Source organism: Corynebacterium sp. MSK150 (assembly GCF_030229215.1).
Taxonomy (GTDB): domain Bacteria; phylum Actinomycetota; class Actinomycetes; order Mycobacteriales; family Mycobacteriaceae; genus Corynebacterium.
This window is the reverse complement of the sequence record NZ_JASPHM010000003.1, coordinates 1-57,671: the sequence shown is the minus strand read 5'-3', so window position 1 is coordinate 57,671 and position 57,671 is coordinate 1. Positions and strand designations below refer to the sequence as shown.

The 57,671-nt window shown below is 59.0% G+C and carries 50 protein-coding genes and 1 pseudogene (1 of these 51 running past the window's edge); 14 read left to right on the top strand and 37 right to left on the bottom strand.

All coding sequences use genetic code 11. The features are described 5' to 3' along the window. The 6 genes in view from pyrF to pyrR are tightly spaced (at most 34 nt apart) and all read right to left on the bottom strand, a layout consistent with a single transcriptional unit that may run on beyond the window. Positions 1–454: the 5' portion of an orotidine-5'-phosphate decarboxylase gene (pyrF, locus tag QP941_RS02630; protein WP_284867903.1), read on the bottom strand. 386 nt of this gene lie to the left of the window's left edge; the window shows 454 of its 840 coding nt (coding positions 1–454); it begins with the start codon at positions 452–454; the stop codon falls past the left edge of the window. Continuing rightward, a complete protein-coding gene (gene carB, locus QP941_RS02625) occupies positions 438–3,779 on the bottom strand; it encodes a carbamoyl-phosphate synthase large subunit (RefSeq protein WP_284867902.1) in 3,342 nt (1,113 codons plus the stop codon). The genes pyrF and carB overlap by 17 nt, the downstream gene beginning before the upstream one ends. A 25-nt stretch (positions 3,780–3,804) precedes the next feature. After that, a complete protein-coding gene (gene carA, locus QP941_RS02620) occupies positions 3,805–4,986 on the bottom strand; it encodes a glutamine-hydrolyzing carbamoyl-phosphate synthase small subunit (RefSeq protein ID WP_284867900.1) in 1,182 nt (393 codons plus the stop codon). 23 nt (positions 4,987–5,009) lie between these two features. Then, positions 5,010–6,347, bottom strand: coding sequence for a dihydroorotase (locus QP941_RS02615; RefSeq protein ID WP_284843916.1), 1,338 nt, complete (start codon positions 6,345–6,347; stop codon positions 5,010–5,012). Positions 6,348–6,381: 34 nt separating this feature from the next. Next, positions 6,382–7,338 (bottom strand): aspartate carbamoyltransferase catalytic subunit, encoded by a 957-nt coding sequence (locus QP941_RS02610; protein ID WP_179386552.1) that lies wholly within the window; start codon positions 7,336–7,338, stop codon positions 6,382–6,384. Positions 7,339–7,340: 2 nt separating this feature from the next. Beyond that, a complete protein-coding gene (gene pyrR / locus QP941_RS02605; protein WP_239277663.1) occupies positions 7,341–7,949 on the bottom strand; it encodes a bifunctional pyr operon transcriptional regulator/uracil phosphoribosyltransferase PyrR in 609 nt (202 codons plus the stop codon). Positions 7,950–8,094: 145 nt separating this feature from the next. Between pyrR and QP941_RS02600 the strand changes: the two genes are divergently transcribed. From QP941_RS02600 to QP941_RS02590, 3 genes are all read left to right on the top strand, one after another. Beyond that, entirely contained in the window at positions 8,095–9,447 is a 1,353-nt protein-coding gene (locus QP941_RS02600) for a TIGR01777 family oxidoreductase (protein ID WP_284867899.1), read from the top strand. Positions 9,448–9,521: 74 nt separating this feature from the next. Beyond that, entirely contained in the window at positions 9,522–10,013 is a 492-nt protein-coding gene (locus QP941_RS02595; RefSeq protein WP_086587601.1) for a YbjN domain-containing protein, read from the top strand. After that, a complete protein-coding gene (locus tag QP941_RS02590; protein WP_284814681.1) occupies positions 10,006–10,515 on the top strand; it encodes a YbjN domain-containing protein in 510 nt (169 codons plus the stop codon). Before QP941_RS02595 ends, QP941_RS02590 begins: the two co-directional genes overlap by 8 nt. 218 nt (positions 10,516–10,733) lie before the next feature. Here the strand turns inward: QP941_RS02590 and nusB are convergent, their stop codons facing one another. Both nusB and efp read right to left on the bottom strand, forming a co-directional pair. Then, positions 10,734–11,372: a transcription antitermination factor NusB gene (nusB, locus tag QP941_RS02585; protein WP_370658822.1), complete on the bottom strand. Its 639-nt coding sequence runs from the start codon at positions 11,370–11,372 to the stop codon at positions 10,734–10,736. A 38-nt stretch (positions 11,373–11,410) separates the two neighbouring features. Continuing rightward, a complete protein-coding gene (gene efp, locus QP941_RS02580) occupies positions 11,411–11,974 on the bottom strand; it encodes an elongation factor P (protein ID WP_023021466.1) in 564 nt (187 codons plus the stop codon). A gap of 253 nt (positions 11,975–12,227) precedes the next feature. Here efp and QP941_RS02575 point away from each other — a divergent pair, with 253 nt between their 5' ends. After that, complete coding sequence (locus QP941_RS02575; protein ID WP_284867897.1) at positions 12,228–13,124, top strand: GDSL-type esterase/lipase family protein; 897 nt, start codon at positions 12,228–12,230, stop codon at positions 13,122–13,124. Here QP941_RS02575 and QP941_RS02570 read toward each other — a convergent pair. The 13 genes from QP941_RS02570 to aspS all read right to left on the bottom strand — a co-directional run bounded on the left by QP941_RS02570 (position 13,121) and on the right by aspS (position 28,285). Next, positions 13,121–14,227: an aminopeptidase P family protein gene (locus QP941_RS02570; RefSeq protein ID WP_284867895.1), complete on the bottom strand. Its 1,107-nt coding sequence runs from the start codon at positions 14,225–14,227 to the stop codon at positions 13,121–13,123. The genes QP941_RS02575 and QP941_RS02570 overlap by 4 nt on opposite strands. A gap of 121 nt (positions 14,228–14,348) precedes the next feature. Next, entirely contained in the window at positions 14,349–14,777 is a 429-nt protein-coding gene (gene aroQ / locus QP941_RS02565; protein ID WP_284814674.1) for a type II 3-dehydroquinate dehydratase, read from the bottom strand. 2 nt (positions 14,778–14,779) lie between these two features. Then, positions 14,780–15,850, bottom strand: coding sequence for a 3-dehydroquinate synthase (gene aroB / locus QP941_RS02560; protein ID WP_284867893.1), 1,071 nt, complete (start codon positions 15,848–15,850; stop codon positions 14,780–14,782). 65 nt (positions 15,851–15,915) lie between these two features. After that, entirely contained in the window at positions 15,916–16,452 is a 537-nt protein-coding gene (locus QP941_RS02555; protein ID WP_284814671.1) for a shikimate kinase, read from the bottom strand. A 3-nt stretch (positions 16,453–16,455) separates the two neighbouring features. Further along, positions 16,456–17,667, bottom strand: a complete 1,212-nt coding sequence (gene aroC / locus QP941_RS02550) for a chorismate synthase (RefSeq protein WP_284867892.1) — start codon at positions 17,665–17,667, stop codon at positions 16,456–16,458. A gap of 68 nt (positions 17,668–17,735) precedes the next feature. After that, a complete protein-coding gene (locus QP941_RS02545) occupies positions 17,736–18,128 on the bottom strand; it encodes an A24 family peptidase (RefSeq protein WP_239277648.1) in 393 nt (130 codons plus the stop codon). A gap of 112 nt (positions 18,129–18,240) precedes the next feature. Continuing rightward, positions 18,241–19,068 (bottom strand): shikimate dehydrogenase, encoded by an 828-nt coding sequence (locus QP941_RS02540; RefSeq protein ID WP_239277647.1) that lies wholly within the window; start codon positions 19,066–19,068, stop codon positions 18,241–18,243. A gap of 31 nt (positions 19,069–19,099) precedes the next feature. Further along, entirely contained in the window at positions 19,100–20,293 is a 1,194-nt protein-coding gene (gene mltG, locus QP941_RS02535; protein ID WP_284868001.1) for an endolytic transglycosylase MltG, read from the bottom strand. Positions 20,294–20,331: 38 nt separating this feature from the next. Then, positions 20,332–20,883, bottom strand: a complete 552-nt coding sequence (gene ruvX / locus QP941_RS02530) for a Holliday junction resolvase RuvX (protein WP_284867891.1) — start codon at positions 20,881–20,883, stop codon at positions 20,332–20,334. Positions 20,884–20,893: 10 nt separating this feature from the next. Continuing rightward, positions 20,894–23,578, bottom strand: a complete 2,685-nt coding sequence (gene alaS, locus QP941_RS02525) for an alanine--tRNA ligase (RefSeq protein ID WP_284867890.1) — start codon at positions 23,576–23,578, stop codon at positions 20,894–20,896. A gap of 101 nt (positions 23,579–23,679) precedes the next feature. Beyond that, the gene (locus QP941_RS02520; RefSeq protein WP_284769343.1) at positions 23,680–25,071 is read right to left on the bottom strand and encodes a replication-associated recombination protein A; all 1,392 of its coding nucleotides are present in this window, start codon (positions 25,069–25,071) and stop codon (positions 23,680–23,682) included. Between the two features lie 43 nt (positions 25,072–25,114). Next, complete coding sequence (locus QP941_RS02515; protein ID WP_284867887.1) at positions 25,115–26,329, bottom strand: phosphotransferase; 1,215 nt, start codon at positions 26,327–26,329, stop codon at positions 25,115–25,117. A gap of 123 nt (positions 26,330–26,452) precedes the next feature. Next, positions 26,453–28,285, bottom strand: coding sequence for an aspartate--tRNA ligase (gene aspS, locus QP941_RS02510; protein ID WP_284843906.1), 1,833 nt, complete (start codon positions 28,283–28,285; stop codon positions 26,453–26,455). Between the two features lie 244 nt (positions 28,286–28,529). Here aspS and ypfJ point away from each other — a divergent pair, with 244 nt between their 5' ends. From ypfJ to QP941_RS02475, 7 genes are all read left to right on the top strand, one after another. After that, positions 28,530–29,408, top strand: coding sequence for a KPN_02809 family neutral zinc metallopeptidase (ypfJ, locus tag QP941_RS02505; RefSeq protein WP_239277642.1), 879 nt, complete (start codon positions 28,530–28,532; stop codon positions 29,406–29,408). Between the two features lie 240 nt (positions 29,409–29,648). Next, entirely contained in the window at positions 29,649–31,235 is a 1,587-nt protein-coding gene (locus QP941_RS02500; protein WP_284868000.1) for an inorganic phosphate transporter, read from the top strand. 143 nt (positions 31,236–31,378) lie between these two features. After that, positions 31,379–32,101: a CBS domain-containing protein gene (locus tag QP941_RS02495; RefSeq protein ID WP_284867885.1), complete on the top strand. Its 723-nt coding sequence runs from the start codon at positions 31,379–31,381 to the stop codon at positions 32,099–32,101. A 76-nt stretch (positions 32,102–32,177) separates the two neighbouring features. Continuing rightward, positions 32,178–33,290 (top strand): LLM class flavin-dependent oxidoreductase, encoded by a 1,113-nt coding sequence (locus QP941_RS02490; RefSeq protein WP_284867884.1) that lies wholly within the window; start codon positions 32,178–32,180, stop codon positions 33,288–33,290. A gap of 2 nt (positions 33,291–33,292) precedes the next feature. Further along, the gene (locus QP941_RS02485; protein WP_284867883.1) at positions 33,293–33,952 is read left to right on the top strand and encodes an FMN reductase; all 660 of its coding nucleotides are present in this window, start codon (positions 33,293–33,295) and stop codon (positions 33,950–33,952) included. A 173-nt stretch (positions 33,953–34,125) separates the two neighbouring features. Continuing rightward, on the top strand, positions 34,126–35,535 hold the full coding sequence (locus tag QP941_RS02480; protein WP_284769350.1) for an L-serine ammonia-lyase: 1,410 nt from the start codon (positions 34,126–34,128) through the stop codon (positions 35,533–35,535). A gap of 10 nt (positions 35,536–35,545) precedes the next feature. Next, a complete protein-coding gene (locus QP941_RS02475; protein ID WP_284769351.1) occupies positions 35,546–36,121 on the top strand; it encodes a TetR/AcrR family transcriptional regulator in 576 nt (191 codons plus the stop codon). Between the two features lie 27 nt (positions 36,122–36,148). Here QP941_RS02475 and hisS read toward each other — a convergent pair whose 3' ends face one another. From hisS to tpx, 3 genes and pseudogenes are all read right to left on the bottom strand, one after another. Further along, positions 36,149–37,438 (bottom strand): histidine--tRNA ligase, encoded by a 1,290-nt coding sequence (gene hisS / locus QP941_RS02470; protein WP_284867882.1) that lies wholly within the window; start codon positions 37,436–37,438, stop codon positions 36,149–36,151. A 5-nt stretch (positions 37,439–37,443) separates the two neighbouring features. After that, complete coding sequence (locus QP941_RS02465) at positions 37,444–38,079, bottom strand: MBL fold metallo-hydrolase (protein WP_284867999.1); 636 nt, start codon at positions 38,077–38,079, stop codon at positions 37,444–37,446. 85 nt (positions 38,080–38,164) lie between these two features. Further along, positions 38,165–38,661: pseudogene (gene tpx, locus QP941_RS02460) on the bottom strand (thiol peroxidase). Between the two features lie 144 nt (positions 38,662–38,805). Between tpx and QP941_RS02455 the strand changes: the two are divergent. After that, positions 38,806–39,666: a peptidylprolyl isomerase gene (locus QP941_RS02455; protein WP_284867881.1), complete on the top strand. Its 861-nt coding sequence runs from the start codon at positions 38,806–38,808 to the stop codon at positions 39,664–39,666. 355 nt (positions 39,667–40,021) lie between these two features. Beyond that, entirely contained in the window at positions 40,022–40,366 is a 345-nt protein-coding gene (locus QP941_RS02450) for a hypothetical protein (RefSeq protein WP_284867880.1), read from the top strand. 130 nt (positions 40,367–40,496) lie between these two features. On the opposite strand, the gene QP941_RS02445 is transcribed toward QP941_RS02450, so the two are convergent. The 13 genes from QP941_RS02445 to QP941_RS02385 form a co-directional block, all read right to left on the bottom strand. Continuing rightward, the gene (locus QP941_RS02445) at positions 40,497–41,069 is read right to left on the bottom strand and encodes a DUF421 domain-containing protein (protein ID WP_239277624.1); all 573 of its coding nucleotides are present in this window, start codon (positions 41,067–41,069) and stop codon (positions 40,497–40,499) included. A gap of 97 nt (positions 41,070–41,166) precedes the next feature. Then, complete coding sequence (locus QP941_RS02440) at positions 41,167–43,239, bottom strand: bifunctional metallophosphatase/5'-nucleotidase (RefSeq protein WP_284867879.1); 2,073 nt, start codon at positions 43,237–43,239, stop codon at positions 41,167–41,169. A gap of 187 nt (positions 43,240–43,426) precedes the next feature. After that, the gene (locus QP941_RS02435) at positions 43,427–45,715 is read right to left on the bottom strand and encodes a RelA/SpoT family protein (protein ID WP_284867878.1); all 2,289 of its coding nucleotides are present in this window, start codon (positions 45,713–45,715) and stop codon (positions 43,427–43,429) included. 86 nt (positions 45,716–45,801) lie between these two features. After that, a complete protein-coding gene (locus QP941_RS02430) occupies positions 45,802–46,347 on the bottom strand; it encodes an adenine phosphoribosyltransferase (protein WP_005324978.1) in 546 nt (181 codons plus the stop codon). A 53-nt stretch (positions 46,348–46,400) separates the two neighbouring features. Next, positions 46,401–48,068 carry an ABC transporter substrate-binding protein gene (locus QP941_RS02425; RefSeq protein ID WP_284867877.1) on the bottom strand — a complete coding sequence of 556 codons (1,668 nt, stop codon included), beginning with the start codon at positions 48,066–48,068 and terminating at the stop codon, positions 46,401–46,403. Positions 48,069–48,121: 53 nt separating this feature from the next. Further along, positions 48,122–49,282: a protein translocase subunit SecF gene (gene secF, locus QP941_RS02420; RefSeq protein WP_284867876.1), complete on the bottom strand. Its 1,161-nt coding sequence runs from the start codon at positions 49,280–49,282 to the stop codon at positions 48,122–48,124. A 2-nt stretch (positions 49,283–49,284) separates the two neighbouring features. Then, the gene (gene secD / locus QP941_RS02415) at positions 49,285–51,177 is read right to left on the bottom strand and encodes a protein translocase subunit SecD (RefSeq protein ID WP_284867875.1); all 1,893 of its coding nucleotides are present in this window, start codon (positions 51,175–51,177) and stop codon (positions 49,285–49,287) included. A gap of 238 nt (positions 51,178–51,415) precedes the next feature. Then, positions 51,416–51,775, bottom strand: coding sequence for a preprotein translocase subunit YajC (gene yajC / locus QP941_RS02410; RefSeq protein ID WP_284867874.1), 360 nt, complete (start codon positions 51,773–51,775; stop codon positions 51,416–51,418). Positions 51,776–51,849: 74 nt separating this feature from the next. Further along, positions 51,850–52,929, bottom strand: coding sequence for a Holliday junction branch migration DNA helicase RuvB (gene ruvB / locus QP941_RS02405; protein WP_284867872.1), 1,080 nt, complete (start codon positions 52,927–52,929; stop codon positions 51,850–51,852). 22 nt (positions 52,930–52,951) lie between these two features. Then, on the bottom strand, positions 52,952–53,569 hold the full coding sequence (gene ruvA / locus QP941_RS02400; protein WP_179386580.1) for a Holliday junction branch migration protein RuvA: 618 nt from the start codon (positions 53,567–53,569) through the stop codon (positions 52,952–52,954). A 34-nt stretch (positions 53,570–53,603) separates the two neighbouring features. Beyond that, positions 53,604–54,170 (bottom strand): crossover junction endodeoxyribonuclease RuvC, encoded by a 567-nt coding sequence (ruvC, locus tag QP941_RS02395; RefSeq protein WP_040425252.1) that lies wholly within the window; start codon positions 54,168–54,170, stop codon positions 53,604–53,606. A gap of 180 nt (positions 54,171–54,350) precedes the next feature. Next, on the bottom strand, positions 54,351–55,106 hold the full coding sequence (locus QP941_RS02390; RefSeq protein WP_284867870.1) for a YebC/PmpR family DNA-binding transcriptional regulator: 756 nt from the start codon (positions 55,104–55,106) through the stop codon (positions 54,351–54,353). Positions 55,107–55,199: 93 nt separating this feature from the next. Continuing rightward, the gene (locus QP941_RS02385) at positions 55,200–56,072 is read right to left on the bottom strand and encodes an acyl-CoA thioesterase (protein ID WP_284867868.1); all 873 of its coding nucleotides are present in this window, start codon (positions 56,070–56,072) and stop codon (positions 55,200–55,202) included. Between the two features lie 181 nt (positions 56,073–56,253). On the opposite strand from QP941_RS02385, the gene QP941_RS02380 reads away from it, so the two are divergent. Further along, complete coding sequence (locus QP941_RS02380; RefSeq protein WP_284867867.1) at positions 56,254–57,594, top strand: glycosyltransferase family protein; 1,341 nt, start codon at positions 56,254–56,256, stop codon at positions 57,592–57,594. Positions 57,595–57,671: the final 77 nt, after the last annotated feature.

Sequence of the window (57,671 nt, the reverse complement as noted above, 5' to 3'; positions counted from 1 at the left end):
CACCGCGGCCAGTTTCTTCGGCCTTGGTGAATACCGGCCCCAGTGCGCCAACGCCTAGATAGGGTGACACGGTCACAGAGTCTGCGCGCAGCGGCGAGCTATCGCCGAGCCACCCATCTGCATAGCCGGCCATGGTGGAGCCAATATCGCCGCGCTTGGCATCGGCAACAGTAAGGCACCCCGCTTCCCGCAGGGAAGCCAAGACTTCCTCCAGGACCGCGAAGCCCTGAGAGCCAAAGCGCTCAAAGAAGGCAACCTGTGGCTTTACCAAGGCGGCGGTATCGCTAAAGGCTTCAACGCAGCGCATGCTAAAGGTCCGCAGACCTTCAGCGGTGGGCTCCAGCCCCCATTTCTCCAAGAGATATGGATGCGGGTCGATGCCAACGCACAGGCGCCCACGTTCCTGCCCGGCTTCTTCTAGCCGCGCGCCAAATCCTTTAGTGCTGTGGGCCATGCTCAAGCTCCTGGAGTGCGCGTACCTGCAGGTTGCCAATACGCATCGCTTCGATGCCCTGGACGGCTGCGGTTACACCCTGCACGGTGGTCACCAGCGGGATCTCCATGTGTACGGCGGCGGCGCGGATATCGTAGCCATCGTGGCGGGCACCGGCGGAGCCGGCCGGGGTATTGAGAATCCAGTCGATCTCGCCGTTGAAAATCTTATCCACGATGGACTCTTCGCCTTCCTTGGCCTCAGAGACCTTGGCGGCAACCTCGCACTCGATACCGTTGCGGCGCAGCATCTGCGCGGTGCCGGCGGTAGCGACGATGTTGTAACCCATGTGGGCCAGGCGCTGAATCGGGAAGATCAGGGTGCGCTTGTCGCGGTTGGCAACAGATACGAAGACGGTGCCCTCCGTGGGCGGCACGGCAAAGGCAGCGATTTCGCCCTTGGCATAGGCCGCACCAAAGTTGGTAGCCAAGCCCATGACCTCACCGGTGGACTTCATCTCTGGCGAGAGCAGCGTATCGAGCAGGCTGCCATCTGGGCGGCGGAAGCGGTTGAACGGCAAGACTGCTTCCTTGACGGCAATCGGGTGTTCCAGCGGCAAAGAGCCACCGTCGTATTCGGAAGGAATCATGCCTTCGGCGCGTAGATCCGCGATGCTCGAGCCCATCATGACGCGAGAAGCCGCCTTAGCCAGTGGTACGCCGGTGGCCTTGGATACGAACGGCACGGTACGGGAAGCACGTGGGTTCGCCTCGATGACATAGAGGATGTCGTCCTTCAAGGCGAATTGGACATTCATCAGGCCCTTGACGCCAATGCCCTCGGCGAGCAAGCGGGTGGACGTGCGGACCTTTTCAATGTCCTCGGGTCCAAGTGTCATCGGAGGCAGCGCACAGGAGGAGTCACCGGAGTGGATACCGGCCTCCTCGATGTGCTCCATGACGCCGCCCAGGTAGACCTCGGTGCCGTCGCACAGCGCATCAACATCAATCTCGATGGCGGAATCCAAGAAGCGGTCCACCAGAACCGGGTGGTCCGGAGACAGCTCGGTGGCGCGCTCGATGTAGTCTTCCAGCGCCTTTTCGTCGTAGACGATTTCCATACCGCGGCCGCCCAGCACGTAGGACGGACGAACCAGTACCGGGTAGCCGATGGAGGAAGCAACCTCGCGGGCCTCCGCGAAGGAGGTGGCGGTGCCGTATTCCGGTGCTGCCAATTCTGCCTCATCGAGGACCTTGCCGAATTCGCCGCGATCCTCGGCGGAGTCGATAGCTGCGGGGCTGGTGCCCACAACCGGAACGCCTGCCTCCTCCAAGCGGGCGGCAAGGCCCAGCGGAGTCTGGCCGCCCAGCTGGACAATCACGCCAGCAACGTCACCGGAAGCGGCCTCCGCGTGGTAGACCTCCATGACGTCCTCGAAGGTCAGCGGCTCGAAGTAGAGGCGGTCTGCGGTGTCATAGTCGGTGGAGACGGTCTCCGGGTTGCAGTTGACCATGACGGTCTCGTAGCCCTGATCCGAAAGTTCCAGGGCCGCGTGAACGCAGGAGTAGTCAAACTCGATACCTTGACCAATGCGGTTAGGGCCGGAGCCCAAAATGATGACCTTGCCCTTGGAGCCTTCCGGTGCCGGGCGAACCTCGGTCTCGGCATCCGGGTCAAGCTCATAGGAGCTGTAGTGGTACGGGGTCTGTGCTTCGAACTCGCCGGCACAGGTATCTACCGTCTTGTACACGGGGCGGATGCCCATGCGCCAGCGCAGGCTGCGTACGCCATCCTCGCCGTTGAATTCTGGGCGAAGGGCGGCGATTTGGGCGTCGGAAAGCCCAAAGACCTTGGCCTCGCGCAGCAGCTCCTCGGTGAGCACTGGGGCGTCGATAAGCTCCTGGCGGAAGGCCACCAACGTGGCCAGCTCAGCGATGAACCATGGGTCTACGCCGGAAGCCTCGTGGACCTCGTCTACAGAAGCGCCAAGACGAAGGGCTAGCTCGATGTCGTACATGCGGCCCTCGGTTGGGCGCTCCAGATCCTTGAGCACGGCCTGCAGGTCAGTGGCACGCTCGCCCGCGAAGTACTCATCCGGCTTGGTCCAGAAGCCATTCGGCTTGTTTTCCAAAGAACGCATGACCTTGTTCAGACCCGCGATGTAGTTGCGGCCGATGCCCATGGCCTCGCCCACAGACTTCATGGTGGTAGTCAAGGTGTCATCGGCACCCGGGAACTTCTCAAAAGCAAAGCGTGGGGCCTTGACAATGACGTAGTCCAGGGTCGGCTCGAAAGCTGCCTTGGTCTCGCCGGTGATGTCGTTTTGCACCTCGTCCAAGGTGTAGCCAATAGCGAGCTTGGCAGCCAGCTTGGCAATCGGGAAACCGGTGGCCTTGGAGGCGAGCGCGGAGGAACGGGACACGCGCGGGTTCATCTCGATGACGATGATGCGGCCGTCGTCCGGGTTGACCGCGAACTGGATATTGCAGCCGCCGGTATCGACGCCGACCTCGCGGATGATGGCAATGCCCAAGTCACGCATCTTCTGGAACTCACGGTCAGTAAGCGTCAGCGCCGGGGCGACGGTGACGGAATCGCCGGTGTGCACGCCTAGGGCGTCGACGTTTTCGATGGAGGCAACGACCACGACGTTGTCATCGCCATCGCGCATGAGCTCGAGCTCGTATTCCTTCCAGCCCAGGATGGATTCCTCAATGAGCACGTTGGCCTCAGGGGATGCGGCCAAGCCGCCGCCGGCGATGCGATCCAGGTCCTCATTATTGAAGGCCAGACCGGAGCCCAGGCCGCCCATGGTGAAGGAAGGGCGGACAACAACGGGCAGGCCAAGCTTGTCGACGGTCTCGTGGACCTCATCCATGTTGTGGCACACAGCGGAGCGGGCGGACTCACCGCCGATGGAGGCGACGATGTCCTTGAACTTCTGGCGGTCCTCGCCGCGCTCGATGGCGTCAATATCTGCGCCGATGAGCTCGATGCCGTACTTGTCCAAAATTCCTTGGCGGTCGAGCTGAACTGCGGCATTTAGCGCGGTCTGGCCGCCCAGGGTAGCCAGAACGGCGTCGATGGGGTGTCCCTCTTCGCGTTCCTTGACCAGAATCTTTTCGATGTATTCCGGCTCAATGGGCTCCACGTAGGTGTGGTCCGCAAACTCAGGGTCGGTCATGATGGTGGCCGGGTTGGAGTTCACCAGCGTTACGCGCAGGCCCTCCTCCTTGAGCACGCGGCAGGCCTGGGTACCGGAGTAGTCAAACTCGCAAGCCTGGCCGATGACGATCGGGCCGGAGCCGATGACCAGGACGTGGTTGATGTCGTTGCGCTTTGGCATAGTTATTCTTCCTTTTCCTGGTGGTCTACTTATTTGGGGTGTGGTTAGCCATCAGTTCTTCAAACTGATCGAATAGTGGGTTGGCATCGTGCGGGCCCGCCGCGGATTCTGGGTGGTACTGCACGGAGTAGGCCATGCCGTTGCGCAATGCCACGCCCTCGACGGTGTCGTCGTTGAGGCAGATATGGGTGACCTGGGCGGGGCCGAAGTCGGTGGCGAACTCGGCGTCCTTGCTGTCTAGGTCGTAGCCTTCCGGTGCCTTCAGCGCGAAGCCGTGGTTCTGAGAGGTGATATCAATCTTGCCGGTCACGTTATTGCGCACCGGCACGTTGATGCCACGGTGGCCGAACTTCATCTTGTAGGTGTCCAGGCCAAGCGCGCGGCCCAGGAGCTGGTTGCCAAAGCAGATGCCAAAGAACGGGATCTTGGCTTCGAGCACCTGCTTGATGATGCCCACCATTTCGTCGGCGGTAGCCGGGTCGCCCGGGCCGTTGGAGACGAAGACGCCGTCCGGGTTATAGGACTTCACCTTGTCAAAGGAGGTATTTGCGGGCACGACGATGGTTTCGATACCGCGCTGGGAGAAGTGGCGCGGGGTTGCGCTCTTCACACCCATGTCGAAGGCAACGACGGTGTACTTCTTCTCCCCTACGGCCTCAACCGTGTACGGCTCGTCGGTAGATACTTCTGCGGCAAGATCAGCGCCTTCCATAGAGTCCTGGGACTTAACTTCCTTGAGCAACTCTTCTACTGGGCGCTTTGCATCTTCGCCGGAGAACAGGCCGGCGGCAATGGAGCCGTAGTTGCGCAGGTGGCGAACCAAGGTGCGGGTATCGATACCGCGGATGCCAATGACACCCTGCTTTTCCATTTCCTCGCTCAGGCTGCGCTCTGCGCGCCAGTTGGATACGCGCTGCGCGAGGTCGCGAATGACGAGGCCCGCAACCCAGATGTGGTTGCCGTGGGACTCATTGTCCTCGTCGTTCCAACCGGTATTGCCAATGTGCGGCGCTGCGGAAACCACAATCTGGCGGTGGTAAGACGGGTCCGTCATGGTCTCCTGGTAGCCGGTCATCGCCGTGGTGAATACGGCCTCGCCCAAGGTGGTGCCGGTGGCACCAAAGCCATAGCCGCGGAAGGTGCGCCCGTCCGCGAGAACGAGGATTGCTGGGGTTCTATCAGTCACGTCGTGGCCTTTCTCTGCCATATAGGTGGTCTCAGTGTGCAAGGTTAGTCTTCTTCGGAGGCTGCCAAGTCAAAAGTGACGGCACCTCGCAAAATGGTGTGGGTAACGCGGGCACCAAATTCTTCGCCAGCGTACGGGTTGTTTTCGGACTTGGAGGCCAGCTTCGAGGAATCAGAAACCCAATGGTGGTTTGGGTCCACAATGGTCAAGTTGGCAGGCTCGCCCTCTGCGATGGGGCGGCCATGGCCTGGCAGGCGGGTGATTTCTGCTGGGCGCTCGGACATCACGCGAGCAACAAAGCGCCAATCCGCTAGGCCGGACTCGACGAAGATCTTGGCGATGACGGCCAAGGAAGATTCCAGGCCCAACATGCCAGGGCGGGCATTTTCAAACTCCACGCACTTGTCTTCGGAGCCGTGCGGGGCGTGGTCGGTGGCAACACAGTCGATGGTGCCGTTAAGCAGCGCCTCGCGCAGGGCTTCAGTATCGCGTTGTTCGCGCAGCGGCGGGTTGACGCGGAAGAGGCCATCGTAGGTGCGCAGCTTGTCATCGGTCATCAATAGGTGGTGCGGGGTTACCTCGGCGGTGAGAGGAATATCCTGCTCCTTTGCCCACTTCAGCAGCTCCACAGTGCCCTGGGTCGAGGCGTGGCAGATGTGCACGCGGTTGCCGTAGTCGCGCGCCAATAGGGCGTCTCGGGCCACGATGGATTCCTCCGCCACGCGCGGCCAACCGCGCAGGCCGAGCTTGGCCGCGGTCTCGCCTTCATGGGCGGAAGCACCGGCGGTCATGCGGTCATCCTCGGCGTGCTGAGCCAGCAGCACGTCCATGCCCTTGGCGTATTCCAGAGCACGACGCATGAGCTGCGGATCCTGGACACACTTGCCGTCATCGGAGAACATGCGGACCTTGGCGTCCGAGCGCGCCATCATGCCGAACTCAGTGAGGGTCTTGCCTTCCAGGCGCTTGGTAATGGAGCCCACCGGGTGGACGTCGCACAGCGCTAGTGCTTGGGACTTGGCCCACACGGACTCAGCGATAATCGGCTGGTCGGTCACCGGGTTGGTATTAGCCATGGTGAACACGGCGGTGAAACCGCCCTTGGCGGCAGCCTTGGAGCCGGTCTCAATAGTCTCGGTATCCTCGCGGCCGGGCTCGCGCAGGTGCACGTGCATATCCACCAAGCCCGGCAGAAGTACGTTGCCCTGGCCGTCGATAACCTGTGCATCCTCGGCTTCTGCTGTGGCGCCGATGGCAGCGATAATGCCGTCCTTGATTACGACATCGGTGGGCTCGCCTTCGCCGTACAGGCGCACATTCTTAATCACCAGTGGGGTTTCCGCCGGCGCGGAAAGGCGACCGGTTTCCGGGTAAGTAGTCATTGTCTCTCCCTAAAGTTGAGTGTGGGTCGCGGGTTTAAATGCCGGCGTTTTCGCCATTGGTCAGCAGGGTAAACAGCACCGCCATGCGGGCGTGTACACCGTTGTGCACCTGCTGCAGGACCGCAGTCTTGTCCAAATCTGCGACGCCGTAGTTAATCTCCATGCCGCGCAGCATCGGGCCTGGGTGCATGACGATGGCGTCCTTATGCATGGCCGCCGCGCGATCCTTAGACAGGCCAAAGAGGTTGGCATACTCGCGGTGGGAGGGGAAGAAGCCGCCGTTCATGCGCTCCTGCTGCACGCGCAGCATCATGACGACGTCGGCGTCTGCGATTTCCGCATCAAAGTCATAGGACACGCGCACTGGCCAATTCTCTACCCCAAAGGGCATGAGGGTGGCTGGGCCCACGAGGGTTACCTCAGCACCAAGAGTGGTGAGCAAATCTACGTTGGAGCGTACGACGCGCGAGTGCAGGCAATCGCCCACAATCTTGACCTTCAGGCCGGCAAAGCCTTCGTCGCTATGCAGTCCTAGGCGCTGACGCATCGTGACGGCGTCGAGAAGCGCCTGCGTTGGGTGCTGGTGCGCGCCGTCGCCCGCGTTAATCACTGAAGGACCCTTGCCATTAGGGGCAACCCACTGGGCTAGCTGCTGGGGCGCACCAGAGGAAGGGTGGCGCATGATGATCGCATCGGCGCCGATGGCGGCCAAGGTAAGGCCCGTATCCTTCAGGGACTCGCCCTTCTTTACCGAGGAGGTGGAGGCAGACAGGTTAATGACGTCCGCGGACATCCACTTGCCGGCCGTTTCAAAGGAAGAGCGGGTGCGGGTGGAGTTTTCATAAAAGAGGGTATAGATGGTCCGCCCCCGCAGGGTCGGCAGCTTCTTTACTTCGCGGCCTTCTAGGGCCTCCCGGAAGCGATCCGCTTCATCCATTAGACCGATGATTTCGCTTCGGTCCAGCTCTGCCATATCGATGAGGTGCTTCATGGTTATGCCTCCCCCGTTTCGGAGCCAGCTCCGTCAGTTGTTGCGGCGGCTCGGGTCAATACGACCGCATCCCGGCCGTCAATCTCGCTGTTGTATACGGTGACGTCTTCTTCTCGCGCGGTGGGCAGATTCTTACCCACATAGTCGGCGCGGATAGGAACCTCGCGGTGGCCGCGATCTACCAAGACGGCCAGCTGAATAATGTCCGGACGGCCCACGTCACTCAACGCGTCCAAGGCGGCGCGGATTGTGCGGCCGGAATACAGCACATCGTCGACCAAGATGACGATGGCATTATCGATGCCACCGGTGGGAATCGTCGTCGGTTGGAGTGCGCGATGCGGCTTATTCAAAAGGTCATCGCGGTAGAGAGTGATATCGAGAGAGCCCCATGGGACTGCAACCCCGGAAAATTCTTCAATCTTGTGCGCTAGGCGCTGTGCAAGAGGCACGCCACCAGAGGGAATGCCAAGCAGAATGACCCGCGGTGCGTCCGCGGAATCGAGCGCCGTTTTTTCAATGATCTGGTGCGCGATGCGTGCAACGGTACGCGAAACGTCATCGGAGCTTAAAAGCTCTAGCTGCTTCGCGGTAGCGTCAGTTCCACTCATCGTGACCTCCTTCCCCGCCTCACGGTGCGGTCTTTAAAGGATGCCGGTTGATGGTCTCAAAAATGTCTATGCTCTTAGACACAGAATACTCTAGCACCTTCCCCACCATTTGGGTGAGGGCGAAAAGAAGGAGGCACTTCACACAGTGAGTTTTTCCGCCGAACACATAGTTCCCGCCCCGCGCGAGCAGGTCTGGCAATGGCATACCCGCCAAGGCGCTTTAACCCGTCTGAACGCGCCCTTTGCCTTCATGAAACCCATCCAGCAGGCCCAGAGCCTAGGCGATGGCACCTCCATCCTGGGCCTTCCGGGCGGCCTGCGCTGGACTGCTCAGCATAAACTTTCCCAGTACCGCGAGGGCTATGAGTTCACCGATGTGTGCGTGAACTCGCCCATTCGCAAATTTGCCACATGGCAGCACCACCACACCTTTGCGGATCACCCGGACGGCACGCTCGTTCGCGATGAAGTCACTACCCGCATCCCTTCGGCGGCGCTGGAATCGGTCTTTGCTTATCGGCAGCACCAGCTCATTGAGGATTTTTCCTTTCTCCGGCGGCTTGCCGACGCCTCCTTAAACACCGAACCACTAACCATCGCCATGACCGGCTCCCGCGGCAGCGTGGGTGCAGCGCTCAGCGCACAGCTGCGCACCGCCGGGCACACGGTGATCCAGCTCGTGCGCGGCACGGCCAGCAAAGGTCAGCGCACCTGGCGGCCAGAACATCCCGATCCCGACCTTCTGCGCGGCGTCGACGTCCTCGTCCATCTGGCAGGCGAGCCCATCTTCGGCCGCTTCAACGACGAGCACAAGGCCGCCATCCGCGATTCCCGCGTTGGCCCCACCGAGCGCCTAGCCCGTCTAGCGGGCACCACGGATTCCGTCCGCACTATGGTCTGCGCCTCTGCCGTGGGCTACTACGGTGCGGACCGCGGCGATGAGATTCTCACCGAAGATTCCGCACCTGGGGAGGGCTTCCTGGCAGACGTAGTGGTCGACTGGGAGCGCGCCTGCGAACCCGCCCGCGCCGCGGGCACCCGCGTGGTCAATATTCGTACCGGCATCGCCATGTCGGGCGGCTCCGGCCTCCTGCCACTGCTGCGCGCCCTCTTCTCTACCGGCCTGGGCGGTCCCTTCGGCGACGGTGAGTTCTGGTTCAGCTGGGTTGCCCTCGATGACCTGACGGATGCCTACTTCCGCGCCATCGTGGACGATTCGCTGGAAGGCCCGGTCAATGCGGCCTCGCCTAACCCGGTGCTCAACAAGGACTTCGTCAAAGCCCTTGGCGCAGAGCTACACCGCCCGGCCTTACTCCCCGTTCCGCCCTTCGGTCCCGCAATTTTGCTGGGCAAGGAAGGCGCCCAAGAGTTGGCCTTGGCGCAACAACGCGTAAGCCCCACGGTTCTACACAACATCGGGCATACGTTCCGCTACCCCACGATCGATACTGCTCTCGCCCACGAACTTGGCGGCGAGCACCTATGGCAGTCCCAGTAGCTAGATAAGAACTTAGGTAAACTAGCAAAGGTTGACCTTTATCCCCGATTAGTACATGGATTGAGACTACTTAAGTGTCTGAAGAACCAACCCTGTATCCCGATACGCCGGTAGAGCCCGTAACTCTCGAGCGCATCGGTGAGATCTTTGCATCTGAGAACTTGGAATACCGCCTCGAAGAGCAGCCAGTGAGCGAGGAAGAAACCGTGCAGATCCTGCGCACTGGGTTCTCCAACGTCGCCATCGCCATGCAGGTGCGCGATGATGTGCTCGTGGCAGATTCCGTCTGGCGCGGCAATGTGCCTTCTTCTGAGGGCCCAAGCCTGCTGATGGTACTCAACCAATGGAACCAGCAGCACTTCGCGCCGACACTGCGCTTCTTTGAGTCAGCAGAGAATAACCTCGCCGTCTCCGGCGTGCGTGAGATCAACATTGCCCACGGTTTGTCCCGTAATCAGATCGGCGCCTTTGTGATGTCCACGCTGGATTCTATGCTGCAGTCCTTCGCCTTCGTGGAAGAACACTACCCACAGCTCGTGACTTGGGAGGAGCACAACCATGACTAATGCCTCTACCGAAAATAATCTGCCGGAGATCACCCTTGACCGCGTTGTCGAGGCCATGCGCACCTTCGACATCGAATTGACCAAGATGGACAGCGATATTGAGGCAGCTACCGCCAACCTCAACGGCCTGCCCACCATGTTCGCCGTTCTCGACTCCGTAGTTATTGTCCGTTGCGATGTGCCTACCGACGCCGCCTATTCCAAAGCCGACGCCGGCCTCTTCCTCGCGGCTAACCAGATCAACTCCGTAGCCTTCGGCGCCCGCGCAGTTATCTCGGAGCACGATGACATGCTCGTGGTGCGCACCGAGCGCGATATCCCTGCCGCCGCCGGCATGACCGACGAGCAGCTGCAGGCTGCCCTGAAGACCGCCGTAGATGGCGTCATCCGCGGCCAGGATGCCATGGTTTCTGCCGCCGAAGAGATGGCCAAGCTTGGCTCCGAGACCGCAGCCAAGGCTGGTTCTGACGATGCCGCCGCAGGCGACGCTGCGCAGAGCTAAGCCGCTCTAGTCTCCACTGCTCTCCCCTCTCCTTCCGCCTTAACAACGGCGCAAGGATGACGGGGAGAGTTCTTTTTCCTCTTGGCCGTTCTGGGCACATGGAGACACGAAAATGGGCGTCGATTGGCTCTGTCTTGGCCATGAAAATACCGCCCGCCACAGCTCTTCACCATCGAGCTGGGCGGGCGGTTTAAGTATGCGGGCCAGTCTAAATCTGGCTATTCCGCAGTGGGGTCCTGCTGCGCAGAACCGTCTGCTACAGCCGAGCCGTCGGCCGCGGCAGCGGAGTCCGAAGCGGTGGATGCGGAGGTATCCTCGGCCGCATCTTCCGCGTTCTTAGAGTCTACCGACTCCTCGTCGGTCGTATCCTCGCCGTCGGCATCCGCATCGCTGCCCTGGTGTTCTGCGGACATCGGGTTTTCCGCAGAACGGGATTGCGCCACGTCATCCAACACGGCGTGAATGTATGGAGCCGCTTGGTCGTTAGAGTACTGGGAGGCAATCTCCACGCCTTCCACGACTGCAGTAGCGGTGGGAATATCCGGGTTGAACAGCAGCTCCCACACCGATAGGCGCAGGATCGCACGGTCAACGGCCGGGATGCGGTGCAGTTCCCAGTCCTCGGCAAGGAAGCGAGAGATGGTGTCATCGATGGCATCCAGCTCTTCAGCGACGCCCTTGACAATGACCTGCGTGTATTCGGCGACAGGTGCTACCGCATTGCGATCCTCACGTGCCAATGCGATGCGATCCTCCACGATGGCAACGGGGTCAACGTCCCTGTTTTCTGCCTCGTAGAGGATATCGGCGGCACGACGACGCGCGCGGTACCGCGCGGTGTGCCGCTTGTAGTTGATATCGCGCTTAGGGGTGTTATCAGACACAGTCAGATGCCCTAGTTGTTAACGCGGGAGAGGTACTCGCCGGTACGGGTATCGATCTTGAGGACGTTGCCGATCTCAATGAACAGCGGAACCTGGATCTCAGCGCCGGTTTCCAGAGTGGCGGGCTTGGTGCCGCCGGAAGAACGGTCACCCTGCAGGCCAGGCTCGGTGTGCTCGACCTTAAGGTCTACGGAGATAGGCAGTTCGGCAAACAGTGCCTCATCCTCGTAGAAGGAAACCTGAACGCGCATGTTCTCCAGCAGGAAGCGAGCGGCATCGCCGAACTTCTCCGGCGGGAGCTCGAACTGCTCAAAGGTCTTTTCATCCATAACAACGTAGCTGGTGCCATCGTTGTACAGGTAGGTCATATCGCGGCGGTCCACGGTAGCGGTCTCTACCTTAACGCCAGCATTCCAGGTCTTGTCCACGGTCTTACCGGAGACAACATCCTTGAGCTTGGTACGCACGAAGGCTGGGCCTTTGCCCGGCTTGACGTGCTGGAACTCAACGATCTGCATCAGTTTGTTGTCGATCTTCAGAACGAGGCCGTTCTTGAAATCAGTAGTATCAGCCATTGCGGTTAAACTCCCGAAAATTGTGGACTAAAGGTTGAAAACAATGTTTAAGCCTACCGGACAACTGCCCCTTGGGGTATTACCGGTCCCCCATTTCTTCCCCACCGTTACCAGCGGAGTGACTTTCGGGGCCTGTCGCCTGCCCTAAGCGGTCAGACACACGAGCAATCAAAGGTTTTTATCTAGCAATAACTCGCTGTACGATAAGGTTTTGCTTTATTGATTTTTCACATATCTACCAAGGATTTTTGCGATGCCTCTCAAGAAGCTTTACGCCGCAGCAACTGCTACTGGCGCAGCCGTAGCGGCACTCTCCGCTCCGCAGGCCATGGCGGCAGACGCCCAGACCGTGATGTTCGGCGATTCTGTCTTTGCCAACCCAACCTATGGCCAAATTGGCACTACCTCGAGCCTGTCCCCTTCGGCAAGCACTACGCTCTCGTCTGCTACCCACGGCATCGAAGACGCTCCTGGCGCGCCGTCCCCACAAGGCTGCCCGCAGGGTCAGAGTAATGTCGGCCGCGAATTGGGCCGTGTTTCTGGTCAGCACGTAGCCAACTACGCATGCTCTGCGGCGAAGGCCGCTGGCCAGTCGCACCGCAAGGACTTCACTGAACAGATCAACGGAGCCATTGCCAATAATGATCTCAATGGCGAAACGAAGAACGTATTGATTCAGTTTGGCGCCAATGATCTCCAGGAAATCGTGCGCCCATCGCTTTCTTCTTCCAACCCTTACTACGACGGTATGAAGCATTCGATCCAGCGGGTCCGGCACGCCGCCCCGAATGCCCGCATCACCGTTGTAGGCTATCCCGCCATCTCCGCCCGCAATGGCGCGGTATGCCCGCTGCGCACCTCCGCACCGGGATCCTCTGAAGCCGGTTTCAACATGGACTACGCGGGCCTGGTCCGCACCGGTGAGGACCAGGTCAATAGCGCCATGTACAAGGCAGCACGCGCAAACGGCGTGCAGTACTACGACCTACGCGCCGACTCCATTGATCACGGCATGTGCGCGCCGGACAGCTCCCGCTGGATTTCCGGCAAGTGGGAGTACTCCGTACCGCACAATCTCTTTAATCACCTCACGCACCTGGGCAATCGCAATGTCGCCCAGCTGCTTAACTCCAAGGTGCTGGCTCACTAGGCGGGCAGTTCAGTAAATTCCTTCGTCGCGGCGGTAATGATTTTCGGCGCACCATCGGTAATGATGAGGGTGTCTTCGATGCGCACGCCACCCTTGCCTGGCACATAGATGCCCGGCTCGATGGTCAGGGTCATACCTGCGGCGAGTTCGCCCTTACCGGTTTGTGCCGCGAACGGGGCTTCGTGGACGTCGAGGCCCACGCCGTGGCCCGTCGAGTGCACAAAGTAGTCGCCATAGCCGGCGGCGGAGATGACATCGCGGCAGGCTGCGTCGACGTCGGCAAGCTTAGCGCCCGGCACCGACGCTGCCACGCCTGCCTTTTGGGCGCGGAGCACCACATCATAGATTTCCTTGGCAAAATCATTCGCCGTGCCCACGACGTAGGTGCGGGTGCAATCGGAGTTGAATCCGCGCAGGTGGGCACCGAAGTCGATGGTCACTAGGTCGCCGTCCTCGATGACCCGGTCATCGGCACCATGGTGCGGCATCGCCGAGTTCGGGCCGGACGCCACGATGGTATCGAAGCTCACTCGCTCCGAGCCGAGCATGCGCATACGATACTCCAAATCGGCGGCCACTTGGCGCTCGGTGCGGCCGGCACGCAACTCACCAGCGGCGAGTAGATCCTCCAGCGCCTGATTTGCCAGCGCGGCAATCTCTTCCAGCTTTTCTAGCTCGAGCGAATCCTTGACCAAGCGAATTTGTTCAATGACCCCGGCGATGGGAACCAAGGTAACCGACTCCGGGGCGGACTCTTCCAGCTCCTTCAGCTCGGAGACCGAGAGGTAGTCTGCTTCAAAACCGACTCGAATCGGTCCCTCGACATCGGCAAACTGCTGCAGGAGCACCTTTCCTACCGCGCGGCCTTGGATAGCCTCCAGATCGGGAACTTCGCGGGCGATCTGCGTGGTGTACCGGCCGTCGGTAGCAACCTGCGCGGTAAGGTCCTTGCGCAGCAATAGCCCGCCATTCGAGCCGGAGAATCCCGAAAGGTAGCGCACGTGCGTGAGGTGGGTGACCAGAACGGCATCGATGCGCTGGCCGGCTAGTTCCGCGGCAAGCTTGCGGCGCCGGTCACTAAAACGGGTATCTGCCAAAGCCATGATTTCATCCTTTTAGGGTCGACTGCGGTGTAGAAAGTATCCACCCAGTATATCGACCCTGCCCCTGCAGTTGGGCGGAATTCTTTCTAGCCGGCTGCCGCCCAGCCCGTTCGAGGGGTGCCTATTGGCAGAGGTAGTCCACTGCCGCCACGTAGCCGAAGACCCCCAACCCCGCGATGACGCCGCGGGCGATAGGACTGAGATAGGAATGATGGCGGAAGGGCTCGCGCGCATGCACATTAGAAATATGCACCTCTACGAATCCGGCGCCATCGGCTACCTCAGCCAGGGCATCCCGCAGGGCCACTGAAGTATGGGTAAAACCGCCGGGATTGATAATCACTGGGTGGCCCGCATCCGCGGCAGCATGCACCTTCTCAATGAGCTCACCCTCATGGTTGGACTGGAAGCACTCTACCTCTGCACCGTGCGTGGCGGCGCGCGAGGAGATCATCTGTTCTACATCCGCCAAGGTGGTGGAACCGTAGACATCCGGTTGCCGCTTTCCTAAGCGGTTCAAGTTCGGGCCGTTGAGGACAATAATCTTCATTTCTACTCCGAAATCGCGGCGTAGGCCGCCTCTAGCTCTTCCGTGGTGGGGCCTTCGAGACGGGTCGTTTCGCCCACCCCGGTCAAGGCTACAAACCGGATCTTTCCGTCGCGGTTCTTCTTATCGTGGGTCATTGCCTCATACAGGTCCGCGAACTGACCTGCCTTATACGAGGTTGGCAGCCCAATGCTGTGCAGGATTCGGCGGTGCTTTTCCACGAGTTCCGCGTCAATGAGGCCGCGCGCATGCGCTAGGTGGGCGATAAACATCATGCCCACCGCCACCGCGTTGCCATGGCGCCACTGATACTGTTCATGGCGCTCCACCGCATGGCCAAAGGTATGGCCGTAGTTGAGCGTTTCCCGCAGGCCCAATTCTTTGAGGTCCTCGCCCACCACCGCGGCCTTCACCGCGATAGAGCGCTCAATCAATTCTGGAAGATAGCCCTGCGGGTCCACGCATGCACCGGGGTCACTGTCATAGCGTTCAAGGATCACCGGGTCATGGATGAATCCGGTTTTGATGATTTCTGCCGAGCCTGCAATGATCTCCGCCGCGGGGAGGGTATCGAGGCGCTCCAGATCCACAAACACAGAATCCGGCTCATGAAAAGCGCCAACGAGGTTCTTGCCGGCGGCGGTATTGATGCCGGTTTTGCCGCCGACGGCCGCGTCAACCATGGCCAATAGCGTGGTCGGTACCTGAATGACCTTGATGCCGCGCATCCACCCGGCCGCCGCGAACCCAGCCAAATCGGTGGTGGCGCCACCGCCGAGGCCGATGATGACGTCACGGCGGCTAAAGCCTTTCTCCCCCAGCTGATCCCACACGCCGCCGATGACGCTGAGCTGCTTGGCGGCCTCGGCATCGGGGACATCGATAAGCGTAGGCTCCACCCCCTCAGCGGCGACGAGTTCTGCTAAGCGCTCGGCCGCGGCACGCAGGGGCGGCTGGCAGATAATGCCCGCCTGGCCTGCACCAATCTGCGCGCAGCGCTGCGCGATGTCCCAATTGAGATCGGCGCCAATGCGAACTTCATAGGGCTGTGGTCCATTAACGGCAATGCTGGGCATGATGGTCCTTTCCGTTCGCCGCCGAGCCAAGGGGGGCGAGGAACTAGTGGTAGAGCGGCGGGAATCTACAAAGTATCGAGGAAGCCGAGAATATCGCCCACTACCTGCTGTGGGGTCCGGGCATCGGTGCGTACCCGGTAATCGGCCACCTCCTGGTAATACGGGCGACGCGCCTCCACAAGGTTGCGGTAGTGCTCGAGGGGATCGGCGGCCGCAAGCACTGGCCGATTGCTATCCCCGGACGTCCGCCGTGCACCTTCTTCAGGAGAGATATCCAAAAAGATGACACTATGGCGCTCCAGCAGCTCACGGGTGGAGTCCGTCAGCACTGCCCCGCCGCCGAGGCTGACTACTCCACCAGTGCGCAGCGCCGCAGCAACGTGCTCGGCTTCGAGCGCGCGAAAGTCTGGTTCACCCAGCTCGCTAAAGACTTCCCCGCACGGCTTGTCTTTATCCTGTTCAATGAGGTGATCCGAATCCACCAGTTCGCAGCTCAAGGCGTGGGAAAGGCGGCGGCCAATGGTGGATTTACCCGCACCTGGCGGGCCAACCAAAACAACGCGTGGACGGGGCAGGCCCGTAACGGCGGTTGGGGTGGTCATAACTTACTCCTGGTCAAAAGCAAGACGGTCCGAAACGTATTTATCATACGCGGCGATGGCTGCAGAGGTTTCTTCGAGGCTATCGCCACCGAACTTTTCTAGCACGGCGCGCGCAAGGACGAGGGCAACCATTGCCTCTGCAACGACGCCCGCCGCGGGAACCGCGCACACATCGGAGCGTTGGTGAATGGCAGTAGCTTCAGCGCCGGACTCCATATCAATAGTGCGCAAGGCACGCGGAACGGTAGAAATCGGCTTCATCGCCGCCCGCACGCGCAGCTGCTGCCCGTTCGTCATGCCGCCTTCAAGTCCGCCTGCACGGTTGCTAAGGCGGGATACGCCTTCTTCGGTTCGGACCATCTCATCGTGGGCAGCGGAACCGCGACGTCGGGCCTCGGCAAAGCCATCGCCAATTTCCACGCCCTTGATAGCCTGAATGCCCATCAAGGCGCTAGCCAATTGTGCGTCCAAGCGGTCATCGCCGGAAATATGCGAGCCCAGCCCGATAGGCAGACCATCGACCACAACCTCAACGATGCCGCCCAAGGTATCGCCCTGCTTCTTTGCGGCCTCAATTTCCGCAATCATGGAGGCTTCAGCCGCCTTATCGCAGGCGCGGACCGGCGAATCATCGATAGCCTCGATGTCCGTGAACGCTGGCGCAGGCCCCTCATAAGGCTCGGAAGCGCCAATGGAAATCACGTGAGAGAGAACCTCAACGCCCAAGGTCTCGCGCAGGAAATTGCGCGCTACGGTAGCTGCGGCCACACGGGCCGCCGTTTCACGCGCAGAAGAGCGCTCGAGGATGGGGCGTGCTTCACTGTGGCGGTACTTCACCATTCCGGCAAAGTCCGCGTGCCCGGGGCGCGGCCTCGTCAAGGCGGCACCGCGGCCGGAGTTCATCGCCTTGACGGATTCTTCATCGTCCATATCCAGCGGATCAGCCGACATGATGGTGGTCCACTTGGGCCACTCCGTATTGGCAATCATGATGGCGATGGGACTACCCAAGGTGAGCCCGTGGCGGACTCCGCCCAGCACGGTCACCTCATCAGCCTCAAACTTCATACGGGCACCGCGGCCATAGCCTAGGCGGCGCCGGGAAAGCTGATGGGAAATATCGGCGCGGGTAATGGGGACCCCAGCGGGCATATGCTCCAACATCGAAATAAGAGCTTGGCCGTGGGATTCACCTGCAGTAGTCCAACGAAGCATGCGGGTATTATCGCACGGCCTGGCCAATCCAGTACCAACTTGGCCCCGCAATATATTCTTCCACCCCCTCAAAGAGGGTGCGCACATGCGAGAACGACCGTTGCCGCTAGCAACATCGCAGGGCCGTGCGGGCTCTCCTTCTGCCCACTGCACGCGGACCACAAAAGCGTCAGAAGGGACGCGCTGCCGCTTGCCGCTACCACGCCCATAAACCCGGCCACATGCCCCACCAGCATTCCCAGGGGCCAGGCGAGTTTTATGTCGCCTCCACCCACGCCTGCATGGGCCAGCCCTAGCACGAGGTACATCCCCGGCCACCACAGCCCACTCCAATTGGCAACGACGAGCGAGAGCACCGCAGCTGGAAGGGTTAACCAGTCTGGCAATCGGCGCTGCCGAATATCCCACCAAGACAAGGCTGCTGCCCACAAACCATAAATAATTCCCCCGACTATTAGCACGGGGATCACTCTAAGGCACGCTGTGAGGAAGCGCTGGGCGTCAATGTCTACATGGCGAAGTCTGCAGTTCCTACGGCACGAGGGTTGTCGGCCCCGCTTGCCGACGCCCCTCCTACTTAGTCGTCTGCGACCGCTTCTGCAGCTCCTGGTTCAATGCCTTCAGCATGTCTTCCCGCGGGGCGGCCACCCCAGTAAATTGCTCGAACTGACTAAATGCTTGGTAGGCGAGCATGACATGCCCGCCCACAGTCTTGTACCCATTGGCCGCCGCACACGTGGTCAGCGGTGTAGGCCAGGGATCATAGATGACGTCCAGCACCGGTGCGTGGGCGAGGTCAAAGACATAGTCTTTCACCGCCGCTGACGGAACCGTGGACACAATGACATCGGCTTCCCGAGACAGCACGGATAAGTCCCCGTCGAAACTGATAAAGGAAAGCTCCAGCCCTAAGTTCTGGGCGAGCGGCAACAGTTCGGCGCTCCGGTCGGAACGATTGAGGACCGTAACCTTTTTCACCCCGCGCTCGGAAAGCGCCCACAACGCCGGACGGGCGGTGCCCCCAGCACCAATGAGCAGCGCATGACCTGCCGGACTATCCCCCAGGAGCTCGGCGAGCGCACCGCGTACGCCCTCGGTATCGGTATTGTCCGCAAACCAACCATCAGCCCTGCGCACCAAGGTGTTTGCCGAGCCAATCAGTTGGGCCCGGTCACTTACAATGTCCGCAAAGCTGAGGGCAGCAAACTTGCCGGGCATGGTCACGGAGAAACCAACAAACTCTGAGTCGCTTGCCGCCACCAATTCCGGCAGCCCCTCCGCCGATGACTCAAAGCGGGTGTAGTCCCAACCGGCCAGCCCGGCGGCCTCGTAGCCAGCATTGTGAAGCACCGGAGACAAGGAGTGCTCGATGGGGCTACCAAGGACCGCCGCACGTGGCATGGTGTTCTACCTCTTTGTGGTCGTCGCGACTCTACTGGGCGGGCTGCTCGGCAGCGGCGTCGCCGTTGCCGGAACCAGCGCCCTCACCTTCGCGCTTGGAGTCAAGCACGCCGGAGCGGATAGCGTCATCGACGCGGCCCAAGTGCTCATCGTAGGTATCGGAGAAGACGGTGGTGCCCTCCTTGTCCACGGTGACGAAGAACTTCCAGTTGCCCTCAGCCGGCTCTTCCATGGCCTTGATTGCATCGTCCGAAGGAGAAGCAATCGGGGTATCCGGTAGGCCTTCCTTCGCGTAGGTATTCCACGGGGTCTTCTCCCCACGGGCCTCATCGGTGGTGGCCAGCTCAACGTCTTCCAAGCCGTAGTTCACGGTGGAGTCAAACTCCAAGCGCATTGGCTCGTCCAAGCGGTTGAGGATAACGCGGGCAACCTTGTCGAACTCGCCTGCCGGTGCCTCGCGCTCCACCAGGGATGCGGAGGTGAGCAGCTCATAAGGGCTCAAGCCGATAGCCTGCGCGCGTTCCTGAATATTGGTCTCGTTGTAGCGCTTGGTGGAGCGGGTGATGAGGTCCTTGAGGATATCCTTGGCCTCCATATTGGGGTCCAAGACGTACTGGCCTGGTGCGATAAGGCCCTCAATGCGCTTGGGGTCATTGCCGCGCTTGTTGATAGCGTCCAAGGCCCACTCCGGTGCGCCCAGCTCGGCTGGGTCGGTTTCCGCGGCAACCTTTTCCAGGTCCTCCTTCTTCAGGCAGTTGCCATCGTTGCAGCTGACCTCAGAAATCAGGGAGTAAATGCCGTAGCGGACGTCTCCGCCCACCACCTTGACGTCCTCCAAGGTGGCGCCGCCTTGCACCTCGAGCATGTCCACGCGGTTATTCTCATCCAACAGTGCCTCGACTGCTGCGTCCGCGCTCATTTCTTCCTGCAGACGGTAAAAGCCCGGCTGGATCTGGCTCGCGCTGTGGTTCATCGACGCAGCAGAATCGAAAGCGTCTTGCGTCTTCACCACATTTTTCTCTACCAACGCAGGTCCGAGCTCAGACATGGACGAGCCTTCCGGCACCTCCACCAGCTGGGTGGTACCGTTGCCGGTTCCTTCATAATCGGCGGAGGTATTGCCGAGGCGGAATCCGATGTAGATAAGGGCGCCAAGGATGACGATGATGGACGCAATGACAACGGCAATGCCGCGCTGGCGGCGCTTGACGTATTTCGGCTCCATCGATCGGCCGAGGCGTTCTTGGTTACGGCTCACGTGTTTTAGTCTCCTGAGTCTGAAGGCTGGTCTATTGCATCTTGGGTTCGTAGCGCGCTCGCGCGCCCATCCAACCAAGTCTGCAATATCTCCACCGCTGCTGCTTGGTCGATGACTTTACGGCCCTTCTTCTCGGACACGCCGGACGCGCGCAGCGCGGTGGTTGCTGCCACGGTGGTCAGACGCTCATCAGCCAAACGTACTGGTGGTGGAACTTTATCTATATTTGCATCTCGATTCAACCGACGGCGGATCCGAAACGCAATTTCCTTAGCATGTTTTACGCTTTTTGAGCCATTTCCCTGCAGGTCCCGCGGCAGCCCTACGATGACCTCTACTGCGCCATAAGAATCAATCAGTTCTAGGATGCGGTCAATATCGCCCTTATCGCGGTCCTTAAACCCGGTTTCCCGGTGCACGGTCTCCACTGGAGTGGCAAGCGTGGCTTCCCTATTGGACACTGCCACGCCAATGCGCACCGTGCCGACATCGAGTGCGAGCCGACGGCCCTGCCCCGGATCATCAACTCCGGGGGTATCTGGTTCCACTTTTGCCACGGTCGAACTCCTACAGGGACTCGAGCATGTCCTTGACGGCCTCGAAGCCGCGGTCAGCACCGGCCGCAGTAGAACCAGAGCCCTGAGCCATATCTGGCTTACCGCCGCCGCGTCCGTCAACGTACTGGCCAAACTGCTTGACGATGTCTCCGGACTTCACGCCGCGCCCAACGGCCTTGTCCGTGGCCGCCGCGATGAACGGGAACTTGCCTTTGTCCTCGGCGCCCAAGACGATGACGGCTTCTTCCTCGCGCAGGCGGTTGCGCAGGTCCGTAGCAACGGTGCGCAGGTCCCCGCCGGTGGTGCCTTCCGGCAAGGTCAGCGCAATAACCTTGAACCCATTGATGTCCTTAGCCGCGCTGACGAACTCGGAGGCACGCGCAGCCAGCTGCTGCTTGCGCAGGGTTTCAATTTCCTTCTCCGCTGCCTTGAGCTTTTCAGACAGCTGAGCAATGCGCTCCGGCAGGTCCTCGGTTTGTACCTTCAGCTCGCGAGAAACGCCTTCCACCAAGGCGGTCTCCTTGGAGTAGTAACGGAAGGCATCCAAACCGGAGTAGGCCTCGATGCGGCGAGCACCAGAGCCAACGGAGGACTCACCGAGCACGGACACCGGTCCGATTTCAGCGGAGGAACCAACGTGCGTACCGCCGCACAGCTCGATGGAGAACGGGCCACCGATCTCTACCACGCGGACTTCCTTGCCGTAGTTCTCACCGAATAGTGCCATAGCACCCATGGCCTTGGCCTCCTCCAGGGAGGTCTCAATGGTGTTGACGGCAAAGTTGGAGTCGATTGCCTGGTTAGTGATCAATGCAATCTCTTCCAACTGCGCCTGGCTGAGCTGCTCGGTGTAGTTGAAGTCAAAGCGTAGGTAGCCCGGGCGGTTCATGGAGCCGGCCTGGACGGCGGTGGGGCCAAGCACCTGGCGCAGTGCGGCGTGAATGAGGTGGGTTGCGGAGTGCGCCTGGGTGGCACCGTGGCGCCACTGCTCGTCGACGGCTGCTTCAACGGACATACCCAAGTCAAGGCCGCCGGCGGTAACCGTCGCCTTGTGTACCCACAGCTTCTTACCGATCTTTTGAACGTCGTTGACCTCCAGCAGGGATTCGCCGGCAATAATGCGGCCGCGGTCTGCCATCTGGCCGCCCGCTTCGGCGTACAGCGGGGTGTGGTCCAAGATGACCTCAACCTGGTCACCTTCATGCACCTGGTCGACCTTCTCGCCGCCGCGAACGAGGCCGATCACGCGGGCGTCGGAAGTAAGCTCCTCAAAGCCGGTGAAGACGGTGGGGTTATTGTCTACCCAGTCGCGGTAGAGGGAAAGGTCAGTGTGGCCGTGCTTCTTGGCCTGATTATCGGCCTTGGCGCGGCGGCGCTGCTCGCCCATGGCATCGTTAAAGCCATCCATGTCGACCTCAAGGCCGGCCTCCTGGGCCATCTCCAAGGTCAAGTCGATGGGGAAACCATAGGTATCGTGCAGCTCAAAGGCCTTCTCGCCCGGCAGGACCTTTGCGGTCTTCGCGCGGGAGGTGGACTTGAGCTCTTGGACGGCATCATCGAAGAGGCGGGTGCCGGACTCGAGGGTCTTCAGGAAGGCCTTTTCCTCATTCACAGCAACGCGCAGGATGCGCTCGCGGTTGTCTGCAATCTCCGGATAAGACGGGGTCATGGTATCCATGACCGTATTCATGAACCGCTCCATAGTCGCGCCCTTAGCGCCCAGCAGCTTGGCGGAACGGATAATGCGACGCAGCAGGCGGCGCAGGATGTACCCGCGGCCCTCGTTGCCCGGGGTCACGCCATCCAGGATGAGCATCATGCCGGTACGGGAGTGGTCAGCTACCACGCGGAAGCGGATATTGTCCTCGTGGGAGGCCTTGTCACCATAGGTGGCGCCGGTAAGTTCCTCGGCTACGTCAATAACTGGGCGCAGCAGGTCCGTTTCATAGACGTTGTCTACGCCCTGCAAAATGCAGGCCACGCGCTCGATGCCCAGGCCCGTATCGATATTCTTCTTCGGCAGCTCGCCGACGATCTCAAAGTTGCCCTTGCCAATGCCCTCGCCGCGCTCATTTTGCATGAAGACCAGGTTCCAAATCTCCATGTAGCGGTTGTCATCGGCAATCGGGCCGCCGTCCTTGCCGTACTCAGGACCGCGGTCATAATAAATCTCGGAGCACGGGCCACAGGGGCCAGGGATACCCATGGACCAGTAGTTGTCCTCCATGCCGAGGCGCTGAATGCGCTCTTCAGGCACACCGATCTTATCGCGCCAGATTTCGGCGGCCTCATCATCATCCAGGTAAACGGTCACCCACAGGCGCTCTGGGTCTAGGCCAAAGCCGCCCTCCTCAACGGAGCTGGTAAGCAAGGTCCACGCATTGGTGATGGCGCCTTCCTTGAAGTACTGGCCAAAGGAGAAATTGCCGGCCATCTGGAAGAAGGTGTTGTGGCGGGTGGTAATACCCACCTCATCAATGTCCAAGGTGCGCACACACTTTTGGATGGAAGTGGCAAGGCCCTTGGCAAAGGGCGGGTTCTGCTGGCCCAAGAAGTAGGGCTTAAACGGAACCATGCCGGCATTAACGAACAGCAGGTTAGGGTCATCCAGGATCAGCGAGGCGCTTGGTACTGCCTCGTGACCAGAATTGACGAAGTGCTGGGTAAACCGTTCCCGGATCTCATGAGTCTTCACGAGCAACAATCCTAACTGTCTGAGCTTTCATCTTCTATCAAGAAGTTTCTAACCCGCCCAACTCTACCCTTCGCTGCACAGCGATTTCCCATCGGTGGGGATCAGCGAGGCCGGCGCGCGTTTTTGCCGGGGCCACGCTTGCCACGAATAATGCTGCGCAAGCGGCCTATATAGTCATAAACACGCTTCTCAGCCCCGTGATCGGTGGGCTCATAGTAAACCGAACCCTCCAGCTCATCGGGCAGGTACTGCTGCTCTACTACGCCGCGGGCATCATCGTGGGGGTAGACATAGCCCACGGCATTTCCCATCCGCTTGGCGCCCTCATAGTGCCCATCACGCAGGTGCGGTGGCACGTGGCCCACCTTGCCGGCGGCTACATCGGCTTGCGCCTGCGTGATGGCAGAAATGACCGAGGGAGACTTGGGCGCGGTGGCCAGGTGAATGGTGGCTTGCGCGAGCGGGATTCGGGCTTCTGGCATGCCAATGAGCTGAGCGGCCTCGGCCGCCGCCACGGCCACTTGGAGCGCGGTGGGATCGGCCATGCCAATGTCCTCGGAGGCGTGCACAATGAGCCGCCGGGCAATAAAGCGCGGGTCCTCCCCGGCTTCTACCATGCGGGCGAGATAATGCAGCGCCGCATCCACATCTGAGCCGCGAATGGACTTAATGAACGCGGAAACCACGTCATAGTGTTGGTCGCCGTCGCGGTCATAGCGCACCACTGCCTTATTGACGTTGTCCGTGACCGTTTGTGGGGTAATCTCCCCACCATCGTCAACCGCCTCGGCCGCGGCCTCGAGATAGGTCAGCGTGCGCCGCGCATCACCGCCGGCGAGGAGTACCAACTGCTCCAAGGCTTCGTCGGTAATCCGAATCTTGCGCTCGCCTAGTCCACGGTCGCTTTCGAGCGCGCGCTTGGCGACGCCCCTTAAGTCATCGTCGCTTAGCGAATGCAGCTGCAACAGCAGCGAGCGAGATAGAAGCGGCGCGACGACGGAGAAGGAAGGGTTTTCCGTGGTTGCCGCGACGAGCAGTACCGTGCGGTTTTCCACGGCTGCGAGGAGCGCGTCCTGCTGGGTCTTGGAAAACCGATGCACCTCATCGATGAACAGCACCGTGCGCCGACCATGAATGAGTTCTTGCCGAGCGTGGGTGATGACCTCGCGGACCTGCTTGACGCCCGAATCGAGGGCGGAGAGGCCCACGAAGTTCTGCCCCATTTGGCTAGCGATGAGCGAGGCAATGGTGGTCTTGCCGGTGCCCGGCGGCCCGTACAAGATGACAGAGGCCTCCCCTGAGCCTTCCACGAGGCGGCGTAATGGCTTGCCGGGAGCCAGAAGGTGGTCTTGCCCGACCACTTCATCCAGGTTTTGGGGACGCATCCGCGCCGCCAGTGGCGACCCGGCGTGGGTGGCGAAAAGGTTCTTCCCGGGCAGCGGCGACGCGCTGCGGTCCGGAGTGGGCCCGCCGAATAAAGAGTCTTGAGACACTGGAAAGCTACCTCCTATAAGCGTGCGGGCACATCGTGATTGTCTATTCGTCATCCAGGCGGCGCGCAATGGCGCTGCCAAATTCCGCAATAGGCGCGCAGGCGGGGCCATCGCAGCGCGCGGCATATCGGGATAGCGCCTCAAAGGTTTCATAGAGGTCGCGGCGCACGAGCAATTCATCTTCTGTGAACGGACCGTGGTCAGCAGGACGCAAGATGGAGCGCTGCGGATCGTGGACGACCTCGGCTTCTCCCCTGGCTAGGGCAACCAGCCCTTCGATGCCGCCGGCGTGCATCGTGGTCACGCTCGATAGCGCCCAGCCAATAAGCGACGCCACGATAAGGCCGTGGATTTCTTCCGAATTGGAAAATAGCGGCCACACCTCAGATACGGCACGGGACCAGGCAGAAATGAAGATGTCTGCCTCTTCGTCCGTAATCGGCTTGGAGAAGAGGAACTGTGGGAATCCGGCGATAACGCAGGCTACGTCGAAGCCAACATTGCGGAATCCTGCCCATTCATAGTCCAAGAAGTGCAGGCGCTGGGACACAATAATGTTATCCGGCGAAAGGTCAAAGGGAGTAAAGGCCCGGTCTTTGCCGGATGCTAGGGAGCGTGCGGCTTGACCCGCAAGTTCCCGGAAGCTTGCCGGTGCTTCAAGCCCTGCCTTATCCAGCAAGTCGAGGCCGATGCCAATGGAGCGCTCCAGCGCCTCATCGCGCACGGACTGGTGCGGGGCCAAGTCCGGATTCTTGCGCAGCATCCTAGTGAGCAAGGTTTCATAATCTTGCTCATGGCCCGCGGTTCCAGCGTGCATGTGCCCCAACGCACTGCCCAGCGAGCGCAGCACCTGTACGCGGTCATCATCGGTGGACTGTACGAGGACATCGGCAAGCGTTTCGCCCTCACCCAAGTCCGTCAACACAATAATGCGCTGCTCCAGATCGTGGGCAAGAAGTACGGGTCCCGGGCGCACGTCCTCGGATAACGCGGTGGTGAATTGATAAGCCACCACCTCGCGCAGCATCGCGGCATCATCGACGCCATAGCCGGTGACCGGGTTGTATTTAATGACTACCGAGCGATGCGGCAGGAAGGCTCCGGGGGCAATCCTGGCTCGCAGGACCAATGCATTGCCGGAACCGTCCAAGCGCTCCACGCTCGACATCTCCGGGGTGCCACCAAAACGGCGCGACAGCATCTCCGAGGCGGCCTTGATGACATCCTCGGGTGATAGCACAGCTTCGTTATCAACCATAGTTCTATCCAGTATGCCCCCTCACACCAAAGCGGGGTCACAAGTTCGCCCGCAGCGAAATTGCAGCGGACTACGATGTGCCCCGCACGGTGCGCCTGAAAGGCCGAGGTTTAAGCTCCCGGTCTACTTCTCCTCAGCGGTTTCTTCCGTAGTGGAACCGGCCTTGTCCTGTTCCTTCTTCTTTTCCGGCTTGTAGTCTACGCCGGTCTCCTTACGCTGTGCGGCAGGGATTGCCGCCGGGGCGTCGGTAAGCGGATCCACGCCGCCGCCCGACTTCGGGAACGCAATGACGTCGCGGATGGAGTCGAAGCCGCCCAACAGGGAAACGATGCGGTCCCAGCCGAAGGCGATGCCGCCGTGTGGTGGGGCGCCGTACTGGAATGCATCGAGCAGGAAGCCGAACTTCTCCTGAGCTTCCTCGTCACCGATTCCCATGACGTCGAAGACGCGTTTCTGCACGTCCTGCTGGTGGATACGGATGGAGCCGCCGCCAATCTCGTTGCCGTTGCAGACAATGTCATAGGCGTACGCCAGCGCCTCGCCCGGGTTCTGGTCAAAGTTGTCCAGGTACTCCGGCTTCGGGGAGGTAAAGGCGTGGTGAACCGCGGTCCACTTGGAGTGGCCCAGCGCGACGTCACCAGAAGCGGTCGCATCAGCGGAAGGCTCAAAGAGCGGAGCGTCTACAACCCAGGTAAAGGCCCAGTCGCCTTCCTTAATAAGGTCCAGCTTCTTTGCAATCTCGCCACGTGCAGCGCCCAACAGGGCGCGGGAAGACTTGGTGTCACCGGCGGCAAAGAAGATAGCGTCGCCCGGCTTAGCGCCGACGTGCTCTGCAATGCCCTCGCGCTCGGCGTCGGTAATGTTCTTGGCTACCGGACCGCCCAAGGTGCCGTCCTCGCCCACGGTGATGTAGGCGAGACCCTTGGCTCCACGCTGCTTTGCCCACTCCTGCCAAGCATCGAACTGACGGCGTGGCTGGGAGGCGCCGCCTTCCATGACCACGGCGCCGACGTATTCGTTCTGGAAGACGCGGAAAGTGGTGTCCTTGAAGAACTCGGTGCACTCTACAATCTTGATGTCGAAGCGCAGGTCCGGTTTATCGGAACCGTAGTACTTCATCGCATCGGCATAGGTCATGCGCGGGATTGGAGTCTTGATCTCGTAGCCGATGAGCTTCCACAGCTCGGTGACAATCTCTTCCGCCAAGGCGATGACATCGTCCTGGTCTACGAAGGACATCTCCACGTCCAACTGGGTAAACTCCGGCTGGCGGTCAGCCCGGAAGTCCTCATCGCGGTAGCAACGCGCGATTTGGTAGTAGCGCTCCATGCCCGAGACCATGAGCAGCTGCTTGAAAAGCTGCGGGGACTGCGGCAGTGCATACCAGGTGCCTGGCTTCAAACGCGCTGGTACCAGGAAGTCGCGTGCACCCTCCGGGGTGGAACGGGTCAAGGTTGGAGTCTCGATCTCAGCAAAGTCATGAGAATCCAGCACCTTGCGGGCCGCGCGGTTGGCAGCAGAACGCAGGCGCAGTGCCTTTGCCTGGCGCTCGCGGCGCAGGTCCAGGTAGCGGTACTTCAGACGAGTCTCCTCGCCTACCTCACCCGAGGTGGAAGGATCATCAATTTGGAATGGCAGCGCTGCGGACTTATTCAGAACCTCAAGATCCGCGACATTAACCTCAATCTCACCGGACGGCAGGTTGGGGTTTTCCGAGCCTTCTGGGCGAGGCTCCACGGTACCGGTGACCTTAACGCAGTATTCGGAACGCAGGTCGTGGGCGCGCTCCGCCACGTCAGATTCACGGAAGACAACCTGGGCAATGCCGGAGCGATCGCGCAGGTCAATGAAGATCACACCACCGTGATCGCGGCGGCGGGAAACCCAACCGGTTAGGGTGACGGTCTCTCCTGCGAGTTCTTTGCGGAGCTCACCTGCTAAGTGGGTACGCAGCACTGTTGTTCAATCCCTTCTGAAAATTGTGTCACTTGCGGGTCCCGCCACGCGTAAACAGCGCGCGCCAAACCAAGCACAAGACTAGGAACGCGCACAATTCTACATCCCTACCGGTACGTGGAGAGCAGTTAGGTGGAGGCAAGCTAACCCCGAAGGCCGCAGAAGAACCACCGTTTCCCTTCTTCAGCCTCTTTGCAACAATCTTCATCCTGTGTATGAGGGGGCCATGTGGCACTATTTAGGCATGACTTTTAGATCAGGTGCCGATTTCGGCGGCAAGGAAGCGCGTTCGGGTGGCGGCGGCGGTGGCATCGCCATTGGCGGTGGCATCGGCTCGATTGTTCTCGTAGGCCTCTTCCTCCTCATGGGCGGCAATCCCTCAGACTTGGGCGCAATTCTGGGCAGCGAGCAGACCCAATCCGACGGCGCTGCACAGGGCGAAAGCCCCGAATGTGAAACTGCAGAAGATGGCAACACCAAGGATGAATGCCTCGTAGAGTTCACCGGGCGCAGCGTGGATAACGTCTGGTCAAAGGTCTTGCCGGAACAGGCAGATATCCAATACACCGAGCCGGAGCGCGTGGTCTTCCACGGCGGCGTTAATACCGGTTGTGGCGCGGCCTCTTCTTCTACTGGCCCCTTCTACTGCCCGCGCGATGAGTCCGCTTATTTCGACACCGCGTTCTTTGATTCCTTGCGCAACTTCGGCGCGGAAAATGCCCCGTTGGCCCGCATGTACATCGTGGCCCACGAGTTCGGCCACCACATTCAAAACCTTGAGGGCACCCTCGGCCTGTCGGACTATAACGACCCAGGCGCAGATTCCAACGCGGTGAAAATCGAGCTCCAGGCTGACTGCTACGCAGGCCTGTGGGCTTCCTACGCCGACAAGGGCGATAACCCCTTGCTCGAGCCGATTACTAAGGAACAGGTCTCAGACGCTGTCGCGGCCGCCCAGGCGGTGGGCGATGACAACATCCAGCGCCGCTCCGGCGGCCAGGTCCAGCCCGACTCCTGGACGCATGGTTCCTCCGAACAGCGTGAGAAGGCATTCCTTGCCGGATATAACTCTGGCAAAATGTCCCAGTGCGACACCCTTGAGCGCGGCGCCTACCGCGGCTAATACGCACAACGTGGCCGCCACCGAGAGCGGCGGCCATTATGTTCACAAATAGCCACATTGCTTTCACGAACTCCACATCTTGAGTTCACTTTCCTGACACCTAGGGCCTTTAGTCTAAGCGTGCATTCTCTACATAAGAATTTCCTTTGAGAATCCTTTTCGCCACGCTGAGAAGCGCGGCCATACTTCTCGTGCACGCTTTCCTGAAAGGTTCTTCCTGTGTCTACCCCTACCACCCAGATGACGGACATTGAGGCCGTCAATGGCAAGGGCAACGACTGGATTTGGCACGCCATCTTTGGCGGCCTTACCGCCGTTACCCTCATCGGTTTTATAATCTGGGGCCACGACTACGTCGATGGCTCTAAGCCCATTCTCCTTGGCACCGCCATTCTCTTCGCGCTTTTCATGGCCTTCAATATTGGTGGCAATGACGTTGCCAACTCCTTCGGTACCTCCGTAGGTGCTGGGACGCTGTCCATGAAGCAGGCCCTCGTTGTCGCCGCGATCTTCGAGGTCTCTGGCGCCATCCTCGCCGGCGGCGAAGTCACCGATACCGTGCGTTCCGGCATCGTCGACCTTGACGCCATTGATGGCCTAGACCCCATGGAGTTCGTCTACATCATGATGGCTTCCCTTTTGGGTGCGGCCATCTGGCTTCTTGTTGCCACCCGTATGGGTTGGCCAGTGTCTACCACCCACTCCATCGTCGGCGGCATCGTCGGCGCCGCGCTCACGGTCGGGTTCATCACCGGCAAGGGCGGCTTGGACATGGTGCAGTGGGGCGGAATTGGCACCATTGCCATCTCGTGGGTGCTCTCCCCTGTCCTCGGCGGTCTCGCCGCTTTCATCCTCTTCAAATGGATTAAGACCTCCATCTTGGTCTACAACGAGGAAGCGGACCAGAAGCTGCGCGAAATCAAGACCCGCCGCGCGGAACTGCGCCAAGAGCACAAAACTCGTTTTTCGCGTCTCAATGAAATCCAGCAGATCAGCTACACCAACGCCATGGCCCGGGATGCTGCCTTGGTGGCAGAAGAAGACTTTGATCCGGATCAGCTGGAATCTGAGTACTACCGCGATCTGTATAACCTCAACAAGGACATGGATGATGTCAAGGCTCACCGCGCCCTGGAAAGCTGGGTACCGGTACTAGCCGCTCTTGGCGCCATCATCATTTCCGCCATGGTGATGTTCAAGGGTCTAAAGCACACTGGACTCGATTTCAGCGTCCTTCAGAACCTGTTGGTTATGGGCATGGTCGGCGCAGTGGTATGGATGGCCGTCTTCATTTTCGCCCGCTCCCTGAAGAAGAAGTCGCTGGCTAAGTCCACCTTTCTTCTCTTTTCTTGGATGCAGGTATTTACCGCTTCGGCCTTCGCCTTCTCCCACGGTTCCAACGACATCGCCAATGCTATTGGCCCTTTCGCTGCGGTGATTGACGTCCTCAAGACGGGCCGAGTAAGCGATGAAGCTGCCGTGCCCGTTGCTGTCATGATTGCCATGGGCATCGCCCTGATTTCTGGCCTGTGGTTCATCGGCCGCTTCGTAATTCAGACCGTAGGCTCAGGCCTCACCCAAATGCATCCTTCCTCCGGCTTCGCTGCTGAGCTTGCCGCCGCCGCTGTGGTGATGGGTTCATCGATCCTCGGCCTGCCGGTTTCTTCCACCCACATCCTCATCGGTGCCGTGCTGGGCGTAGGCATTGTCAACAAGGCAGCTAATTGGAACCTGATGAAGCCTATCGCTTTGGCGTGGGTCATCACCCTGCCCGCCGCGGCAGTCATCGCTGCTATTACCGTGTCTGTGCTGCGCGTAGTCTTCTAGGGCTAGCTCAGCGCCGCATATCCTAGGCACCCCATTGCATCCGCTAGCCCCACCGGCCATCGAGCCGGGGTTAGCGGACTTTCCATTGGGTGGCTTGGACTAACACCCTGCTTGGCGACGCCCCCTTCTCTACACTGGCCCATATGACCGCGCACCGAGCTACTGCATTCCTGGCCGCATTCAACGACATAGAACAACACTTGCGCTCGGCTCTCAACGCTGAGAACTCAGATTCCTTTTGGTGGATAGTAGACAAGGCACGAGACAAACACATGCTTTCTGGCAAGCAAGCCGAGGCACTGAAAGATTTTTCTAACCTTCGCAATGCCATTGCCCACGGGCGTTACTACAAATCGGAGCCCATCGCTGAACCGCACGAAGCAGTGGTCAAGCAAATCTCCGCCCTCCGAGACATAGTGGTTTCCCCACCCGACGCACTCCACGTTTTGCAGCCACAAAAGGTATTTACCTTGACGTCTGCCACATCAATCATGGAGGCATTTAACGTCATAAAGGATAAGGACTTCTCCCAAATCCCCATCTACGATGAGGGCCGCTTCACCGCTTTGCTAACCACCAACACTATCGCTCGATGGGTAGCCAGAGACCTCAGCGATAATCACGTGCTCGATGCCGCGGACATCGCGGACATTGTCGAATATCAAGAACCCAGTGATCGCGCTATCTTTCTTGCCCGCACAGTAAGCGTGCAGGAAACGGTGGACGCACTTTCAGAAACCGACAACCAAGGACATCACCCATGCGCCGCGGTCATCACGGAACACGGCAAGGTCACTGAGAAACCCCTGCGACTAGTTGCGCCGGCCGATCTACCGGCGCTTTTTGATGCCCTAGAATGGGAATAATTCTCCCGCAGTCGGCTTCTCCCGCAGTCGACACTGCGTCTATCTGTACTCCTGTGCACCGCATAGAAAGGCAACCATGCAATTCGGCATCTTCAGTATTGGGGATTTGACCACTGACCCCATCTCAGGAAAGACCCCCACTGAGGCTGAGCGCATCCGCAACCTAACGGAAATTGCGCTTAAAGCCGAAGAGGTTGGCCTTGATGTCTTTGCTACCGGCGAGCACCACAACCCGCCCTTCGTTCCGTCCTCTCCTACAACACACTTGGCGTATATCGCCGCGCAGACGGAGCGCTTGCAGCTATCTACTGCAACCACGCTGATTACTACCAATGACCCTGTAAAGATCGCAGAGGACTATGCATTTTTGCAGCACCTTGCTGACGGCCGCGTAGACCTCATGCTCGGCCGCGGAAATACCGGCCCGGTCTATCCCTGGTTCGGCAAAGACATCCAGCAGGGTATTCCTTTGGCGATTGAGAACTATCACCTGCTGCGCAGGCTGTGGCGCGAGCCCGTCGTTAACTGGCAAGGAAAGTTCCGTGCGGGATTAGAAGGGTTTACCGCTACTCCGGCACCGCTGGATGGAATTCCGCCCTTTGTCTGGCACGGCTCCATTCGTTCACCGCAAATCGCTGAACAAGCCGCATACTACGGCGATGGCTTCTTCCACAACAATATCTTCTGGAATAAGGAACACACCGCCCAGATGGTAGACCTCTACCGCCGTCGCTTTGAAACCTATGGCCATGGTCAAGCGGACCAAGCAATCGTCGGACTTGGCGGCCAAGTCTTCATTGGCGAAACCGAACAAGAAGCTAAAGACTTCTTCCGCCCCTACTTCGACAACGCCCCAGTCTACGGCCACGGGCCAAGCCTCGAGGACTTCACGGCGCAGACTCCACTGACCATCGGCACCGTAGAACAAGTAATTGAAAAGACCCTCAGCTTCGCTGACTGGGCCGGTGACTACCAACGCCAGCTATTCCTCATCGATCACGCCGGACTGCCCCAAGAGGTAGTTCTCCAGCAGATAGAAATCCTCGGCACGCAGGTTGTTCCCGAGCTGCGACGCCGCTTTGCGCAGCGCCGCCCGAGCCACGTGCCTTCTGACCCGCCGACGCACGCAAGCTTGCTTTCTGCGGCTCATCCTTCACACCTTCAGGTCAGCCCAGGAAAGGAGAACTAGTTATGCGCTCCCTCCTCGTTATCTCAGCTGGTCTTTCGCAGCCGTCATCCTCTCGCAGGCTGGCGGACATGCTCGCAGAAGCCACCCGCGCCAAAATCTCCGCGCGCGGTGAAGGAGTCCACATCGACGTCATTGAGGTCCGCGATCTCGCTTTCGAACTAGCTACCGCCATGACCGATCAGACTGCGCACACACCGCTTTTGGCTAGAGCCAAGCAGCAAGTTGCCGATGCCGATGGACTCATCGCCGTCACCCCGGTATTCCAAGGCAGCTATTCGGGCCTTTTCAAGATGTTCTTTGACACCTTGCAGCCCCATGCACTTGATAACCTACCCACCATCATTGCAGCTACGGCTGGTTCTTCGCGCCATGCCCTCATTTTGGACTACGCGCTCCGCCCGCTATTTAACCTACTCCACGCCAACATCGTGCCAACTGGCGTATTTCAGGCCACAGAAGACTTAGGCACTCCGGAGGGAGAACGCATCGCCTCCCGGATTGAGCGCTCTGCCATCCAGCTGGCTGACCAGATGGTTGCCCCTCGAGACAGGGTGCCTGGAATTGCCGGTGACCTGACCGGGTTGGGAGGCCGCTCCACCGTTCGGTTGGCAAAGGAGAACTTCATCCCCCTTGACAAGCTCCTTAATGGGTATGGCAGCTAAGCCAAAACGCGAGCAGTGCTACGCATAGACGGCGATTGATAGAAGGTGTGACTTTCGCTACCCTGGTCACATAAAATCTGCCTCTACTCTTCGGTTTCGGCTGTGACCGCAATAGCGGCACAGCACATGCGCCCAACAGCTATCCCTTCAGAAAGGTTCGGCACAGCTTAACTATGACAATTAGCGTCACGGACATCTTCTCCATCGGCATTGGCCCTTCTTCCTCGCACACCGTCGGGCCCATGCGCGCGGCTAAGCAATTCCTCGATTCACTAGAGAAACACCCAGCTAAGGTCTATACGGAGTTGCGCGGATCGCTTTCCGCCACCGGCCGTGGCCACGCTTCCGATCGCGCCGTCATCCTTGGGCTCGCCGGCTGGGATCCGCTGAGCGTGCCTATCGACGCCGAGCCTCACGCGGGCGGCTTTATCCCTAGCGAGGGAACTATTTCTGGCCCCCGGGGCACGGTGGACTATGAGATCGTCTTTGATAACGAACCGCTGCCCCAGCACCCGAATGGCATGATTTTTAGCGCCTGGGATGACAGCGGCAACCTCCTCGCAGAAAAGGAAGAGTACTTCTCTGTCGGCGGCGGCTTTATCCTCTCCCGCGCCGAGCTCGATGCGGAAGTCGCCGAAAGCCATGAGGTTCCCGCCGGCGTAGCCGCCGCCCAAGTAGATGACTCCGTTCCCTATGAGTTCACCACGGGCGAAGAATTGCTCAACCTCTGCGAGGCTCATGACAAAGCAATTTGGGAGATCGTCCTTGCCAACGAGGAGGCCTTGCACCGCGATGAAGGCGGAGCGGAATACGTTCTGCGCCACCTTGATTTGGTCTGGGACATCATGCGTGAATGTGTGACTGAGGGTATTTCCACCAAGGGCCTTCTTCCCGGTGGCCTGCGTGTGGCACGACGTGCCCCGAAGATGTATGCCCAGTTGCTAGAAAATCAGGACGATACCAGCTGCGGTTTCTCCGCCATGGAGTGGGTAAACCTCTACGCCCTTGCGGTCAATGAGCAAAACGCTGCCGGTGGCCGCGTCATTACTGCCCCTACCAACGGCGCATGCGGCATCATTCCAGCAGTACTGCATTATGCGCGCGATTTCCGCGCAGACTTTACCCGTTCCACTGCCCGTCGGTACCTATTGACCGCCGGTGCCATCGGCATGATTATCAAGGAAAACGCATCCATCTCTGGTGCTGAGGTTGGCTGCCAAGGCGAGGTGGGCTCCGCCTCCGCTATGGCCGCCGCAGGCATGGCAGAGCTGCTGGGAGCAGCCCCGGCGCAGGTGGAAAACGCCGCGGAAATCGCTTTGGAGCATAATTTGGGCCTCACCTGCGACCCAGTGGGCGGATTGGTGCAGATTCCGTGCATCGAGCGCAATGCCATCGGCGCGGTAAAGTCCATCAACGCCGCGCGCATGGCCAAAATGGGAGAGGGCACTCACCACGTCACCTTGGATAATGCGGTACAAACCATGGCTGAAACCGGCCGCGATATGCTCTCCAAGTACAAGGAAACCTCCCTGGGCGGATTGGCCAAGACCATGGGCTTTAGCGTTTCGCAGGTGGAGTGCTAAAAGGGACTCCATGCGCGCAGATGCCCTTCACCGCCGCACCGCCATTATCGCTGCGGCCTGCCAGCTCTTTCGTACCCACGGCGATGATGTTGCTTTGGAAGAAGTGGCTACGCAGGCTGGCGTAAGCGTGGCTACGGTCTACCGCAACTTCCCCAACCGCGCGAGCCTTATCCGCGCGTGCGCGGAATATATGGGTAATGCCTTTGCCAAGTTTCAACAGCGCCTCATCGCGGACTTTGAGGACTCCACCCATTCTGGGCAAGACTACGTCCGGACCTACGCCACTCATATCCTGACCATGGGACTGAACACCCTTATTCCAGCGTTCGTCCCGCAGGATTTGGACTCTCTGAGCCCCGAGCTGAATGCCCAGCGCGATCTCCTAGAGCGCAACGGCCGACGGTTTATTGAGCTGGGCCAAGAGCAAGGCGAGATTGGCCCCGGCGTCACCCACCTCGAATTCATTGTGGGACTGTTGAGCCTGGCACGACCCCGCGAGGTTGATATCGATGCCTACCAGCCGGATATTCAAGAAAAGATCATTGACCTCTTTCTGGCGGGCATAAAAAGTGGGCACCGCGCCTAAGCGCGATGCCCACCGGCTAAAGGAAATTTAGGCCTCGCCGTTCATTTCCCGAGCAAGTACGGACACTAGGTCCGAAACCTTTACGTCGTGCTGCTCATGGGCGGCAAGATCCTTGAGCGCAACCGTGCCATTTTCTAGCTCCTGCTCGCCCAAGACCAGCGCGAAGCGTGCACCGGCGCGGTCGGCGCCCTTCATCGCGCCCTTCAGGCCACGGTCTCCAAAGGACATATCCGCAGAGATTCCAGCCTTGCGGAGGTCATTGATCAGGGTGGTCATGGTGCGCTTGGCGGCCATACCCAGTGCAACGCCAAAGACGTCCACGCGGGACTCCACACCATCGAGGGTGATGCCCTCAGCCTCCAGCGCCAACAGGGCACGGTCGACACCCAGACCGTAGCCGATACCAGATAGGTCTTGGCCGCCTAACTGAGCCATCAGTCCGTCGTAGCGGCCACCGCCGCCGATGCCGGACTGCGCGCCGAGTCCGTCATGAACGAACTCGAAGCAGGTCTTGGTGTAGTAGTCCAAGCCGCGGACCATACGGGGATTAATCTCGTAGGCTACGCCCATATCGTCCAGCATGCCGGTAACGGTTTCGAAGTGCTCGCGGCATTCGTCATTGAGGTGGTCGAGCATCAAGGGGGCGTCGGCAAGCTGCTCCTGGACCTCCGGGCGCTTGTCATCCAGCACACGCAAAGGGTTAATCTCTGCACGGTGGCGGGTCTCTTCATCCAAGTCGAGCTTAAAGAGGAATTCCTGCAGCTTCTCGCGGTAAGCCGGGCGGCAATTGCGATCGCCCAAGCTAGTGAGCTCGAGGCGGAAGCCGCTAAGCCCCAGCGCGCGGAAGGAACGATCCGCCAAAGCGATGACCTCGGCGTCAAGCGCAGGATCGTCCACGCCAATAGCTTCTACACCGACCTGCTGTAGCTGCCGGTAGCGGCCAGCCTGGGGGCGCTCATAGCGGAAGAACGGACCAAAATAGTTGAGCTTCACGGGCAGCTGGCCACGGTCCAGGTTGTGCTCGATGACCGAGCGCATCACGCCGGCGGTACCCTCCGGGCGCAAAGTAACGGAGCGGTCGCCGCGATCCGCAAAGGTGTACATCTCTTTTGACACCACGTCGGTGGACTCGCCCACGCCACGGGCAAAGAGGGCGGTGTCTTCAAAAATGGGCAGCTCAATGTGCTGGAAGCCGGAGAGATGTGCCTGCTCCACCATGGTCTGGCGCACCTTATAGAATGCGGCCGACTGCGGTGGGAAATAGTCTGGGACACCTTTGGGGGCGGACAGGGCTTGGAACTGCTTCTTATTACTCACGGGTATTACAGTACCTCCCTCAATGTAGCGAAGAAGGGATTGGTCGCCCTCTCCTTACGCATTGTGGTGGTAGGCCCGTGGCCGGGCAGAATGTCAAGGTTATCGGGCAGACTCCACACTGGGCCAGCAAGCGACTTCTGCATGGCATTGGGATCCGAGTGGGGTAAGTCGGTGCGCCCAATGGCCCCGGCGAAGAGCACGTCCCCTGTTAAAGCAAAGTCCTCGGAGACAATCATCACGCATCCCGGCGAATGCCCGGGCGCGTGTTTGAGGGCAAAGGTATGACCGATAAGCTCCAAGGTTTCGCCATCCTGGAGCTCGCGGAGGTCGGAGATGGGGGTCATATGGGCGGCGTCGAAAAGCTCCTGGGCCTGAGGCGAGACTCCTTCGCCGCTGTCGAGCATAAACCTATCAGCAGGGTGGATATAAACAGGGATGTCGAGCTTTTCTGCCAAAGACCCGGCGTCCCGGGTGTGGTCAATATGGCCGTGGGTGAGCACGATTGCCTCATAGTCCAAGTCATGCTCGAGGACTTTTTCCATCGCATCCATGCCGGGATCCACGATGAAGGCGCGGCGGCCTTCCGCAATCACATAAGTATTGGTCTGAAACGGACCGGCAGTAAAACCGAAGATTTCCATACCCACTACCCTAGCTGTCTCCATAAAAAGGAGCCGGCCTCCCCCCCATCTTCTTAATGAGCAGAGGCCGGCAGCACCGAACGGCTTAACGCAAAATGTCCCGCACCTTGTCATAATCAAGCTGGGTGACCACGCCAGGAACCATTTGAGTGTGGATGACCTTGTGGTCTTCATCAGCCACCAGCACGGAGCGGGCAAGCAGGCCTTCCAGGACGGTATCGCGCACGGTCACGCCGAACTTCTCACCAAAGTCAGAGCGAAATGCGGAGGCGGCGATGACATCATCAATGCCAACAGCTGCGCAAAACGCTTGAGAGTAAAAGGCAAATCAAGAGAAACGGAAAGAAGCTTAGTGGTGTCTAGATACGCCACCTGCTCATGGAAGCGGCGCAGCTGTTCTTGGCAGGCAGGGGTTTCAATAGAGGGCAAGATGGAAATAATAAGGCGCGTGCCCGCAAAAGTCTCATTGGTAATCTGACGCAGGTCGGTACCGATGAGTTCAAATTCGGGCAGCGGATCTCCCACTGCGGGAAGTTCACCAACGGTGGGCGTTGGCGGATCGGTAAAATCTGGTTCAACCACAGATACAAGCTGTACTCATGATTTGGCCTAAAAGCTATTAACTTGCTCTATTTTCCATGCCAACGCTTTCTCAGCTGTAGGGAACCGCTAAACTCGGTCAGGTTGAATCATGCCACCGAAAATCGCTAGAAAGGTTGACTCCCGGTGCCAAATAATCAAAAGCGCGGCGAAGAGGCGCTGAGCAAGCTCGAGCGCGAGCTAAAATCCCGCGAACGCAAGCAAAAGGCACGTCCGCTAGGCGTTGTTGCCGCCTCCCTCGTAGTAATCCTCGCCCTCGTCGGCGGCATCTACTTCTTGTCTACCCGCGAAGGCGACGATGAAAACGTACAGGCTGAGGAATCTTCCGCAGCTGAGACCTCGCAAGAAACGCCACAGGCGCAACCCATCGCTGACAAGCGCGCCAAGGCCCTACCGGATACCGTGACCTGCAAGTATGAGGACAACGGTCAAGAGTCCAACGGCGCGAAGAAGCCCAACGGCAAGGATATTTCCACCAAGGGCACCGTCACCGTTTCCTTTGAAACCAATCAGGGCACCATTGAGATGGAAATGGACCGCGCCAAGGCGCCGTGTACCACCAATGCTATTTCTGAGCTGGCAAAGTCGGGCTACTACGACGACACCGTTTGCCACCGCATGACCTCAGGTGGGCTCAACGTGCTGCAGTGCGGCGACCCAACCGGTTCCGGTTCCGGCGGTCCCGGCTTTAGCTTCGCTGATGAGTACCCCACCGACGAGGTGGATGAGAAGGACGCACAGAACCCCGTTGTCTACCCGCGCGGTTCCGTCGCCATGGCCAACAGCGGCCCAGACACCAATGGTTCCCAGTTCTTCCTCAACTACGACGACTCCGAGCTGGCCCCGAGCTACACCTACTTCGCCACCATCACCGACAAGGGCATGAAGACGATGGATAAGATTGCCAAGAACGGCGTCGAAGGCGGCCAGCCAGATGGCAAGCCGGCCAAGGAAGTCAACATTAAGAAGGCAACCGTCAAGGCTTAGGCGACAGAAAAAGCCCTGCTTGACGACGCCCCCTCTTAACCCCCACCCCACACCCCCTAACGGGGGCGGGTACAAAGCCCCGGCCATTCACCACACATTCCGTGGACGAATGCGCCGGGGCTTATCCTTTCCTTAAATTAAGCTGAACCTGATTATGAGGGTTAAGCTGCAGAAACACGAGAACACCGAAATTCCCCCAAATCACAAGAGTCACAATAGTAAACTCGCAGCACACAGCAGACTTTCAGCTAGTTCATCCGATGAACAAAAACCTGCCAATACTGTTGCGGAAGGCTGTCAGCCTGTCTAGTATTTGAAACGTCTTTGAACACACCAAGCTTGTTAGGAATCAAAAATGAAGCTTTTCTCCCGCAAGGCACTCGTTGCTGGCGCAACCGCTCTGTCCGTAGCTTTCGCAGGCACCACCGTTGCTAACGCTGAGGACACCACCTCCGACCTGTCCTCCAAGATCACCAACTCCGTCGAGGGCCTGTCTTCTTCCTCTGACAACGACTACGCAGCTGAAAAGTCCGACGACTCCAAGACTGACGACTCCAAGAAGGAAGATAACCGCACCTCCAAGGAGAAGGCTGACGACATCAAGGCTTGGATCGGCGTCTTCACCGCTGTTATCGGCGCTCTGGGCACCCTGTTCGCATTCGCAAACAAGTACTTCGACCTGCCTTTCGGCACCAAGTAAGGTCACCGCTTCATAGCGATTCTTAAGCCGCTGCTTTCCTTAGTGGAAGGCGGCGGCTTTTTCGTGTGCTCTTGGGCAAAGGGAGCTCAGGGATGCTCTCTACGTTTCTTGCCAAGCTTTGGCGTGTGTCCTAAGCGTCTTTAGCGTCTTCGATGTATTCAGACCCCACGAGGTCCTTGAAAAGCTCCGGGTCGATGGCTTGACCGACCTTGATGACGGAGATATGGCCTGTAGGCTCAAGGATCATTATCTGTACGTCTTCCATGCGGCTAATGCCGGCCCTACGCGCCGCCGAGTAGATATCCGATTCAGTGATATGGGCCAGCGTCAGGTTATCTTCAACCATCTCGCCGCTAAAGACTAAGAGGATGGGACGACGGTCTAAAAAGCGCGTCCACTTCACTACCTTGCGAATGGTACCGAAGGCAGCTTCGAGCGCCATCAGCGTGGTCAGGCCGATGACGCCGGCGGCAAGGGTCGGTGGATTGCCCACGATGACACGGCCCGCGACCGCGCCAAACATAATAATGATGATGGCATCTGAGGCCGTCATGGACGTAAGTACGCGAGAGCCAAATACCTTCACCAAAACCATGAAGGATAGATAGATACCCAAAGTAGCCAGCACGACAACGGGAATACGGTGCCATTCAATACCCAGCTGATAAGTAATTTCGCGCAGGAAGAGTTCTAGAGTATCCACGACTGCTTAGGTTACCTGGCAGCCGCGAGACATACAGAAAAGGCGGAGCGTCACTCCCCCGTTCAGGAAGAGCCGCTCCGCCTAGTGCTATGCTGTCCTAGATGTGGAACTGCTTGCGCAGGTCCTCAATCATCTTGCGAGCTGGGGCAGGAAGAATCTGCGGGTTCATGCCCACAACCGCAACTCCAGCTACCAGCGCTGCAACGATGGCGAATACTGCGCCACCCACGGAAGAGCCGTTGGAGGACAAGGAAGAGCCCTTTGGCGCAGGCTTAGCTCCCGGCTCTTCGGAGCCCTCGCCGCTTACCTCGAGAGGCAGAGTTGCCTTAGTGCCGGCGTCGGTGGTGATTTCCAGGTTCTGGGTACCGCTCAGGTTCTCCGGAACGGTGAGCTTTACCGTTGCGCGACCGCGCTCACCAAATTGCGCATCGCCTTCCTGTGCGGCGTTGTCGATGTCTACGGTCTGCTCAGCGTCGCCCAACTTCACGGTTGCCTTCTTCGCCATCGGCTCACCGTCGGTGGAGTAATTGAGGCTGGACAGGTTCACCGTGATTTCCTCACCCGGCTTCACGTCTCCCTCAATGTGTGCACCGATCTGGCCCTGGCCCGTGCGGACCTCCGATTCACCCGACTTGATGTAGTCGATCATGGCCTGAGTGTCCATGTAGCCCACATCGTTCTTGTCCTTGATGGAACCAGCGTTGAAGTAGCCGTCACCGCCTGCTTCTTCATCACTGGAAGCAAGGAAGGAAGACAGCGCAATGGAGTAATCCTTCTTCGGATCAATTGGCTCGCCATTGATAGTCACGGACTTTACGCGCTCGCCCTTGCCAGCCTCCTGGTCGTAGACCACCTGGACGTTATTGGAAATCCCCATGGCAAGGCGTGGACGGCTTCCCTCCTGCCACTGGTTTTCCAATGCCTTGATGAAATCTTCACCAGAAATCTTGGCGGTAATCACGGAGTTGCCAAAAGGCTGTACTTCAAAGATGTCCTTGTAGGTAACATCTCCGCCCTTTAGGTCGGCACGTACACCACCAGCGTTCATCACACCGATCTCGATGTCCTCGCCTACCTGCTTGCTCATGGCGTAACGCTGGCCGTCAGCAATGAAGTTATTGAGGGTAGATTCGACACCACGGTTAGAACCCGAATCAGCATTCTCATCAGATCCGCGGAACAGCGCCCGTTCCACAGTACCGGCGGTCTTGGCACCCGCGATGTCAGCCTCTTGCTGGGCCTTTTTTACAATAGCTGCGATTTCAGCATCTGGTTCAACCTTTGCTGCAGCGGTCGCGTCGTACTGCTTCAAACTGATGTCGGTAATCTTTTTAGCAGTCTTATCAAAGGTAATATCAACGTCGTTGAGCAGTTTGCCGTACTCGTGTCCCTGTGCCCACTGCAGTGGCAAGGCGCCCTCGCGCTCAATTTCGCCCTTAGTGGCAACGTGGGTGTCGCCGCCAAAAGCTACGTCGACGTCTTTGTTAAAGTCCTCTGCAAAGCCTTGGGCATCTTCGTGCATGAGCGCAACAACAACATCGGCCTCACCAGATTCTTTCAAACGAGTAGCTTCCTTATTGGTAGCCTCGGCTGGATTAGTAAAAGTGATCCCTGGGATCTTGGCAGCAGACACCTTATACTTGGTATTTTCCGTTACCGTGCCAACATAGCCGACTTTTACGCCATCAATTTCTTCGACGTGGGAAGCCTCCAGAAGAGGCTTCCCATCCTTGAACACGTTGGCACCCAAGATTGGGTAATCAGAGCTATCAGCGATACGCCCTGTAAGGTCTTCGGTACCCTTATCAAACTCATGGTTACCTACAGCAGTCACCTTCATACCCATCTCGTTGAGGGCTTCAAGGGTGTACTTGTCATCAGAAATTGCAGAGACAAAGGCAGAGCCGCCCACGTTATCGCCCGAGGAGGTCAGGTTGAATTCCTGTCCTTCATTTACCTGCTTGATAAGGGACTGCAAGCGAGCCACGCCGATTTCATCGCCGGCCTTTGCTGGGTCACCAATCTTGTCTTCTAAGTGACCGTGAATATCGGTGATATTGGTGACGGAGATGGTGGTCTTGTTTTCCTGTGCTACCGCCTGCGCGCCGGAGAGAGCAACGGCGGAAACGGTAGTGGCGGCCACAAGCTGGCCGATGCGACGGAACTGCATTGAAGTACTCCTAGATAGTAGAAAGCGACAGGATAATTTATATCGCTTTGCTAACTACTTGGCAGGAGAAATTAAGCTTGCTTGCTGGAGTTTTACCTTGCAGCAGTCAAGAATTCACATACAAGTAACCTCCCCGATGCCTTTGCGTTGCTTGCCCCGCCCCTCCTTGAGGGTGGGGCACAGCGCCTTAGGCGGTTACGCGGTAAACGTCAAAGACGCCTTCGGTATTGCGCAGTGTGGTCATCAGGGTTCCCAATTGCTTGGTGTCCGAAACGGAGAATGTGAACCGTACCGTCGCGATATGGTCATCGCCGCGGTTAGAGTTCATGGTCAAAACGTTGATGTTTTGATCGCTCATTACCCGAGTGAGCTCCGAAAGGAGGCCCTGACGGTCGAGGGCTTCCAATTGCAGCGTCGCGGAGAAAGCGCCCGTTGCAGAGGTACCAGAAGACCAGGCCACCTCCAACATGCGCTCTGGTTCTGCCTTGAGCTTTTCCGCGTTTGTGCAATCGGCTCGGTGCACGGAGACTCCCCCGCCGCGGGTAACGAAGCCGAAAATGGCATCGCCCGGCACGGGCTGGCAGCATTTGGCGAGCTTTGCCATCACATCGGGGCTGCCTTCCACCAAGATGCCGGTGCCCGATGCCGAGTCTTCGGTGTGTTGGGCGCGGGAGTGCTCAATTTCAGACAGTGGCGTGCGGGAGGCCAGGGTGTCGATGGCATCATCTTGGTCGCCGAACATGGCAACCAATTGGTTGGCCACGTGTTGAGCAGATACGTGGCCCGCGCCGATGGCGGTGTACAGCGAATCGACATCGGTATAGTGCAGCTGCTCCGCCACCTGCTTCATGGAGCTGGCAGTAAACAGGCGGTGCATTGGCAAGCCACCACGCTGGACTTCAGAAGCCAGGGCATCGCGACCGGCTTCCAAGTGTTCTTCGCGGCGTTCCTTGGCAAACCACTGCCGCACCTTGGTCTTGGCGCGAGCAGACACGAGGAAGTCTTGCCAATCGCGGGACGGACCTGCGTTGGGATCCTTCGAGGTAAAGATCTCCACCTTGTCGCCGGACTTTAGCTTCGATTCGAGCGCGACGAGCTTGCCATTGACCTTGGCACCAATACACCTATGTCCCACCTCAGTATGTACTGCGTAGGCAAAGTCCACCGGTGTAGAACCGGCAGGCAGGTTCACCACATCGCCCTTCGGGGTAAAGGCGAAGATTTGCTTGGCGGTCAGGTCGTAGCGAAGCGAGTCGAGGAACTCATTGGGATCGGCGGCTTCCTTCTGCCAGTCCAGAAGTTGGCGCATCCACGCCATCTGGTCCACTTCTTCCTGGTGACCCGAGTTCTTGCCCTTGGTTTCTTTGTAGCGCCAGTGAGCAGCCACACCGAATTCGGCGTTGTAGTGCATCTCGTGGGTACGTACCTGGACTTCCAAGGTAGCGCCGCCATTTGCCAGCACCGTGGTATGCAGGGACTGATACACGCCGAATCGCGGCGAGGAAATATAGTCCTTGAAGCGCCCCGGCAATGCCTGGTAGATCGAGTGCACCACACCGATAGCGGCATAACAGCTATTGACGTCCTCGACCAAAATGCGGATTCCTACAAGGTCGAAGATCTCCGCGAAGTCACGGCCGCGCACGATCATCTTTTGATAAATGGACCAGTAATGCTTTGGGCGGCCCATAACCTCGGCTTCAATGCCGTTTTCCTTCAGCGCCCCGCTGACCTGGCTAATGATCTCCTTCAGCGCGCGGTCGCGCGAGGGGGCGCGATCTGCCACCATCCGTACGATTTCGTCGTACTTCTTCGGATACAAGATGGCAAAGGACAGATCTTCCAGCTCCCACTTCACGCTGGCCATGCCGAGGCGGTGAGCTAGCGGCGCGATGACCTCTAGGGTCTGCCGCGCCTTCTTAGCCTGTTTTTCGGGCGGGAGGAACCGCATCGTACGCATATTGTGCAGGCGGTCGCTGACCTTAATGACCAGGACTCGGGGGTCGGTGGCCATGGCGACAATCATCTTACGAATGGTCTCAGCCTCTGCGGCCGACCCCAGTGCCACCTTGTCCAGCTTGGTCACGCCATCGACCAAGCGAGCCACCTCCGGACCGAAATCTCGGGTGAGGTCCTCTAGTGAGTAGTCCGTATCCTCCACGGTGTCGTGCAGCAGTGCTGCAACGATGGTGGTGGTGTCCATACCGATCTCCGCTGCGATCGTCGCCACGGCGAGCGGGTGGGTGATATACGGTTCTCCGGATTTGCGAAAGACCCCCTCATGGAGCCGCTCCGCGGTGTCATAGGCGCGATTGAGCAGATCAGCATCGGCCTTGGGGTGAAACTTGCGGTGGATGGACATCAACGGGTCCAGCACCGGATTCACCTTCACTCGGCCGCCGGTGAGCGAACGAGCTAGGCGAGCCGACATACTGCGCATTCCGCCGCCGGACTGGCGCTTTACGGGTTTGTCCATGGCCAAATCTACCGCCCTTCACAGTGTCATGGGCCTTGTGGCCTCATGTCCAACTAGATCGTGCGATCTAGCTTAGACATCCCATCTTAGTCTGTGGCATTCAACACAATGAGCGGTGGGCCGGATAAACGCTCACGACCGTTGAGGCCCTTGACCTCCAGCACCACCACATTGCCAGCGACTTCGGCACCTGCGGACTCAAGCAAAAGCTTGGCACCGTGGAGGGTGCCACCGGTCGCCAGGACGTCGTCGACAAGCACTACGCGTTTGCCCTTGATGTCAACGCCGCTGGCTGGAATCTCCAGCGCCGCGGAGCCATACTCCAGCTCATATTCCTCGGTATATACCGGTGGGGGAAGCTTGCCTTTCTTGCGGATGGCCAAGATACCCAGGCCCATCTTGTAGGCGACGGCCGAGCCGAGGAGGAATCCACGGGCGTCTAGGCCGCCAATCATATCTGCGCCCAATTCCTCGCAGGCGGCCGCCAAGCCGTCCACTACGGTGCGAAATGCCTCTGGGTCCGCCAAGACTGGGGTGAGGTCCTCAAAGAGGATGCCCTCCTCTGGGAAGTCTTGAACGAGGCGAACCTTGTCCTTGAGTGCCTGTGCTGCTGATTCGTAGTGCGAGCTCATAATCTTCCTTGAGAAATTTTTGCGAGAGGTCGTTAACGGCCGCTGTGTGCAGCCTAGTTCTTTTCAGCTGGGGCGGTGCTGTGCCAGCGGTCCATATTCCAACCGATGCCCGAGACGCCAGTGTACGGCAGGAGACCTTCCACGTCGCGGCGGACGAGGAAGACCCGCGGCTGCGCTGAGAGAGGAATGGATGGCACATCCTTCCACAGAGCCTCTTCTGTCTTCTTCAGCTCCGCAGAGTTCTTCATACTGGACTCCACCGTGGAATACTCCGTCTGAGGATCGACTGGACCGAGGAAGGCATCGACGGTAGGCGCCCAGGTTTCCGGATCCATTTCCAAGTAGTGCTGGGACATGAACTCCGCGGACGCGTCCTCGATGGTGATGCCGGCAGGCTCACAGGATGCACGAAGTTGTTCCACCATGGCGGCATAGCGTTTGTCTGGCCCTAAATAGCCGACCTTGATGGTCGTACCGTTGAGATCACCGGCCTTGGCTAAATCGGTGCCTTGGTGTTGCTTGCCCACCTTGTCTAGACCGCCGGCAACCGGGTTGGTCGCGGAAACGGTACGCAGGTAAGCCGGTGGTACCTCCACACCAGAGGCCGCTGAGCTTGCTTGCGCAACCGCCTGCTGATCGACGCAAGCGGCAAAGCTCTCGCGTGCCCACGGCTCCGCGAATACTCCGGCTTCAGATAGCGTGAGCGTATCGGTTAGCTCGCCAACCATTGGAGTGGCCTCGTAGGGGGACTCCCCTGCCTCATCCTTCGTGCTGTCCAGCCAGTCAGGGTTTTCACTTGCGGCATCCACTACGCGCAACGCACCTTTATCTGCAAGCTTCTGTGCGTCAGCATCCGAGGGCCAGACCACAACATGATCCTCGACCGGGGCGTCTCCGAAGTACTTTTCGTTTGCTTTGAGAATGATCTCCCCTTCGTCGCCTACCTTGTCAATGACATAGGGTCCAAAGGAGACCTGCAGCTCGGGATCTAGTTGATCCTTGGCCACGGAAAAGCCATAGCGCCATTCCTTAGCAACCGGCGCAAGCGCCTGCATGTCTTCGACCGTGAGTGCCGCGTTGAGTTCGGCAATGCTCAACCCGGACTTTTTAGCCAGCGCATGGGCCGGCATGACCGTGCCGGCGCCAAACATGTGGCGCCAGCGCTGCCCCTGATCCTTCTTAAAAGTCAGGGTGAACGTTTTGCTTTGGGGCTCACAGCTAAAATCCGCGATGTCATTCATCAACGGCATATGGGAGGCAAATTCAGCTGGATGAGTACCGGCCACATACGTCAAAAAGTAGTCATCACAGGTAACGGGAGTGCCATCGGAGAATACGGCGTCCTCCTCTAAAGTGAGCTGGACGCTGCGCTGGTCGCTGCCGGCGACGGGCGGAAGTTCCTCGGTCTCAACTAGATCCGCATTGGGGATCAGCTCGCCGGAGGGCCCGGGCACAAAAAGGCCCGGATAAAGCCGCGTAGACAGCAGTCCGGCGGAGGTAGCATCACCAAAGGAGGTGCCAGCGTTAGTGGTGGCCAAGCGGGAATTTACCTGGTAGCCAAAGTATCCATAGGATTCTGGCTCCTGGGGAGCACTAGACGAGTCCTCCTCGCCGCCCTGCCCGCTACAGGCAGAAGCAGCCAGAGCTAGAGCCGAAACGCACGAGGCAACGACCTTTCTTCCCCAGTGACGATCACTAGAACTGCTCTTGGATTCAAACACCGTAATTCGCCCTCACTTCAGCTACAACTCCGCCAAAATTTTACTATCGGAGGCTACCGGCCCGGGCGCCAGGTAGCGCCAGGGTGCCCAGTGGACTCGGACGGATCATCGTCGATCTCAGCCGGGGTGGTCTTTGCGCTCACTGGTGAGACCACGGTGCGGCCGGAGGATGCTGCGCCAGATTCAGCCTCGGCGTTCTCGTCCTCGCCAGCGCGGTAGTCCGCGACCCGCTTGTTGTGACGCTTGATCTTCTTGGACATATTGGCGAGGGTCACGACCAGCGGCGTAGCGAAGAAGATGGAGGAGAAAATGCCCTCGACCACGCCGATGAGCTGAATGAGCGCCAAATCGCGAAGGGTACCGATACCCATGAGCCACACGGCCACCACGAAGAGCGCGATGATAGGCAGCGCAGAAATAACCGAGGTAGAAATCGAGCGCATGACCGTCTGGTTAATAGCCAAGTTTGTCAGCTCAGCATAGGTCTTCTTGCGCTGGCCTTCGAGGCCTTCCGTATTCTCGTTGATCTTGTCAAAGACGATGACCGAGTCATACATGGAGAAGGTCAGGACGGTAAGCAGACCAATGATGACGGCCGGGGAAACTTCGAAGCCAAACAGGGCGTAGATACCGGCGATGATCACGCCGTCTGCAATCAGCGCGATAATTGCGGCAAAAGCCATGTTCTTCTGCAAGCGAATGGCCACGTAGACGGTCGCAGCTACCAGGAAGACCAGCATGGCAATGAGCATGCGCTGGGTAATAGAAGAACCCCAAGATTCGGAAACCGTGGACGAGCCAATGGCATCCGGTGTGGCCTTGCCGTTTTCATCCTTCGGCTGGAAGTTGTCATAGATAGCCGTGCGGGCCGCATTCACGTCCTCTTGGCTCAAGCGCTCAGAAACGATTTCCAAGGTCTCGGAATCGCCAGCGCCCACGATGTGAACCTGCTCGGGTTCGACACCGGTGGAGTCTTCGAAGACCTGGCTTACCTCATCTTCCTTGAGGTCGCCTGCCGGCATCGACAACGTGGTGCCGCCTTCGAAGTCAATCGAGAGCGAGAAACCACGAATGAGGATTGCGGCCACTGCGGCCACGATCAACGCGGCGGTGATGCCGTACCACAGCTTGGTGCGACCGATAAAGTCATAACCGCGCTCGTCCTCGTAGAGGCGGTCCATCCGGGAAATCTTGTGCTTAGTCGAAACAGCCATGCTTATTTCTCCTCATCTTCCGCAGCATCTACGGGACGCGCGGTGTCTGCGGCAGAATCTCCTGCCGTTTCCTTGGTGGCTGGCTCCTTCGCGTTCACGGACTCAGGAGCGTTTGCTTGACGACGTCCCGATCCGAAGTAGCCACGCTCACGGCGCTCTTCCACTAGGGCGTAGATACCACCGAGGCCGTTCATCGAAGGTTTAGCAGCAGCCGGACGGCGGCCGACCATCTGCATCAGTGGTGCCATGACCAGGAAGGATACGACCAGGTCGAAGACGGTGGTCAGGCCCATGGTAAAGGCGAAGCCCTTCACCTCACCGATGGCGAGGAAGTAGACCACAACAGAGCCAATCAGGGTCACCGCGTTACCGGTCACAATGGTGGCACGAGCGCGCTCCCACGCCTTTTGCGTAGCGGAGCGGAAGGTGCGCCCCTCGAGGAGCTCGTCCTTGATGCGCTCGTAGTAGACCACGAAGGAGTCAGCAGTTGCGCCCACACCGATGACCAGACCGGCGACGCCGGAAAGGTCGAGCGAGTAACCGATCCAGCGGCCCAGCAGAACCAGGGAACCATAGGTCAGGAGACCAGAGGCAATGAGGAAGATGAGGGATACGCCGGCAAGCGCGCGGAAGTAGTACAGCGAGTACGCCATCACGAGTGCCAGGCCAACCAGGCCTGCAATGAGGCCGGCTTGCAGTGCGGCCTTACCCAGTGTTGGTGGAATGGACTCTACGGTGCCACCCGGCTCGCCATTTTCACCGGCGAAGGACAACGGCAGTGCGCCATACTTCAGGTTATTAGCCAGGTTTTGTGCCTCTTCCTGGCTAAAGTCACCAGTAATGGAGGTAGCAGAGCCAACTGGAGTTGCTCCCTGAATAACCGGTGCGGAAATAACCCCAGAGTCAAGGGTGATGGCCACTTGGTCCTTGAGGTGTTCCTGCGTCAGGTCTGCCCAGGTCTGCGAACCGTTCGGGCCATCACCGGTCTTGAAGGAGAAGTTGATCTCCATCTGGCCGGACTGACCGTTAAGGCCGCCTTCGATAGGAGAATTGGTATCGATCTCGTTACCGGTGAGGCGGGTACCGTTTTCGTCCTTGATGCCATTGAGAAGCGGTGCGGGCTCCAAAACGTACGGGTTGCCGTTGGAGTAGTCACAGGTCACAAATGGCTTTGCAGGATCATCGGCGCCGGCCAGTGGGTCGCTGCTGCCCTGGCAGGTCATCAGCGCGGAGGCTGCCGCCTGGGTGGTCGGGTCCTCGGACTGACGGTCCTTCAGGAGCATCTCCGTAACTTCATCGCGGCGCTTAGTCTGCTCAATGGAGTTGCTTGGCTCCTCAAGCGGCTTGGCGCTGACCTTAGGAGCCTCCTGTTTCTTTGGCTCCTTGCCAGTCATCTGTGCTTCTTGCTGAGCGATGCCCTTGGTCATCTGTTCCATCTGCTTATTGGCCTCGTCAGCGCTCAGTACGTCGTACTTCACCCAGCGATTGGCCATATCTTCCAGCTCTTTATTGAGCTTTTCCATATCCGGCATGGATGGCTTTGCCACCGGACGGAAGAACAGCTGCGAGGTCTGGCCCACGGCCTGAGCCTGGGAGGCGTCCTCACCTGGCACGGTAATGACCAGGGTATTGCCGTTGATGACAACCTCAGAACCAGAAACGCCCATGCCGTTAACACGCTGTTCCAAAATATTGCGTGCTTGCTTGAGTTGGTCTTGGGTAGGTTCCTCGCCTTGCGGCGCCAGTGTTACGCGGGTACCGCCCTGCAAGTCGATGCCAAGCTTTGGGGTGCTTTGACGGCTACCAGTTAAAAAGATAAGCGCATAGATAACAACCACAATGAGAACGAAGAGCGCGATCGCGCGCTTCGGCCATTGGCGTTTGCTATTTTTCATAGCGCCACGGGTTTTTGCGGACAACGATAATCTCCTGTGCTGCTTATAACAGGGTGTTTAAACATTAAATACGGCCCCGCCACATGGCGCAGGCACGTCAACAACGCACAATCGTACGTCATCAGGCGAAGTTTTCCTTAACGAGGTCCGGAAAAGACTCAAAGTGTGATGGGGTCTACGCTCCGCGAAGGCCCCGCCTACCTAGCAAACGTTAAGGCAACTCTTAGGAAATAGCCGGCTATTCCTTCTCCTGGCCGTCAAACGGAGGATATTTCTCATCTGGCAGGTTATCTGCCGCATCGTTCTTCTCTTCCCCAGCAGCGGGACGCGCCAGGTCATTGGCTTCTTGTTCGGTGCGAATCACGGCCATCTTGTCAAAAGTAACCACCACACCAGGGGCGATTTCTAGGTCCACATCCTTGTCGCCAGTGCTGCGCACCACGCCGTGCACGCCGCCTGCCGTAACGATGGCGTCGCCCGGCTGCAGGGAATTCTGGAGAGCCTGCATCTCATTTTGGCGCTGGCGCTGCTTTCGCATGGCCATAAACGAGGGAACGACGAAGAGGATGCCAATAATGATGAGAATGATGATTTCCATAGCACCCTAGTGTGCCAGACGGCGGTGTGCACAGAAACCCCAAGGGGGCATCGCCAAGCAGGCTAGCCTCTGAATTAAAACAGCCCAGCCGCGCCCTCCGGCGGGGTAAGCCCCAGGTGCCGCCATGCTGCGGCGGTAGCTACACGGCCGCGCCCAGTGCGCGCAACCATCCCGGCACGAACCAGGTAAGGCTCACACACCTCCTCTACCGTCGAGGGCTCCTCGCCCACTGCGATGGCCAGTGTGCTCACGCCTACCGGTCCACCGCCGTGCCCCTTAATCAAGGCATTGAGCACCGCCCGGTCGAGGCGGTCAAGACCCATGTCATCCACGTCAAAGACTTCGAGCGCTCCCTGGGCCGCACTGAGATCAATCAGTCCGGTGCCATTGACCTCGGCATAGTCGCGCACGCGGCGCAGCAAGCGGTTAGCAATACGCGGGGTTCCGCGCGACCGAGAGCCAATTTCTACCGCCGCATCGTGGTCAATTTCCACGTCCAAGATGTGGGCGGCGCGCTTGATCACCTGGGTGAGATCAGCCGTGTCGTAGTACTCCATCTGCGCGGTGAAACCGAAGCGGTCGCGCAATGGGCCGGTGAGCATGCCGGCGCGCGTAGTCGCACCTACCAGGGTAAATGGCGGGATCTCTAGCGGAATAGAAGTAGCGCCAGGTCCCTTGCCCACGATGACGTCAATGCGGAAGTCCTCCATTGCCATGTACAGCATTTCTTCTGCTGGCCGGGCAATGCGGTGAATCTCATCGATGAACAAGACATCGCCTTCCATAAGGTTGGAAAGCATTGCGGCCAAATCACCGGCGCGCTCCAAAGCAGGCCCGGAAGTCATACGCAGCGAGGTGCCCAGCTCCTGGGAAATAATCATCGCCATTGTGGTCTTGCCTAGGCCCGGCGGCCCTGAAAGCAAAACGTGGTCGGGCGTCACCCCACGGTTCTTTGCCCCCTTAAGCACAAGGGAGAGCTGCTCGCGCACCTTGGGTTGGCCGATAAACTCCTCGAGCGACTTTGGACGCAAGGAGCGTTCAATATCATGCTCCTCGGAGTGTGCGGTCGCATCCACATCGCTATTGCGCTGGGGGGTGTGCGCCGCGCCGACGCCCTCAGGGAGATTGAACTCGGTGCGCTCTATATCGGACATGATTTTTCAGCCTTCCTGCCGGTTATTTCTTCTTGCCCAGCTGCGCCAGCGCCGCACGCAAGAGAGAGGACGTATCGGCATCGGGATTGTCCGCGTAGGCGGATTCCACCACGGGACGCGCTCCCTTATCGGTAAACCCAAGGCCAATGAGTGCCTCAGTCACGCTTTCTACCACGGCACCACCGGCCGGCGCGACGGCGGTATCAACGGAGCCTGCGGCTGCGGGCTCGCTCGGCGCAAAGGCCGCTACCTTATCTTTCAGCTCTAGCGCCAAGCGTTGGGCCATACGCTTGCCAACGCCCGGGATAGACTGCAGCGCCTTCACATCTTCCGCACCAATTGCCGCCGCGAGCTCCCCTGCCCCCATGACCGACAGCGCCGCCAGAGCAAGTTTAGGCCCTAGGCCGGACACGGATTGCAGCACATGGAACATCTCGCGATCCTCATCAGCGCTAAAGCCATAGAGAGTCAGAGAATCTTCCTTGACCACCAAGTTAGTAAGAACCGTGGCCTGTTCCCCGCGGCGCAAGGTGCCCAGCGTTTTTGGGGTGGCTAAAAACTTGTACCCCACGCCTGCACAGTCGATAACCCCATGGTCGAGTCCAATATGGATTACCTCTCCACGCAGTGCAGCAATCATTGGCTTCTTTTCCTTCCACTCTCAGTAAAATTCCCTAGCGCTTTTTGCCCTGGCCGCGCACGCCGCTGGTCTTAGCACCAAGCCCGAGACCGGTATGGTCCATCCGCACAATGGCAGGGGCACGCCAGCAGTGGCACACCGCCAACGCAAGAGCGTCGGCGGCGTCGGCAGGCTTGGGCGGTTCAGTCAACCCCAGAATACGGGTAATCATGGTGGTCATCTGCTTCTTATCAGCGCGCCCGTTTCCAGAGATGGCCTTTTTGACCTCGGACGGGGTGTACATGTACACCGGAATATCGCGTTCAGCCGCGGCTAGCACCAGTACCCCTACGACGTGGGCCGTTTGCATGACTGTGGACACCTGGCCGCGTTCGAAGACGCGCTCGATCGCAACCACATCTGGCGAATAGTCATCCATCCACTCTTTCGCCGCCACCGAAAGGCGCAGGAGGCGCTCCGTCAAGTCCTTATCGCTAGGGGTTCGCACCACGCCGACAGAAACGGGAAGGATTGCTCGGCCACGACCAGCCTGAACCACGGAAAGTCCGCAGCGCGTCAAGCCTGGGTCAATTCCCATCACACGCATTCCCTCTAGGTTCATCTCTCCCCCATTGTCATGTCGGCACCACTGTGCACCGCTTACTGCCCCATTATGGACTACACACAGGTGTTCTACAAGCGTAGCATCCAGCTGTACCATAACGAAGCGCCGGCAACGTCTCCGGCGGGCAATACCCACGGAGCGCTACCGGCGCTAAGAGCCGCCTTTACGGCGAGGTGGTTAGTCCTCGTTCAGCTCGGCTATAACCTCATCGGAGAGATCCATATTGGTGTAGACGTTTTGCACATCGTCGGAGTCTTCCAAGGCATCGATGAGGCGGAAAATCTTCTTGGCGTCATTGGCCTCCAGCGGCACCTCGACAGACGCACGGAAGTCATTGTCGGAGTCATCGACCTGAATGTCGGCGTCCTTGAGCGCGTCTTTGACTGCCTGCACGTCCGTCGGCGCGCAAACAATCTCAAACTTCTCGCCCTGGTCCTTGACCTCTTCCGCGCCTGCTTCCAGCACGGCCATCAAGACGTCATCCTCCGTCAGCTCGCCCTTTTCCACCAAGACGTAGCCGGTACGGGTGAACATGTAGGCCACAGAGCCGGACTCCCCCAGGTTGCCGCCGTTCTTGGACATCGCGGTACGCACGTCGGTCGCCGCACGGTTGCGGTTATCCGTAAGACACTCAATAAGCATAGCTACGCCGTTCGGGCCGTAGCCTTCGTACATGATAGTTTCCCAGTCGGCGCCGCCGGCTTCTTCACCGGAACCGCGCTTGCGAGCACGCTCAATATTGTCATTGGGGACAGAGGCCTTCTTGGCCTTCTTGATCATGTCATCAAGGGTTGGGTTAGCCGCTGGGTCACCACCGCCGGTACGAGCCGCCACTTCGATGTTCTTGATCAGCTTGGCAAATTCCTTGCCACGCTTGGCATCATTGGCAGCCTTCTTATGCTTGGTAGTTGCCCATTTCGAGTGGCCTGACATGTAGTCCCTTTCTAATCGGGTGCTGAAACTGGTGGCAATTATACGTGTGCTGCACGAATGCGTGAAAGCGACCCCCTTATAAGCGGGACATTTTTATACGTTGTGCCAATTGCCATGGGCAGAGCCGCTGCCCAAATTTTCATCTAAGTAACGTGTAAGCCCCTCTTGATTCACCAAGGCCACCAGTTCACCCTGCTCTGTAAAAATCTTGCCACGCGCAACCGCCGTTGCATTCGACGCCGTGGGTGATATCTGCTCATACAGCAACCACTCATCCACGCGGAATGGGCGCAGAAACCATATCGCATGGTCAAGGCTGGCCAATTGCACTTTTACTCCCTGATGCGGAATAAGGGCCGAGCGAATCAGCGTCATATCAGACATATAGGTCAGCGCGGCACAGTGAAAGGCTGAATCCGCTGGGAGATGACCTGTGTTGCGGAACCAGATATGCCGATAGCCTGCGCCAGTGCGCTCTGCAGCCACAGGATCGCGCCCCTCTTCCGGCACGAGGCGAATATCCCACTCCTCCCACTCTTTGAGGATGATCCGGGTCGAGTACGGGGCACCGCCACCCATCCGAGCTACTTCCTCGGGTCCTGGCACCTTCGGCGCGGCGTCCTGATGCTGCGGACCATAGTCGCCGTCGCGGTGAAAACTAGCCATGAGAGTAAACAGGAGCACGTCACCCTGGTAGACACGCACCTGCCGGTTGGCAAAGGAGCTCCCCTCCCGAATGCGTTCGACACGGATCTCAATTGGCTGGCTCGCATTGCCAGGGCCTACAAAGTAGCCATGCAGGGAGTGGATGTCTTTGCCGGACACAGTGCGCTGGGCTGCGGCCACTGCTTGAGCAGCAATCTGCCCGCCGAAGGTACGTTCAATTCGCGACTCCACAGCAGGGCCTTTAAAGACATCGGCCATTGTCGTTTCCTCGACGGCCAAGACCTCGCGAATAGATGCCATCTGCACGCTCCTTATGCCCTATATCACTTTCCTAGCAATTGCCGTCCACACTACTCACTGGACGAGCCGTCAGTTTGTTTTTCCAATCCGTCCCCCACATCTGGGCGCAAAAGTGGAGGAATTTTCTAGAAGAAACTATGTCCGCTACCGAAGTAGGCGCGCATTGAATAAAGTCTTTCGAGTGAAACGCATCGCTTCTGTTCCAGCAGTATGGATTGGGTGGGTCATCGCCCGCCTTGTCCTTATTTACTTACTCAAGATTAACCACAATCCCAGGGGCGATGTCGCATATTATTTTGCTGGACGCTTTGGCGATGACCCGACAATGATGACCGAATACCCTCACGCGGGCACGTGGCCCACGGTGCTTTTAGGGTGGCTCACCGGCGAGAATATCACCGCATTCTATATCGGCTTCACCATCATGACCCTGCTTGTTGACGCCGCCTTTTTAGCTCTCCTTCTGCGCCACCACCCGACTCAACCGCGTAGTTTCCAGGCCGCCTGGTTCTGGGTGCTCTTCGGCACCGCAGCTGGCCACACCTTTGTGTGGCGTCTCGATATATTCCCCGCCCTAGCCGTAGCCGGGGCGGCTGCACTACTTGCTACCCGCCCACTCATCGCCTCGGCGATACTGGGCTTTGCCACCACAATGAAGCTATGGCCGGGAGTCCTCGCTGCAGGCCTGGTGGGCCGCTTCAACAAATCCGCGACCTGGCAGCGCCTACTCGCGTTTTTCTGCACCATCGTCGCGGTCTGCACCGTCACGATTGCTGCCTCTGGCACCGAGCGCCTGCTTTCACCGCTGAGTTATCAGGGCGTGCGCGGTCTCCAGTTGGAGTCCATCCCGGCGACGTTCCTGTTGCTGCAGGCACATCGCGCTCCGGGGCGGTGGCATCTGGGCTATGCGCCGTCCAAGAGCTTTGAAATTTCCGGGCCTGGAGTAGATACCGCAATGACCTGGAGCACAATTGCCACCATTGCCATGCTCGTCTTCGCAGTGGGATGGGCGCTGTACCGGCTGTGCGCCGGCGGATGGACCACCCGCACGACCATGGCGTTTTTTACCGTTACGGTCCTGCTTCTTATCGCGACGAATAAGGTTTTCTCCCCGCAATACATCGTCTGGCTGGGCCCCTTGCTAGCCGTGGTGATCCGCCAGCGCCTGCCGCAAGGATTCGCTCCCTTGCGGATATTCCAAGCCTTGTTAGCGTCCTGCACCATTATCGCCGCCGTGCTGAGCACCTTGGTCTACCCATTCAACTATGACTACATCTGGAACCACGTGGGTGAGAACATGTTCGCCGTCTACCTATTGGTAGCCCGCAATATCCTCATCGTTGTCATGGCCATCATCGGACTTGTCTGGTTCGCAGTCGAGGTGGCCCTGGCTTCAAAGATCGAGCGGGCGCAGATGCAGCAGCGACAGGCACCTTCCTCCCCGGCGGATGGTGCGGCTGCTAGCAATGAAGCACAGCCTGTATTCCGCCGCCGACGCGGCCGGCACGCACTTGCGTCCTGAGGGTTAAGGGTCAGAAAGTGTGTCTGGAAACGGGGATTTTTAGGCTCTGACCTTTGAGTTAACGTCAAATATACGCT

Bases quoted from the DNA above. Each gene is read 5' to 3' on its own strand.
- carB (WP_284867902.1), bottom strand. From the start codon at position 3,779: ATGCCAAAGCGCAACGACATCAACCACGTCCTGGTCATCGGCTCCGGC.
- carA (WP_284867900.1), bottom strand. From the start codon at position 4,986: ATGGCAGAGAAAGGCCACGACGTGACTGATAGAACCCCAGCAATCCTC.
- QP941_RS02615 (WP_284843916.1), bottom strand. From the start codon at position 6,347: ATGACTACTTACCCGGAAACCGGTCGCCTTTCCGCGCCGGCGGAAACC.
- QP941_RS02610 (WP_179386552.1), bottom strand. From the start codon at position 7,338: ATGAAGCACCTCATCGATATGGCAGAGCTGGACCGAAGCGAAATCATC.
- pyrR (WP_239277663.1), bottom strand. From the start codon at position 7,949: ATGAGTGGAACTGACGCTACCGCGAAGCAGCTAGAGCTTTTAAGCTCC.
- QP941_RS02590 (WP_284814681.1), top strand. From the start codon at position 10,006: ATGACTAATGCCTCTACCGAAAATAATCTGCCGGAGATCACCCTTGAC.
- efp (WP_023021466.1), bottom strand. From the start codon at position 11,974: ATGGCTGATACTACTGATTTCAAGAACGGCCTCGTTCTGAAGATCGAC.
- QP941_RS02575 (WP_284867897.1), top strand. From the start codon at position 12,228: ATGCCTCTCAAGAAGCTTTACGCCGCAGCAACTGCTACTGGCGCAGCC.
- QP941_RS02570 (WP_284867895.1), bottom strand. From the start codon at position 14,227: ATGGCTTTGGCAGATACCCGTTTTAGTGACCGGCGCCGCAAGCTTGCC.
- aroQ (WP_284814674.1), bottom strand. From the start codon at position 14,777: ATGAAGATTATTGTCCTCAACGGCCCGAACTTGAACCGCTTAGGAAAG.
- aroB (WP_284867893.1), bottom strand. From the start codon at position 15,850: ATGCCCAGCATTGCCGTTAATGGACCACAGCCCTATGAAGTTCGCATT.
- QP941_RS02555 (WP_284814671.1), bottom strand. From the start codon at position 16,452: ATGACCACCCCAACCGCCGTTACGGGCCTGCCCCGTCCACGCGTTGTT.
- aroC (WP_284867892.1), bottom strand. From the start codon at position 17,667: ATGCTTCGTTGGACTACTGCAGGTGAATCCCACGGCCAAGCTCTTATT.
- QP941_RS02540 (WP_239277647.1), bottom strand. From the start codon at position 19,068: ATGCCACGTGCGGCGGTCCTTGGTAGCCCCATCGAGCACTCCTTGTCT.
- mltG (WP_284868001.1), bottom strand. From the start codon at position 20,293: ATGGAGCCGAAATACGTCAAGCGCCGCCAGCGCGGCATTGCCGTTGTC.
- QP941_RS02515 (WP_284867887.1), bottom strand. From the start codon at position 26,329: ATGGTTGATAACGAAGCTGTGCTATCACCCGAGGATGTCATCAAGGCC.
- ypfJ (WP_239277642.1), top strand. From the start codon at position 28,530: ATGACTTTTAGATCAGGTGCCGATTTCGGCGGCAAGGAAGCGCGTTCG.
- QP941_RS02500 (WP_284868000.1), top strand. From the start codon at position 29,649: ATGACGGACATTGAGGCCGTCAATGGCAAGGGCAACGACTGGATTTGG.
- QP941_RS02495 (WP_284867885.1), top strand. From the start codon at position 31,379: ATGACCGCGCACCGAGCTACTGCATTCCTGGCCGCATTCAACGACATA.
- QP941_RS02490 (WP_284867884.1), top strand. From the start codon at position 32,178: ATGCAATTCGGCATCTTCAGTATTGGGGATTTGACCACTGACCCCATC.
- QP941_RS02485 (WP_284867883.1), top strand. From the start codon at position 33,293: ATGCGCTCCCTCCTCGTTATCTCAGCTGGTCTTTCGCAGCCGTCATCC.
- QP941_RS02480 (WP_284769350.1), top strand. From the start codon at position 34,126: ATGACAATTAGCGTCACGGACATCTTCTCCATCGGCATTGGCCCTTCT.
- QP941_RS02475 (WP_284769351.1), top strand. From the start codon at position 35,546: ATGCGCGCAGATGCCCTTCACCGCCGCACCGCCATTATCGCTGCGGCC.
- QP941_RS02465 (WP_284867999.1), bottom strand. From the start codon at position 38,079: ATGGAAATCTTCGGTTTTACTGCCGGTCCGTTTCAGACCAATACTTAT.
- QP941_RS02450 (WP_284867880.1), top strand. From the start codon at position 40,022: ATGAAGCTTTTCTCCCGCAAGGCACTCGTTGCTGGCGCAACCGCTCTG.
- QP941_RS02440 (WP_284867879.1), bottom strand. From the start codon at position 43,239: ATGCAGTTCCGTCGCATCGGCCAGCTTGTGGCCGCCACTACCGTTTCC.
- QP941_RS02435 (WP_284867878.1), bottom strand. From the start codon at position 45,715: ATGGACAAACCCGTAAAGCGCCAGTCCGGCGGCGGAATGCGCAGTATG.
- QP941_RS02430 (WP_005324978.1), bottom strand. From the start codon at position 46,347: ATGAGCTCGCACTACGAATCAGCAGCACAGGCACTCAAGGACAAGGTT.
- secF (WP_284867876.1), bottom strand. From the start codon at position 49,282: ATGGCTGTTTCGACTAAGCACAAGATTTCCCGGATGGACCGCCTCTAC.
- secD (WP_284867875.1), bottom strand. From the start codon at position 51,177: ATGAAAAATAGCAAACGCCAATGGCCGAAGCGCGCGATCGCGCTCTTC.
- yajC (WP_284867874.1), bottom strand. From the start codon at position 51,775: ATGGAAATCATCATTCTCATCATTATTGGCATCCTCTTCGTCGTTCCC.
- ruvB (WP_284867872.1), bottom strand. From the start codon at position 52,929: ATGTCCGATATAGAGCGCACCGAGTTCAATCTCCCTGAGGGCGTCGGC.
- ruvA (WP_179386580.1), bottom strand. From the start codon at position 53,569: ATGATTGCTGCACTGCGTGGAGAGGTAATCCATATTGGACTCGACCAT.
- ruvC (WP_040425252.1), bottom strand. From the start codon at position 54,170: ATGAACCTAGAGGGAATGCGTGTGATGGGAATTGACCCAGGCTTGACG.
- QP941_RS02390 (WP_284867870.1), bottom strand. From the start codon at position 55,106: ATGTCAGGCCACTCGAAATGGGCAACTACCAAGCATAAGAAGGCTGCC.
- QP941_RS02385 (WP_284867868.1), bottom strand. From the start codon at position 56,072: ATGGCATCTATTCGCGAGGTCTTGGCCGTCGAGGAAACGACAATGGCC.